This is a genomic window from Streptomyces sp. NPDC032940 (assembly GCF_040636935.1).
Taxonomy (GTDB): Bacteria; Actinomycetota; Actinomycetes; order Streptomycetales; family Streptomycetaceae; genus Streptomyces.
Genome location: NZ_JBEZVJ010000005.1, coordinates 1 through 57671, shown reverse-complemented (window position 1 = coordinate 57671; position 57671 = coordinate 1). Strand labels below are relative to the sequence as shown.

Here is a 57671-nt window from a genome sequence, read left to right as displayed (position 1 = left end):
CGAGGCGAGCGCCGACGAACTGGCCGCGGCGCTCACCGGCGACGGCTTCGCGGCCCGAGTCGAGCGGGTGACGACGGAGCGGACAGCCGACTACACGGGCGGCACCCTGGGCTGGCGCGTCCGCATCGGCACCTTCACCTCCCAGTCCGCGGCGGCGACGGAACGCACCCGCCTCCTGTCGGCCGGATACACCGGATCAGCCGTCTTCACCGGCTGGGACGGCGAGGCGACGGACCGCGGCCCCTGGCACATCGACGTCCTCACCATCGACCCCCGCACCTTCCGCGGCGCCCTGGACGCCTCGTACGGCCCGGACCTGGAGAACCGCGAGACCACGAGCGGGCTGTCGGAGGCGGCGGGCGCGACGGCGGCGGTCAACGCGGGCTTCTTCGTCCTCGACCCGAAGGCAGGCGCACCCGGCGACCCCGCCGGAGTGGGCGTCTACGACGGCCGCCTGCTCAGCGAACCGGTGAACGGCCGCCCGGCCCTCGTCCTCCACGACAACGGCAGGGCGACGGCCATCGCCCGCTACACGTGGCAGGGACGGATCAAAGCCCACGGCACCGCACTCGCCCTGGACGGCATCAACCGCGTCCCCGGCCTGATCAGAAACTGCGGCGGCGGCGAGGGCGACCGGCCGACACCCCTCCCGCTGCACGACGTGACCTGCACGAACCCGGACGAACTCGTCGCCTTCACCCCCGAGTACGGACAGCAGACCCCGTCCGGCGAGGGCGCGGAGGCGGTACTGGACGCCCACGACCGGGTCGTGGAGCTGCGCACCCCGAGGGGCGGCCCGCTCCCGCAGGGCGGCAGCGCGATCCAGGCGACGGGCGACCGAGTCGCGGACCTGACGCCGCTGGCCCTCCCGGGCACGCGCGTGAGCCTGACGACGACGCTGCTGGACGAGCGGGGCAGGAGGGTCTCCCCGTCCCCCGGCACGGACATCGTCAACGCCGGCCCCGAACTGGTCCGCGACGGACGGCTCCACGTCACCCCCGCCACCGACGGCATGGTGCACCCGGGCGACCCGAGCTGGTACTACGGCTGGGTGCACAAACGCAACCCGCGCACGCTGGCCGGGGTGGACGCGGCCGGCCGCACGGTCCTGATCACGGCCGACGGCCGCAGCACCGAGGCATTGGGCCTGAGCATCGTGGAGAGCGCCAGGCTCGCCAAGGCCCTCGGCCTGCGCGACGCGGTCAACCTGGACGGCGGCGGCTCGACGACGATGGTGACGAACGGCAAGGTGATCAACGCCCCGTCCGACGCCACGGGCGAACGTCCCGTGGGCGACGCGGTGTTGATCGGGCCCCGCGGCCATTGACCCGACCTCGCGGAGACTGACCCGGTTCCGCAGCCACCGACCCCGCACAGCACGCACTCACCACCCACGCAGCGACGATGCGCACCGCAAGGGAGCCGCCGTGCACACGATCACCGCCCCGTCCCTCAGATCCCGCGTCCTGCTCGTCCTGGCCGCCGTACTCGCCCTGCTGCTGCCGACGGCACCGGGGGCACTGGCAACACACCGCGCCCCCTCCCCGCACGGTGCGGAGGTCGTCGGAGTCACCCAGGTCGCCGACCGTCAGGTCGACCTGTCGGTCCGCTCCACCGCCCTGGGCGGCCGCACGGTCAAGGTCCGCCTCCTGACACCGGACGGCTGGAACCCGGACGCCGGCCGCCGCCAGCACTGGCCCACCCTGTGGCTCCTGCACGGCTGCTGCGGCGACTACACGTCGTGGACCCGGATGACGGACGTCGCGGAGACCGAGGCCCTCCGCGACGTCCTCGTCGTGATGCCGGAGGCCGGCTGGAACGGCTGGTACAGCGACTGGTGGAACCACGGCCAGGGCGGCGACCCCGCGTGGGAGACCTTCCACACCGTCGAACTGCGCCACCTCCTGGAGCACGACTGGGGCGCCGGCGCCAACCGCGTCGTCGCCGGCCTGTCGATGGGCGGTCAGGGCGCCCTCCTCTACGCCGCCCGCCACCCCGGCATGTTCAAGGCGACGGCCGCGTACTCGGGCTCCGCCCACCCGCTCCTCAACGCCGAGTCGGTCGACCGCATCATGGGCTTCTTCGCCGGCCAGGGCAACGACCCGTTCCGCGTCTGGGGCGACCCGGTGGCCCAACGCCGCATCTGGGAGGCCCACGACCCGTACCACCTGGCGAAACGGCTCCGCTCCATCCCGGTCTACCTGTCCTGCGGCGACGGCACGACCGGCCCCCTGGACACCCCGGGCGCGACAAGCGCCCTGGAGGCCGACTTCAACCGCCAGAACCAGGCACTGGCGGGCGAGCTGCGGAGGGTGGGCGCAAGGCACCTGACGACCAACTTCTACGGGCCGGGGACGCACGGGTGGGCGTACTGGGAGCGGGAGCTGCATGCTTCGCTGCCGATGCTGTTGGGGGCGCTGGGGGTGGGTGACTGAGAGCCGGCCGTGACCGAGGAGGAGGAACGACAGGCCTGATCGGGATGCCGTGCCTCGGCCACGGCCTCGGCCACATCCTCGGCCACGGCCTCGGCCTCCTCCAGAGTCCTCCGCAGCCACTTGGCGCAGCTGGCCGTCGAACGCCGAGATGAACACGGCCGCTCACTCTGCCACGTCGCTAGGGTGACCACGGTGTGCCGGAGCACCGACGGGAGCCGAACGCCGCGTAGACGCACGCAAGAAGGAAGACGGACGTGAACGAGTCGAAGGACCGGGCCGGCAAGCCTCGCAGGACGCAGTCCCGCGTCCGGGGCATGATGCTGGGCCTGGCCATCGGTGAAACGGTGGGAGCGGCTCGGGGCGCGCTCCCCGCGAGCGGACCGCTGCGGGCCGGCGTCGGCACACAGCTGGCCTGCTTCACCGCGGAGGGCATCATCCGGGCCATGGTGCGGATGAGCCACAAGGGGATCTGCCACCCGCCCTCGGTGGTTCTGCACGCCTACTGCAGGTGGGCGGCCCTCCAGGGCATCGAGGTCGAACGAATGCGCCGCCGCTGGGCCTCCGTCAAGGACGAAAGCGCGTGGCCGGACGGCTGGCTCGCGGAGGTGCCCGCGCTCGCCGAACGGCGCGGCAGCGCACCGGCGACGGTCGCGGCCCTGTCCCGGATCGAGGGCACCGACGTCCCGACGCCCACCACCAGCCGGGGCTGCCATGCGCTGACCCGGTCGCTCCCTCTGGCGGCCGTCGACGTCGAGTTGGCCCGACAGGCCGGCGACTTCGCCGCCCTCACCCACGGGGACCCGGCCGCGCAGTCCGCCACGGCCCAGGCAGCCGTGCTGGCCCACCACTGCCTCACCAGCACCGCGCCGGCCGCGGACCCCGGGAGCGGCTCCGACCGCGCCGTACGGAGGGCGATGGACGCGGGTCTCGCCACGCTCTCGACTCTGCGCGAACACGCGTCCGGCGAGGAGCACGAACGCCTGGTGACCGCATACCGACTGGGCGTCGACCAGCCGGCACACACCCCCACGCTCGCCCACCTCGCCCCGTACCCGACGGCCCCCTCGGCCCTCCTCGGCGCCCTCTACACGGCATCCTCGTTCCCCGGCCGTACCCAGCTCAGGACCGCGCTGCACTTCGCGGCGCAGGCCCCGGACGGCGCTTCCGTGGCCTGCGTGACCGGCGCACTGCTGGGCGCGGTCCATGGCTACGAGGCCCTGCCCGTCGACCTGGTGAGCCGCCACGAACTGTCCTGGGTGCTCGACACCCTGGCCCGCGACTTGCTGAGCGAGCTGAACGACTCACCGAGCGGCAGCGAGTATGTGGGCGGCTGGGACCCGTACTGGTGGGGCCGCTATCCGGGGTGGTGAGGGACGCCCCCTCGAGCAATTGACGCAGCGCCAGCGCGACCAGAAGCCGAATCCGAACCGAACCCCACCGGGCGCATAATCACCGGGGTGTCGAGGCTCTCCCGGTACCGCGGAATGAAGACCACGAGGTCGAAAAAGCCATCGGATTCGCGCCCGTCGTCCGGGTGACGCAGTGACCTGCGGTCCAGACGGTGTTGTCGCCTTCGGCGGCTCTCGAGGCGCCGCTGCAACCGTGCTCCTTGCCGGCGTCCTGTGCGAAGGGCACCTCGGGCACGTCGGCCGCCGTCGTCGACGCACTTGTCCTCTGCACGAGGAGGAGCCACGAAGCCTCTGCCGCCAAGCGCGAGTTGGGGCTCCCCGTGAACATCCTGCATGTGGTACGAACGGGCTGACCGTCGCCTTCTGCGCCAAGTCGCCGCCGAGGGCTTGGAGGCCTTGGACGCGGCCACCCCCACAGCACCGGTGTACCCAGACGGGCTGTCCCCGGCCGGCGCTATGCAGAACCCGGGTCGCGCAGTTTGATGGGCGTCCGGTCACGCCTCCCGTCCAGCACCGTGTGATCGACGGCCGGCCGGGTCCGAGGCGTGGCCGCGGTGAGCCTGATCACGCCTCGGTCGCTCAGCGCGGTCAGCCATTCGCCCGGTCTGGGCCGTGTGCCACGTTCGCCCGCGGCCTGCGCGAAGAGCCTGCGGACGCTTTCGCTCTGGCGCTCGTTGAGGCATCCGCTGACGATGTCCAGGTCCTGCCCCGGTGCGACGTACGGCTGCTGGGCGACGATGCGCCCCGCCACGAGAGCCGTCTTCTAGGCGTCCGTGTCAACCGTCGCCTCGATGGAGGGCGCCAACGGGTCGTTCCAGTCCGGGGTACCGGCCTGGGCCTGCACCGCCGTGCGTCCGACCTGCCGGAATCCGTCACAGTCCAGGAAGTGCACCGCAGGCCCCGGCGAGAGGGACCACAGGACGTTGGCCTGCGAGATGTCGCCTATGACGAGTCCCGCGTCGTGGAACCAGGCGATGGCCTCCACACAGGCCAGGGCGAGTGCCCTGCGCTGCTGTGCAGTCGGCTGCGCCACCTCCTGCCAGGCCGCCCGCGGAGCCCGGATCGCATACTGCAGCTCGAGGAGCTTCGACGCCCCGGTCGAGGTACGCCACGTCATGTGGGAGGGAGCCCTACGTAGATCAGTGGGGTAAGGGGGAGTCCATTGAGCGGCGACGGCAGGCAGCGCGTCACCATCGACCTGACCGGAGGGCGGGGCGCCGCCGGGGGCGAAGGGCCGAGGCCGAGCGAGTCGCGGTCCCGGACCGTGGACCTCACCCGTCGGACGCCCCGTGCCGAGATCAGCGGGCGGGGCGTCCTGCAGATGAATCTGAACTGGTCGGTCGCGTCCGAGGCCGATCTCGACCTGGGCTGCATGGTCCTCACGCGCGACGGAGCCGGCGCAGCGGTTCAGCCCCTCGGCGCACAGTTCGGCGATCTCGATGCCTGGCCCTACGTCAGCCTCGACCGTGACGACCGGACCGGGGAGTCCTCCGACGGTGAGACCCTGCGCATCAGCCTCGAACACCGGAGGGAGTTCACCAAGCTCCTCGTCTACGTGTACATCTACGAGGGCGCGGCCGACTTCCGCAGCCTCAAAGGTGTCGTCACTGTCACCGCGCCCAGCGGTACTTGGCGCATCCACCTGGACGACTCCCCGTCCGGAGCCACCTCCTGTGCGATCGCCCTACTGACCCCCGGACCGCGCGCAACGCTCGACCTGCGGCGCGAGGTCCGCTGGTTCACCGCGGAGCCGTTGCTGTCGAACCAACAGCTCATGGATGCCGCCTACGGCTTCGGCTTCGCGTGGGTGCCGGGCACCAAGCCGCCGTTGTAGCCGGCCCGGCAGGTTTCTGACGACGCACGCTACGCGGACTTCCCGCCCCGGGCAGCGACCGTCCAGCAGCGCGTCGAAAGCCTGGTGATCACGGCGTCAGCCCGCCCGCGGCGAGCCGGTCGCTGACGTCGTCCGTCAGCCCCTTGCCCAGGGTTCCGGCCCGGTCGAGAAGCGCCTCGAAGTCCGTGAGCCGGCGGAAGGTTTCCGCGTATGTCGCCTGGTCCTCCAGCGGGAGCTGGAGGACCTGCAGACGGCGGATGTCGACCCGCGACGAGCTGGAGGCGTGTGTGCCTGCCTGACGGCCGTTGGCAGGAGCGCGCAGGCAGCCGGCGAGGAAGTGCGCGTCCATCTTCTCCGGGTCCACCCGCAGGGCGTAGAGCTGAGGACCCAGCGCCGTCGGAGGTCCCTGGTGGACCCACGCCCGGAAGGCGCGCACGACCCCGGCGACCACCACGTCCCCCTCCTCGACGACCGCGTGGGCCGTGTGCGCCGGGACGAGTCCGCCGGGCGTGCCGTCCATGAGCAGGTCGGCGACGCTGAGCAGTGGTACCTCGGTGTCCCCGGGGGACGGCCGGCTCTCGACGGGCTGCTGCCCGGGGCGCAGTGTCAAGGCGCCGGCCTTCACGAGGTCACCGACCGTGGCCGTGGTCTGCGGTGCGTCCGCCTCGAAGGCGAGCTCGGACAACTGCTGCACGTGACCGGTGAGGCCGGCGAGCAGCGAGCCCAGTTCCTTCCACGAGGCGGCGAGTTCCATGCCGGTCGTCTCGGCGCGGGATGCGGTGTACCGCCCCGGAGTGACGTCGACCTCGTCGTCCAGGAGATCGAGCAGGGGGACGCGGACCGCGTTCTCGGGGGGAACGACCTCAGGCTGATCCATGCCGGCGAGCGCGGCGAGGACGAAGGCACTGAGCGCCTCCCAGTCGGGGCCCGGTTCGCGCGTGCCCGGCCTCGCGAAGGCGGTGGCGTCCACGAGCAGAGCGTCCTGGGTGGGGGCAGGAGCCGACGAACCGTCCGGTGCCGCCCTCAGTACCCACAGTTGCAGTGACACGCTGTGCGGTTGAGCACTGCCGGGCGGCAGGGCCACCACCGCTTTCAGCGCTCCCGTGCGCAGCAGTGAACCCCGGATGCGGCGCCCGGCCTTGCGTGAGGCGACGGCGGGCGGCAGGACGACGACCGCGCATCCGCCGGGCTTGAGGTGCGAGAGCAGGTGTTGCACCCAGGCGAGTTCCGGCTCGGTCCGCGGCGGCAGGCCGTGCGCCCAGCGCTGGTCGGTGGCGAGTTCCTCATATCCCCAGTCCCGCTCGTTGAACGGCGGATTGCACAACGCGATGTCGGCCGGGGTGCCCGTGAACGGGTCCTCGCGCAGTGCATCGGCCGTGAGGATCTCCGCGCGTACGTCCGTGCCCTCCGTGACGAAGCCGAGGCGGGCCGTGGCCAGCGCGGCGAGGGCCGGATCCCGCTCACAGCCCAGCACGGCCAGTCCCGGGCCGTCGTACTCCTGGAACGCCGCGGCCGCCAGGTGGCCGGTGCCGCAGGCGGGGTCGAAGACGGTCAGCCCGTCCGCCGGAGCGCCGATGCGAGCGGCGAGGGCGATCCGGGTCATCAGGCCGGCGAGCGGCGCAGGAGTGGTGCTGAGCTGCCGGACATGCGTCTCGAGCCAGCGCTGCAGCAGGAACTCGAAGGTCTCGCGCGGTCCTTCGGCACGGCCCAGTGCCGCGGCCTCGCCGACGAGCTGGCGCACTTCGGCGGAGAGGTCGGGGGAGGAGGTGCGGGTCCTCGGGTGGCGCATCCGTCGGGCGGCCTCGGCGATCGCCAGCCCCGACTCGTCCCGGCTGCCGAGCGCCTCGAAACGGGGCCACAGGAACTCGCGGCCACCGATGTCCTTCAGTTTGCCGTTCTCCCGCAGCCACCGCTCGACCTCCGCGAGCGAGAACTGCGGACTGACGTCCGTGCCGCCGATCCGGGACGGGAAGGAATCATGGCGGCGACGCCAGTTGCTCACCGCGGCGCGGCCGACGCCTGCGATCCGGGCGATCTCGGCCAGGCTGACGGGTACGGCACTAGGTGTACTCATCGATGGTCTCCGAGGTGCTTGGCCTGCTGGGCTGGTCGGCATCCCAGCGCCCGTGTGAGTCGCCAGGGTACTACCCTCATTGACTTTGTTCACAGTACAAAGGTCCTGATGTGCGGTGTGGGAAATGTGGAGGGCGGACGGAATGCGGAAATTTGCTCCGGGATTGGTGCTACGTGACCGCTATCGGTTGAAGTCGGTCCTCGGCAAGGGCGTCATGGGGCAGGTGTGGGACGCCTGCGACCTGTACCTCGAGCGGACCGTCGCGGTGAAGACCGTGGCCGCGGACCTCCTGGCCGTGTCCCAGAGCAGGGCCGCGGCCCTCGCCCGCTTCGAGCGCGAGGCGCGGGCCGCGGCCCGCCTCGACCACGGCAACGTCACGACGGTCTTCGACGCCTCCCTGACGGACGACACCTGCTGCCTCGTCATGGAACTGATCGACGGCACCACCCTGGAGTACCTCCTCGACCAGCAGCCCGGTGCGCGGTTCGACGTGCCCTCGGCCGCTGCCGTGACCGCCCAGCTGTGCGCCGGGCTCTCGGCCGCCCACGCCGCGGGGCTCGTCCACCGGGACCTGAAGACGCAGAACATCATGGTCCGGCGCGACGGAGTGGTGAAGATCCTGGACTTCGGGCTGGTGAAGCTCCTGAGCGACGTGGATCCGCGCCTGACGATGACCGGCGAGGGCGTCGGCAACATCGCCTGCGCCTCACCCGAGCTGCTCTCCGGCCGGGACCCGCTGGACGGACGCAGTGACCTCTACGCGCTGGGTTGCTTGCTGCACCACATGCTCACCGGCAGCACACTCTTCGCCACCGACCAGCCGGCCCTCCTCGCCTCCCGTCACATCGGCACGGCACCGCCGCTCATCGCCGACTCGGGCGTCGACGTCCCGCGTGGCCTCCAGGACCTGGTGTCGGCGCTGCTCGCCAAGCGCCCGGAAGACCGGCCGGCCTCCGCCACCGAGGTCTACGCGGCTCTCGCGCCGTACCTGCCGGCGCCCGACCCCGGTCTCGCCCTGCGCCCCGGGCTGCCCGAGGACCCGCGCAGGCCGTTCCTCGTACCGCAAGGGCCGAGGCCCGTGTGAACAGTGAGAGGATGATCCGAGCGACCGGGGGCGGCGCGCCGCTCGCGGTCGTGCGGAGGTGGCAGGCGCCGCGGGCGCCGGGACTGGCTGGAGACGGGCGCGATGCGGCGAAGCCTGGGACCGTACGAGCTCACGCACGAGCTGGGCCGGGGCGGCATGGGAGTCGTCTGGGCGGCGTACGACCGGACCGAGGACCGTCAGGTGGCGGTCAAGCTCCTCGCGGTAGGCGCTCGGGCCGGGAGTCCCAGCACGCTGGAGCGGCGCTTCCTGCGGGAAGCGAGCCTGACCCGCCGGCTCGAGCATCCGGGCATTCCAGCGGTGTACGACCACGGCAGTCACGACGGCGAACTGTTCCTGGTGATGGATCTGGTCCCCGGCCGGACCCTCGGCGCCGTACTCGAGAGCGACGGTCCCCTGGCCATCGGGCGCGCCGCGGACGTGGCGCGCCGTACGGCCGATGTCCTCGTCTACGCCCACGGCCAAGGCGTCATGCACCGGGATCTGAAGCCCGCCAACCTCATGATCACCCCCGATGGTGAGCTCAAGGTCCTGGACTTCGGGGTCGCGGCCGCATTGGAGCCCCATCCCGGCGAGACCCGCTTCACCGCCGCCAACGCCACTCCCGGCACGGTCGTCTACATGGCTCCCGAGCAGGCCGTCGGCCAGGCGGAGCCGGCCAGCGACCTCTACTCACTGGGCTGCGTCCTGTACGAACTGCTCGCCGGCACGCCGCCGTTCACGGACGCCAGCCCCTTCATGCTCTACCACCGGCACGCCCACGACCCCGTGCCGCCGATCACCGACCGTCGGCCCGACATCCCTGCCGGACTGCGCCGGCTGGTGGAGGCCTTGCTGGAGAAGAATCCGCGGGACCGTCCTGTCTCGGCGGCGGAGGTGGTCGCGGCGCTCGCCACCTGGGCGCCGGCGCCCTCGATGCCTCCGGCGCGACCTGCGGTTCCTCTGGCGCCGCCCACCGTGCCGCACCCGCGTCTTGCAGAGGTGGCGGCCCTGCGTCGTTCGGGCAGTCCGGCCCGCGCCCTGGAGGAGTACGGGGCGCTCATGGCCGTCCCGGACCTGGAGCGGGCCGATCTGCTCGCCGCCCGGGTGGGCGCCTCCCTGTGTGTGGCGGCGCTCGGCGGCACCCGGGAGGCACTGGACGACCTGAAGTCGGTCCTCGCCGAGCAGCGCAGCCTCCTCGGACCGGACGACCCGGCCGTGCTGGACACCCGCTACGAGATCGCCGTGCTGCTGGTGCGCACGGGGGAGCGGTACGCCGCCACCGAACTGCTGCGCCGCCTGGTCGGCGACGAGGACCGCGTACTGCGAGCGGAGGACGACCGTCACGGGCGCGCGAGGGCGCTGCTGGAGCGGCTGCGCCGCATGTCCTGAGCCGTCGGTCCGACCGTGCTTTTGTAAGCTCTGTTCACAGATTGTGTCTCGTGTTAACCTGCGGTCGAACCGATCCGGTGGGGAGGCAGGACACTGTCTACGGAACGGCCGCAGAGACACCGAGGGGAACAGCGCCCATGACGCCAGCAGCTCAGCGCGAGACCGAGCGCACGGGGGCCGGACAGCTCCCTGAGGAGGGCAACCTCGTCGAGGTGCGCGGCCAGTCCTGGGTGGTTGCCCGCGTCGAGCCCTCCCCGGCCCGGGACGGCGACGACGAGCGCAGGCCCGCCACCCTCGTCCACCTCCAGTCCGTAGCCGACGGCCGCTTCGGCGACACCCTCTCCGTCATCTGGGAGGTCGAGCCCGGCCGCCGGGTCCTGCCCGCCGGCTCCCTTCCCGACGCCTCCGCCGGCGCCTACGACTCCCCGAACCGCCTCGCCGCGTTCCTCGACGCCGTCCGATGGTCCGCCGTCGCCTCCGCCGACGCCAAGACCCTCCAGGCCCCGTTCCGCTCCGGCGTCGCCGTCGAGCCGTACCAGCTTGAGCCGGTCTCCCGCGCCGTCGGCGCACCCCGCGTCAACCTTCTCCTCGCCGACGACGTCGGCCTCGGCAAGACCATCGAGGCCGGGCTCGTCGTCCAGGAACTGATGCTGCGCGGCCGGGCCCGCCGCACCATGGTCGTCTGCCCGGCAGGCCTCACCCTCAAGTGGCGCGACGAGATGGCCGAGAAGTTCGGCCTGGAGTTCACCATCGTCGACTCCGAGCACTGCGCCCGTCTGCGGCGCACCCACGGCACCGCGGCCAACCCCTTCCGCGTCCACCCGCTCACCATCGTCTCCCTGCCCTGGCTCCGCGGCCAGAAGGCCCAGCGCCTCCTCGACGAGGTCATCGGCGCCCCCGGAGACAGCAGCGACGGCGACCACAAGCGCTTCTTCGACCTCCTCGTCCTCGACGAGGCACACCACGTCGCACCCGCCGCGCCGAAGCAGGTGTACGCGGTCGACTCCCAGCAGACCAAGCTGATCCGCCGCCTCGTTCCGCACTTCGAGCACCGCCTCTTCCTCTCCGCCACCCCGCACAACGGCTACCCCGAGTCGTACACCGCCCTCCTCGAACTCATCGACGACCAGCGCTTCGCACGTGGCGTCGACCCCGACAAGGAGGCGCTCAAGGACACGGTCGTTCGACGGCTGAAGTCCACGGTCACGAACGCCGACGGCACGCCCCGCTTCCGTACCCGCGTAACGCGCGAGCTGCCCGTGGACTACACGCAGCAGGAGCGCGCGATCCACGAACTCCTCGGCTCGTTCGCGGAGCTGCGCCGCAAGAAGCTCACCCCCAAGGCCCGGGGCGGCCGCCGCGCCGCCGACCTCGTGACCCTGCTGCTCAAGAAGCGCCTCTTCTCCTCCCCGGCCGCCTTCCTTCACACCGTCCAGGTCTACCTCTCGCACCTGGACGACACCGCTCCAGCGCGCGGACGCTCGGCAGCCGCCGAAGTCCCCGAGTGGCTGGAGGAGTTCACCGACCTGGTCGCCGACCTCGACGACACGGGCCTCGTCGACGCCGAGGACGACGCGCTGACCCGCTCCACCTCGCTCACTCCGGCGGAGGACGGCCAGGAACTGGACCTGCTCCAGGAGATGGAACGCTGGGCGCTGACCCACGAGGCCGCGCCCGACTCCAAGGCCGAGACCCTGATCGCGGAGCTGAAGGCGATCTGCCGCCCCGACGGCAAGAAGTGGACCAACGAGCGGGTCGTCGTCTTCACCGAGTACCGCGACACCCAGGAATGGCTGTACGACCTTCTCCAGCAGGAGGAGCTCACCGACGGCGGCCGAGTGGAGCGCCTGCACGGCGGTCTGTCCACCGAGGAGCGCGAACGCATCCGCCTCGGCTTCCAGACCGAGCCGTCCCGCCCCGAGGGGAAGGTCAGGATCCTCCTCGCCACCGACGCCGCCGGTGAGGGCATCGACCTCCAGAACCACTGCCACCGCCTGATCAACTACGACATCCCCTTCAACCCCAACAAGCTCGAACAGCGCATCGGCCGCATCGACCGATGGGGCCAGAAGCAGGACCCCGAGATCTCCCATTTCATCGGTTCCGGCTGGCAGCAGGCGCAGGCCGGCTCCTACGAGGCCGACCTGGAGTTCCTCTCCAGGGTCGCCAAGAAGGTCGCGCGCATGGAGCACGACCTCGGCTCGGTCAACGCCGTCCTCGCCGACGCCGTACAGCGCCGTATGACCGGAGACACCGGCCCCGTCGACATCGAGAACGCCAGGCCCAAGCCGATCAAGGGCCGCCGCACGGGCGGCGAGGTGGCCCCCGAACAGAACGTCACCGCGCAGACCAAGCGTCTCGCCGACCAGTACGACGAGACGGTGACCGCACTCGGCCTCACGCCGGCCAATGTCCGGCGCGTGGTCGAGACCGCCCTCGCCCTGGACCATCAGCCGCCGCTGCTGCCGTCCACGTTCCGTGCGGAGGAGTTCGAGCCGGGTGACCTGTTCGACGTGCAGCCGTTGTCCGGCAGTTGGGAGCGGGCGACCCGCGGCCTCGCCCACAAGCTTCGCGAGGGCGAGCAGCGCCCGCTCACCTTCTCCCCGGCGGTCTCCGCACAGGGCAGGGACGACGTGGTCCTGGCCCACCTCAAGCACCCGCTCGTCGCCCTTTCGACACGCCTGCTCACGGCAGCCGTCTGGAACGCAGACTCGGTCGGCCTGAGCCGTGTCACCGCCGTCGTCTCCGACGACCCGGCCGTCACCACGACCCTCGTCTCGGCGTACGCCCGTTACGTCCTCGTCGGCACCGACGGCACCCGCCTGCACGAGGAAGTCCTTTACGCGGGCGGCTGGTTCGGCGACACGGGCCGCTTCCGCCGCTGGGAGTCGGTCGGCGAACAGGGCCGAGTCCTGTCCCAGGCCCTCACCGACGGCACCGAGGCTGCACCACATCTGCGCAAGGAGCTGACGGAGGCCTGGCCGAGGCTGCGAGACCCGCTCTACCGCTCCCTCGAAGCCCGTTCCACGGAACTCGGCCGCCAGTTGGAGAGCCGCCTGGCGGACCGCAGGACGGAAGAGGAGCGCCGCATCACCGCCACCCTCGACCGCTTCGAGGCCACCCTGCGGGCGAAGCTCAAGGAGGAGGGCGACGAGGAGGGCGAACAGCTCGCCCTGCTCACCACCCACGAACTGACCGGCCACGAACGCCGCCAGTTCGAGGACGACCGTCGCCGCTGGCAGGAACGCCTCGAAGGCCTCCCCGCCGAACGCGAACGCGAACTCGCCGCCATCGCCGCGCGCTACCGCGAGCCCCGCTCCCACCTCTTCCCCGCCGCCGTCGTGTTCGTCATCCCCGCAAAGGAAGCCCGCCGATGAGCCCCCGCCGCCCCATGAGCCGTGGAGTAGCCGCCGCCAAGGCCCAGGCCGCCGACGGCCGCCGGCAGCACCAGGAGTGGCTCGACCTCACCGAGGTCTCGGGACCCTTCCTGACCATGCCGGTCCTGCTGCGCGCCTGGCCCCAGCTGGACACCCTGGAGAAGGACGAACGCGCCCGCCTGCGCGCCCACCACGCCGACTGGCAGACCGACACCGTCGCCGGACGCGACGCCTGGGTGGTGTACGTCCTGCGCCGCCTGCTGGGCTGGGACGACGCGCTGACCTTCCGGGAGGGAGAGTCCGAGCACCACGGCCTGGACCGCCTCACCCTGCGCGTGGCCGAGCACAACACGGAGGTCCGCCCGGACTTCGCGCTGGTGGAACCGGGCGCCGACCTTGCCGACGAGCCGGACGTGGACTCCGCCGCCAAGCGCGTACGGCTGCTGGGCGTCACCGTCCCGGCGGGCACCGCGCCCACCGCGCGTGCGGGCGGTGGCGGCGACTGGGCGGCGGCTCCCGCCGACCGCCTGGCCCGCCTCCTGCGCCACCACGGGGTCCCGCTCGGCCTGGTCACCGACGGCCGTTGGTGGTGCCTGGTCTGGGCCCCGCTGGGCGGCGTGACGACGACGGCCGTCTTCGACACCATCGGCTGGAACGAGGCGGCGGAGCGCAACGTCGTCCGCGCGTTCGCCTCATTGCTGAGCCGTCGCCGCTTCTTCGAGTACGACGAGCCCGAGACCCTGGTCGGCCTGCTCAAGGCCAGCCTCGCGGCGGGCGAGGACGTCACCGAGGCGCTGGGCGTGCAGGTCCGGCAGGCGGTGGAACTCCTCGTGGACGCCATAGGACGGGCGGACGTACGGGCCATCGACAACGGCGCCCCGGGCCTCCACGCCTCGGGCGTCGGCGCGGGCGAGGTCTACCGGGGCGCGGTGGGCGTCATGATGCGCATCGTCTTCCTCCTCTTCGCGGAGGAGCGGGGCCTGCTGCCGGCCGACAACGAGGTGTACGCGCGTTCGTACTCGGCCCGCTTCCTGCGCGACGAGCTGAAGGCACGGGCGGACGAGGAGGGCGAAACCTCTCTGGAGCACACCACTTCGGCGTGGCACCGCCTGATCGCCCTGTTCCACGCGGTGCACGGGGGAGTGGACCACCCCGGCTCGGGCTTCCGCCTCCCGGCGTACGACGGTTCGATCTTCGACCCCGACAAGTACCCCTGGCTGGAGCGCACCACCCCACTGCTCCCCATCGACGACCGCACGGTCCTGCACATGCTCCAGGCGGTGCAGGAGGTCCGTGTCGGCAAGGGCAAGGACCGCGAAGTCCGCACGCTGAGCTTCCGCGCGCTGGACGTCGAGCAGATCGGCTACGTGTACGAGGGCCTGCTGTCCTTCGACGGCCGCCGGGCGACCGAGCACATGGTCGGCCTCATCGGCCCGGAGGGCCTGGAACACGAGGTCCCGCTGCGGGAGCTGGAGTCCCTGGCGGCGAAGGCGGGCGGCTCGCTGAAGACCCTGGCGAAGTCGATCCACGAGAAGTGGAAGGACCCCAAGCCCCCGGCGACGGCGGGCCAGCTGGAGAAGAGGCTGGCCCCACTGGATACGGAGGCCGTGGCCGAGGCTCGCCGCCGCCTGAACGCGGTGACGAAGGACGCGGCGCTGACGGAACGGCTGCTCCCCTTCGTCGGCATCCTCCGCGACGACCTGCGCGGCCTGCCGACGGTCATCCCGAACGGCGCGCTGTACGTGACGGAGTCCTCTCTCCGGAAGAACACGGGCACGCACTACACGCCCCGCTTCCTGGCCGAGGAAGTCGTCCTGCACGCGCTGGAGCCCCTGGTCTACGAGCCGGGCCCGCTCCAGACGGCGGACACGGGGGAGTGGCGCCTGAAGCCGGCCGACCAGATCCTGGACCTGAAGGTCGCGGACATCGCGATGGGCTCGGCGGCATTCCTGGTGGCGGCGTGCCGATACCTGGCGGACCGGCTCATCGAGGCCTGGGAGTCCGAAGGCCGCGCGGACGCGATGGCCTACCGCGCGGGCCGGGCGGTCGACGCGCTGACGTCCGCCGACGCGGAACAGGACCCGGTGGTGGTCGAGGCCCGCCGCCGGATCATCGAACACTGCCTGTACGGGGTCGACATCAACCCCATGGCGGTGGAGATGGCCAAGCTCTCGCTGTGGCTGGTGTCGATGGACCCGGGCCGCCCGTTCACCTTCCTGGACGACAGGTTGGTGGCGGGGGACTCACTGCTGGGCGTGCACAGCATGGAGCAGATCCAGTCCGTTCACATGAAGCCGCAGGGGCAGAGCGACATCTTGGCCGAGCAGACGCGGGAGTTGGTGGACCAGCTCACACGTGAGCGCTTGGCGATCACCGCGATCAAGGGCGTCGACCTGCCGGCGCTCCAGCAGAAGCGGGAGCGTCTGGAGGAGGTCAACCGGCACTCGCGGCGGCTGCGGCTGGTGGGCGACTTGATCGCGGGGGCGGCGCTGGCTACTTGTGCTTCGGGGCGGGTGCCTTGGTACGAGGAAGACGGGGGTGAGCGCGTACGGGACCTGTTCCCTCGGGCTGCGTGGATCGTGCAGAAGGTCGTCGCGGATGGGGTCGAGGACGACTCGGACGTGGTGCGCGAGGCGCGGGTTACGGCGGAGGAATGGCTGGGGGCGGAGCTGCCGGAGGGGGCGCTGGAGCGGCGGCCGGTGCATTGGCCGTTGGTTTTTCCAGAAGTGTTCGCGCTGAGGGGAGGGTTCGACGCGGTTGTGGGGAACCCGCCATTCCTGGGCGGACAAAAACTTACGGGTGCGATGGGAGAAGCCTATCGGGAATATCTAGTAAGTCATACTGCGAACGATAAGCGTGGAAGTGCCGATCTTGTTGCCTACTTTGAATTGAGGGTGCATGACCTCCTGAATGATGGTGGGCAGACTGGTCTCATTGCCACTAATACTTTGGCTCAAGGGGATACACGGGAAGTTGGGTTGGATCAGATCGCTGCTCGCGGGGCAACAGTTCGTCGAGCAATTAAGAGTGCGCCCTGGCCGTCTTCCTCCGCAGTGCTGGAATATTGTGCTGTGTGGACCAGTGTCAGGACTGTAGCGCCAGAAGGCCTGCGTTACCTCGGAGGTGTGGTGGTAAGTGGGATCAGCACTTCGCTGACCCCAATTTCTCGCGTTCGTGGCTGGATCGAAGCCCTGAAGTGCAATGGGAGTATTTCCTTTCAGGGTGTCATCATTCTCGGAATGGGGTTCACTCTCAATGAAGACGAGGCGCAGTCGTGGATTCAAGAAGATCCTCGTTATGCTGATGTCCTGTTCCCGTACCTGAATGGACAGAATTGCAACAACAGCCCAACTCATTCTCCTGATCGATGGGTCATCAACTTTCATGACTGGTCGGAGGTTAAAGCTCGCGAGTACGCTAAGGCCTATGAGCGCGTGCTGAATGAGGTTAAGCCGGAGCGTGACGTCAATAAGTTCAGTAAGCGAGCCAAGGAACACTGGTGGCTCTATGAGCGCAGCAGGCAGGAACTCTACAGTCGCATCGGTGGGAAGGATTCATGCATCGTTCTGGCGCGAGTCAGTAAAGTGGTGATGCCGGTTATGGTGTCGACGCGACAAGTACTCACTCTTGACTTGATCGTGTTTGCGAGCGATGACCCAGTCCTGCTGGGATTCCTCAGTAGTTCTGTGCACTACTGGTGGGCGATCGACCGCGCCTCTACCATGAAGGGTGACCTTCGCTACACGCCGACTGATGTATTCGAAACCCTGGTCCGCCCGATTCCTACCGCTCGTCTCCGCGTTGCCGGGACTCGTCTTAATGCCTACCGTCGCGACCTGATGCTTGCGCGCAATATTGGCCTTACGGCTACTTACAACCTTGTGCACGACCCTGACTGTCAAGATGAAGACATCGTCGAACTCCGCCGTATCCATGAGGAGATCGACAAGGCGACTGTTGAGGCGTATGGCTGGCACGACCTCGTGGACGAATCGGGGCTGACGTTGTCTGCGGATCCGACCCACAAGGGGTTTCCCCTCGACCACGGCTTCCACGAGACCGATCAGGGCAGCCGCTACACCATCGGCCTACTGGCCCGGACTGAGATCATCGACCGCCTGCGCCAGTTGAACCACCAAGCGTATGCCGACGAGGTGCACCTCGGTCTGCACAAGGGAGTGACGGAGAAGAAGGCCAGGGAGAAGCACCCCGACCTGCCCCCGCCCTCTCCCGAGGCCGTCCGGAAGCGCAAGGAGCAGCTGGCCGCGCGAGGTGGGTCGGATTTCGGTGAGGGCGCCGAGGGTGCCCTCTTCTGAGTCGGCGGCATGACAACGGGCTGGTTCGCGTCACCTCAAGTGACGTGAACCAGCCCGTTGTTCCGCTCGAAAGCCCTGGTCGGAGCTATCCCGCCGTGAGCGCCATGAACGCCGCCCACTCGTCCCGGCCGACCCGCAGCACCCGCCCGTCGTCTGAGGCCTTGGAGTCCCGTACGTACACGGCGTCCAGGGCGGCGGCCACCTCCACGCAGTTTCCGCCGTCCGATCCGCTGTAACTGCTCTTGAACCAGTGCAGCCCGTCCACGTGCTCGGCCATCCGCTCCACGCTCATGTTTCTCCCACCATCCGCTCGATGAGTCGCGCAGACTCCTCGACGTTCAAGGCCTGCGATCGCAGCTTGCCATATCGCAAGGCGAAGGTGCTGACCTCGGTGGGCTCCGAGATGACGCACCCGACACCCTGGGACTCGAAGTATCCGAGGTGCTTGTGATCCTGGGTCTCCACCACCACGAACGCGCCGTTCTTGCCGGAGTGGAAGCCCCGGCGGGCGGGCACGACCTGGACCTCCACGTTCCGCAACGCGCTCACTTCGAGCAGGTGTTGCCACTGTTCACGCATCACCTCGGGGCTGCCCACCGGATCGCGTAGCGCCTCCTCGTTGATGATGAAGGACAGCTCCGTGAGCGGCACCCGCTCCAGCAGCTTCTGCCGTCCGAGCCGGGCTTCCGTACGCTGGTCGATGATCTCCTCGCTCAACGGGGGGCAGTGCCCGGAAAACACAGCCCGCGCGTATGCCTCCGTCTGCAACAGGCCGGGCACGAGCAGTGGCTCGTAGTCGCAGCGGCTGACTGCCTCCGCCTCAATCAGCGCGAAGTTACGGAAAAACCGCGGCAGTTTCGCCCGGTCCACCTCGTCCTGGAGTACCTCCAGTACTCCGCCCGCCTCCAGCACCCGGTCCGCCGCCCTCGTGAACGTCGCCTTCGCCGGGCGCCGCCCCTGCTCGACCGAGGCGACCTGCTCCAACGAGTAGTCGATCGCCTCCCCGAGCTGCTGCTGGTTCAACCCGGCCCGCTTGCGCAGATGCTGGAGCAGCCTCCCGTACGCTGCCCACGCCCCCGGCAGATCACCGCCGCCCTCCTCCTTCGCCTTTGCCGCCCGACCATTCCGCGTCTCCCGTGCCGTGCTCATGCCTCACGCCCTTCCGTCCCGGAACGCACCCCGCCCACCCGCATCCGCGGCGACGCCCAATCTCGGCCGCCGTGGCCTTGTTCAACGCATGCGACAACGGCCCGGATACGGCCCCGGACCCGTACAACGCCCGTACGAACCGCGCGCGGCGAGGGCCCGCCGCCGGAACACAGTAGGTTCTCCGCCTTCCGGCTTGTCGGCGTCGCTGTACAGAACACTGAACAGTCCTGAGACGCTGGCGATCAGCACCGCGAGCGTTGACCACGGGAAGCAGCCGAGTCCGATCGAAACGCCCCGGGAAGCCGCGACGGCACGTCGGCCCGGCTGTGGCCGCTGTCGTCCGTGCTTGTGACTTGAACCAGGCTCGGCTCACGATGATGCAGACATGGCTCCCCGTGGATGTCGGAAGCTGCGAACATGATGGACGCGGTCCCTTGCATGCCACTCCATGGTCGCCCAACTGCCATGCGTCTTGGCGTGATTCTGAGAGTCCTCGGAAGCCGCGGCTCAGCCTCAGCGGCGCTCCGGTGGCTGCATGGAGCCAAGCTGTTCCATGCGCCGGATCTCGCGTTCTGCGGCTTCCAGATGTCCCAAATCGAGGGCCATCGCTGCTCGACCGGCTACGTAGAAGATGTCCTGGCGGATCCCGCAGTCCAGGCTCGGTTGGCGGCACAGGGCCAGGAACCTCACCTCGAGGCTGAGTTCGATGCGGCCCATCTCGTCCCGGACGTGAACTGGAAGTGCGGCGTGCCAGAGGTCCTTGGCGTGGTCACGCGTTTGCCGGTCGGCTTCGTCAGGCCGGGCCTCCACCGGACGGTAGGGATGATCGGCCCACTCTCTGTCAGCCCACCGGACGAGTTCGTCCAGGCACTTCGAGGCGACCGCAAAATCCGGGGGCGAGGGGGAGAGGGCCGCTTCCGCATGGGCAACCAGCTGGGCGAGCCGGCGTCGCGCCTCGTCGTCCCCCGCCACGCACGTCGCGACGAAACCCGACAACACCTCGAACCTGCGCGACACTTCCGCACGCTGCCAGATCTCGCACAGTCCCGCCATCCGCCATTCCTCTTCGCCGACCGTGTCACCGCGCCCCGGAAGCCTATGACGCGCTCCCGTAAGCAGGGCCAACGGATTTCCCGGATCGTCGAGCGGACCTCACGTTGACTCGGTGCGGCGAACGATTTCGTCTCGCAGCTGATGTGGTGGGCAAGACGTCGGGTCGGTCGGATTCGGTCAAAGTGGAACGCGGCCGTGCTGCCGCGGAGGGGAATCCGCTAGGGGCAGGACCGCCGCCGTGGGTCAACTCTTGTGAACTGAGTCCATGGAGAACATACTGTCCTCGTTCGCATCACCCGTGCCCCCGGCTGGGTGAACACTACCCGGGCATCCCCTGCGAGGTTTCATGCTCGACCACCGTCTCGTGCAGACAGCTGTGATCGGCAACAGCAAGTCCGACCACCCGGTGATCCTTCCCATGGAAGCCTCGGAGCTGGAAGCCTGGCGCAGGCGCCACCCGAAGTACACCTACTGGTGTGGGTACGAACTCGGCGGATGCGGTGCCAAGCTAATGGACCGCCTCTACCGCGACAAGGTGTGCCACTTCGCCCATGTGGCCGGTGGACCCACCTGCGGACGTGCCGCCACCGGCGAGACCAGCGCCGACCACCTGTTCATCAAGCGGGGCCTGCGCAGGCTGTTGGACAAGCAGGGACAACGGGGCGAAGTGCGGACCCGTGACCTCGGCTCGGGTCCCGGTGGTGCGGTGGACCTGCACCTGCCCGCCGCCCGCCGACGGCTCCGCTTCCAGCTCTCACCCCTCGCCTACCGGGGCTGGCGCACGGCGAACCTCGACCTCGGCGACGACGTGGACGAAGTCGACTGGTTCTTCGGTACGGACGGGCCCCTCACGAAAGAGATCCTCGCCCGGAACGGCTACGCATTGCGCTTCCGGCTGGAAACCCGGGGCGGTGAGCGCCGCGTGTACATCGGCACCCAGACGCATGGCGGACCTTCCGTCCGCTGGGACCCTCTGGAGGATTGCCGGATCGAGCAGGCCGGACTGCTGACTCCCTCCGGCGGGGGCGAACCGCCACTCGCCAGGCGCACGGAGCCGTTCACGTTCCCCCTTGCCGGGCCCCTCGCCTTCGCACTGGACGAGGGAGCTGTCGTCACCGACGGGTCGCCGTTCGCATCCGAGGGGCGACGCCTGGCCGTGGCGGACGTCAGACCGGCCGGCAGCCCCATCGTGCGAGCGGTGCTGTCCCTGCCCGAGGACACCCCACCGCCATCCGCGGCGCACGTCTACCGGGTTGTCGACCGCGCGAGCATGCTGGTTCGCGAAGGAGGCGACGGGTGGGCCGTCCGCCTCGACCGTTTCGTCCGCCTCGACGCTCGCGAGGCCGCCCGCACAGGCCTCACCGGGCTCCGTCTCGAGCCGCCTGAGAAGGAGCCGACCCCGGCCCCCCGAGCGGTTCAGCCGGTTCGACCGTCCCATGTCACGCCCCCGAGTACGGTGCCTTCGGCGACGCCCCGGAAACAGCGGGCGAAGGAAAGCGCGGTGGTCCTCACCCGGGACCAGGCCGTCGTCCGTGCCCGTGAGGTCCTCACGGACGCCGCGGCGGAAGGGCGCCCGCTGCGCTGGTCCGACCTCCGCGCGCAACTCGGCAAGTCGATCAAGGGCATGTCGCAGCGCGAGCTGGTCGACTTCCTCGTCGAGGTCGACAGCCCGCTCTGGGACTCCAAGCCCGTCCTGTCGGTGCTGCTGCTCGGCGACAAGGGGGGCCTCCAGCCCTGCCTGCCCAGGGTGCTCCATCAACTCGGGATAGCGGGCGCCCAGGGCCTGTCGCCCGATTCCCCGCTCCTGCACGCCTGGGTGAAGCAGGAGAGGGAACGCGGCATCGCCTTGTATGGGACGTCGCCCCGAGCAGTGCCCCCACGGCGGCCCGTGACCACTCCGACGCGCACCCTCACCGCGCAGCAGTGGAGGCACGTGGGCGCTTCGCTCAGAGACGTTCAGCAGCACAAGTCCAAGCAGGAACGAACTACTGCACGGCACGCGACTGCCGGGGAGAGACGACAGGTCCGAGCGCTGTACGAGAGTGTGCAGGCGAAGATGTCCGTCACCGGCCGCCCGTTCAGGAGGACCAAGCGGACAAACCGAGTGATGCGCCTCGCCCACACATGGTTGGCCCTCACCGCTGAGGCGTCGGAGAATTCCGCCAACCGCTCGCCGGAGCAGGCGCAGGCCCTCAGGACGAGCGCTGCCGAGATGTTGGCCGAACTCAACGCGATCATGGCGGAATTGCAGGCGGTGAAAGCTCAGTGATGGTGATCAGCACGCGAGTTCACCCAGGACGCCCGACCAGGCGCTTGCCGCGTGTGAACAATGCTGCCTCGATCTGGTCGGGGAAGACGCCTTCTCGACGTGCGTGCTCGTGGATGAGGGACAGGTACCGCTCGTAGCAGGGCGTCTTCCACGCACTTGTGGGCCACTTGTCGCCGGTGCCCGCGGCCCGCAATGCCAGGGCCACGAAACGGTCCAGGATCAGCGGACGCCACGCCCCGGCGCTCTCACGACCGGCGAAGTACAACACCTTGGTGAAGAAGGCCGGGCCCAGAAACCTGATCCGGTGCTCGTTGTTCAAGGCGTAGTACGCCGCGACGGCTCCGTCCTCCCGGAGGATGTCCAGTGCGGCCTCCAGACACACGTCGATGTCCCGGGGCGCGGACTCGGTGAAGATGCGTGCGCGGCGTGCGACGGACCGCGCCTTGGTGCCGGTGCCCCAGACGAGGGCCGCGGTCAGAAGATGCCGTCGCCCTTCGATGCTGTCCGAACGGGCGGCGATGTCCAGGACCAGGCTACGGTCGACTCGCCGCCGGCCCGCCACTTCGGTGCGGCCGTCGAGTTCCGGTGGCCACCAGTCCGCGCTGGGCAGACGAGTCACCCAGTGATCCCGGTCGAACGGAATCGCCTGGCCGAGTACCGCGCCGTGCTCGGGAACAGTGGTGCCGGCGGGCGTCAGATGCACCGTGGCTGACTGCATGATCCGAGTGTGGCCCAACGAGGGAGCAACCGTCCACGCGAAGCGGTGAGCCGTTCGGTGCAGCCACGTCGAGGGGATGCTCGGACTCGGTGACCGGCTCCGAACACTCCGCCAGCACACGGCCTCCAGGCCTTGGGTCCGGGAGGCACGCGGGACTGTCCACTCCTGCTGCGCAGTATGAGGGCAGAGTCTGTCGGAACGGCAGGGCGCCGTACATCGGGAGAACCAGGTGAGGATGAGGTGTACGCAAGCAGTGAGGGACTGCTTGTGAACTCAGTGCATGGATCGGCATACTGGCGTGCTTGGGCCGGTTGTGCCGGCCGAGTGTGCTGTGTCTGGGTGGGAAACTGTTGGACGGTCCGGGTGATGGGTGGGGAACGCGGAATGCGGTACAAGAGCGAAGCTGAGATCAAGCAGGCACTGGGGATCGAGTCCTGGAGGAACCTCTCGAAGGACAAGATGGTCAGGTTTGCGGCGATGATGCCTGACATGGATACAGAGGTGGCTCTGAAGATCGTTGAGCAATTCCCTGTATTCAAGGATTTTGCCGTCAGTGTCGTGGACGTGATCAAGGAAGCGCACGAGTCCACGCTCTCGGCCAACAAGCAGAGTCAGGAGAACTTTCATCGGTCGCTCGAGCACGTCAGGGAGATTCTCAACAGTCAACTCGACAAGGGCGAACCAAGCTGGGAGGAACGGAAGTTCATCATCGAGCAGATCATGGACACCCTGAGGATGGAAGGTGAGAAGGACAGCGAGAACAAGAAGTTCCTGTTCGGGACGCTCAAGATGGTGGCGGCCGGCGCCGGCGCGGCTCTCGCCCTGGGTGTGGCTTTTGTCGGCGGCAAGATCATGCTCGAGAGCAAGGATGATTCCGACAACTCCGAGGGGTCCGAGGACTAGGGTCTGTTGCAAAAGTGGATCTTGTTCGTTGGTGATCACATCTTGTGGGACGTGGGGATCTGACGAACGGCCAGTGGGGCCGGCTTGAGCCGTTGCTGCCGAAGGGCATCAAGCCAGGTCGGCCGCAAGTGTGGACGCGGCGGCAGCTGATAGACGGCATACGGTGGCGGACTCGGACCGGTGCTCCCTGGCGGGACGTGCCCGAACGTTATGGGCTGTGGGACCGGGTCTATGACCTGTTCCGGCGCTGGCAGCGGGACGGCACCTGGGCGAAGATCCTCACCCAGCTCCAGGCCGAGGCGGACGCGGAGGGCCTGATCACCTGGGAGGTCAACGTCGATTCCACCGTCTGCCGGGCCCACCAGCACGCCGCTGGGGCGGCGAAAAGGGGGACCTGCAGAAGGAACCGCCCGGCGGGATCTTCGTCGAGCCGGCCGACCACGGCCTCGGACGCTCCCGCGGTGGACTGACCAGCAAGATCCATCTCGCGGTCGAGCAGGGGCCGAAGCCCTTGTCGGTCGTGATCACGGCCGGGCAGCGGGGCGACTCCCCGCAGTTCGAAGCGGTCCTGGAAGCCATCCGGGTTCCGAGGCTGGGGCTCGGCAGGCCGGGCAAGCGCCCGGACCGGGTGCGGGCCGACAAGGCGTACGACTCTCGCAGTAACCGTTTCTACCTGCGCCGACGCGGGATCAAGGCCACGGTCCCGGTCCCGGCGGACCGGGTCCACAACCGCATCAAGCGCGGCTCGCGTGGCGGTCGGCCACCGAAGTTCGACAAGACCGATTACAAGCAGCGGCACGCGGTCGAGTGCGGGATCAATCGGCTCAAGCGCCACCGGGCCGTGGCCACCCGGTACGACAAACTCGCTGTCCGCTACGAAGCGACGGTGCTGGTCGCAGCCATCAACGAATGGTTGTGACCAGCACCGTCGCAACGGCCCTCAGACGACGTCGAATTCGTTTCCCTCGGGGTCCTGCATGGCGGCGGCGTAGAGCCCCATGTCCGGCTCATCCTTGATCCGCAGCACGGTGGCACCAACTTTGACCAGCCGTTCCACCGTGGCCTTGACCCGCTGTGTGCGGACGTCCAGTGGGACGTCACGGCCCCCACCGACCTTCAGGTCGAAGTGCCACCGGTTCTTGGCGGCCTTCGGCTCCGGAACCTGCTGGAACCACACCCTCGGTCCACGTCCCGCGGGATCGATGATCGACTCCGGTATGTCCCCGGCACCGGCCGGCAACTCTGCCTCGGGCACCCCCACCGCCGCCCAGTAAGCACGCCAGGTGGCGTGCCCGCCCGGCGCAGGCTCAGGCACGTAGCCCAGGGCCTCGGCCCAGAACGTCACCATTCTCTGCGGATCGGAGCAGTCGATCGTCAGCTGCACTGTCATCTCCATGCTCGGAGCATCCCAGGTAGGTCTGACAGACGATCCTCTTTCCCAACAGGCCCTAGCCGAGTTGGTGCGACTGCAGCGGGTGCTCACTGTGCGCTCGGCCGTCTACTGGGAGTTCCGCACCCATCTGTTCGCGGAACGTGTGCGAGGACCCTTCGACGAAGGGGTGCGCCTGGCTCGGCGTCTGCATCAGCACGACGCTGCGGCAGGACGCCGAGCTCTGGCCACGGCCCTGACGGACAGGGCTACCTTTCATGCCGCGGCCAAGGAGTTCGGCGCCGCCTTGGATGACTTCCGGCAGGTTCCGGCCCTGGTCGGCGATCCACAGGGGGACTGATGCCCCCTCCGTGTGCCGGTGTCCGACGACGAAGCGGCGTCAGTCCCTCCGTGCCAGATCGAGGGCCGCAACCCCCACGAACCAGTCCAGCACCTCGCACACCTCGTCGCCGTGCTCCGCGAAGACCGTCACCGGGAAGGACGGCCTCAGCTCGAGCTTCGCCTCGGGCAGGTCGACGCCGTCGATCTTGTTGAGGCGGTGCAGCAGTTCCCGGCGCTGTTCCGTGTCGTCGAACGGGCTGCGGGACTTGAGGTACTGGAACACCACCTCGACCGCGCCGCTCACCGGGTAGATGCCCACCGGCCACAGGAGATGCGGGTGGTGGCTGGTGCCGGCGTCGAGCACCGGGAAGCAACTGGTCTCCTCGTGGCGCCCGTAGGTGACGTAACCGCCCTGGCGGCGCCAGAAGTCGAGGGCTGCCACGACCCCGTCGTAGGCGTCCGGCCAGTTCTCCCGCAACTGCGTGCGGAACCGTTCCGCGGCCGCCGTGTCCTCGCCCTCCGGGAGCGGATCCTGTGAGACGGGTTGGGTGACGTCCTTGCCCAGCAGGGTGGCCAGTTCGGCGGCCGTCAGGCGCTGGGAGCGGTGGGCTCGTCCCCATGAGTCGAAGCGCACGCCTTCACCTTCCAGCAGCTCCTGCGGCGGTTGGCGGTCGCTGCCCTCCGGCCAGCGGAAGGAGGGGGAGATCTTGCCCTCGACGGTGAGGACCCGGTGGGCTCCGATCACTGTCGGATTGGCGCCCAGGTAGGCTCCGACCGCCACCGGATGGCTGCCGATGAGTTCGGCGACGTCGCCGTAGGTCGTCCACGTGCCGCTCGGCATCGCCACCAGAGCGGCCCGCAGTTCCGCCCAGCCCGGAGCCTCGTCGCCCGCCGGTTTGATTCCGCCGATCGGACCGGGCCACAACTCCACCGCACGGGCGGCCAGGCGGTCGGCGCGGGCCAGGATCTCCGCCTTGCCCCAGCGCTGCGCCTCGGCGATCTCGAGGTTCATGCGCAGGGCGCTGGACTCGAGGATCTGCTGCTTGCGTTCGAAGGGATGGTTGGACAGTTTGCCGTTGTCGCCGGTCAGCGTGAGGTTGCCCAGCGTGTGGACCAGCAGGTCGTGCAGCTCTTGGGGAGACTGGCCGGGCTCCGTCTCCTCATCGAGCAACTGGAACCATGACGGAGCCGGGCGCTGTGGCAGTACGTGCTCCACACTGAGTGCGGCCTTGGCGAAGTCCACCGGCTCGGAGGGGCGGTAACTCTCCTCCAGACGGCGCAGGATGAAGCTGCGCTGGGGTGGACGACCGCTCCAGTAGAAGGGCTTGTTGCGAACCGCCTCGCGCAGTTCCTCGTCGCTCGGCCATCGCCGGCGGCGTCCGGAGAGGAAGCGCCGGACCGCCTCGGCCGCCGAGCGATCCGTTTCCAGCTCCTTCGGCGCCTCCATGAAGATCCGGTTCAGACTGGAGGTCGGTGTCTGGCAGATCAGCCGTCGCACCAGGTAGGACTCCACGTACAGCAGCGCTTCCGCGGCATCGTCGGAAGTGGTCCGCCCCGCGTCCACGAGGTCCAGGAGGTGCAGGGCGAGCGGATAGTGGGTCTGGCCACCCCACGCTGCCAAGCGCTCCAGGACCGCGCGGAGCGCGGGAGACTGCTCCCGCGCCGGGTCGATGATGCGGCGGAAGCGCTGCCCCCGCTTCGACAGTTGCTCGAGCTCCTGCTGGAGCGCCGCTTCGTCGCCGGCCAGCGGCTGCAGCCGCTTCTGCTGCTCCCGGTAGATCTCGCTCTGCTTGGCCCTGTAGTTGCCGCGCACAACCAGGTCCAGCCAGACGAGCAGCTCGAGGTTCTTCGGCCCGAGGCTCTGCTGCATGGGCAGCCACAGCTCCTGGTAGACACGCTCGCCCCGTTTGGGCAGCAGCATGAACACGTAGTTGCGCAGCAGGTCGCTCTGGCTGAGACCGACGCCCGTGTTGTTGATCGATTCGAAGATCCGGTAGACGTTGTCGCCGGACTCTGCCGTGATCTCGACGATGGAGAGCAGGTCCTTGAGGACGGTCTCCACGGTCGAGATCCACCGCTCGTCGCCCGCCTCCTGGCCTTCCGCGAGAGCACCGACGAAGAAGCGGTACGCTGCGCCGACGTTGTCGCCGCCGCCGGCCTCGGCACGGGACTGCACACAGGACGTGTACGCGTTCCGGTCCGCCTGCGTGGGCAGCAGCCGGTAGTGGTCCAGCCCCTCGTGGAACTCGTTGACCAGTATCTGACGGTGGACTCGGTCCACGCCGCGCAGGTCCCCGCGCTCCCTCAGGTGATCACGCAACGCGGCGAACGCCAGCATCAGCGTCGTCAGTCGCTGCTGGCCGTCCACGACCAGCCACCTCTGGACGCCGCCGGCCTGGATCTGTCCGGGGGCGAGCACCACGGATCCGAGGAAGTGCGGCGCCGTGGACTCGCCCGACAGGTGTTGCTCGACGAGTTCGCAGACATCCTCCCAGAGCCGGTTGAGCTGGTCCCTGCCCCAGCTGTACGTCCGCTGATAGAGCGGGACCTGGAACTGCTTGTCCCCTTGGACGAGCTTCAGGAAGGTGATCTCCTGGGCGCGCATGCCCTTCCTTTCCCTGCCGGTGTACGGGACGTCTCCCCGTACGGCGTGTTGACCTCCGGTGGCAGCGGCCCCTCAATCTATGGGCGGACCATCTGCGATGACACCGCTTCGGAGGATTCCGTGCGGAGTGCCCTGGGTGGTCCGGCCGTTGACGTGAGGGGTGCCGGCCTCGAGATGCGGGGCATCGTCTTGTCGGGAGAGCGCCGCCGGGGTCCAGCCTGCCGTGAAAATGTGAACTCAGTCAATAAAAGTATGCCGCGAAGACATGTGCCGCATTGCTGCTAGCATGCCGTGTGCTCAGTTCACACTACGCCGATGTGCAGGGGGAGTGCGGTCGGTGACGGTGTGTCCCGTGTGACCGGGCACGTTTTCACGAAGTCGGCCACGGGGTGGCCCTCAGCAGCAGTGGGGTGGCGTGTGAGCCAGCACGAGAGCGGTTTGGGCGAGAGCGTGCGCCCCGTCGGCACGGACTACCAGTACGGCGACGGACTGCACGTCCGGGTGGACGGTGTGGTGCCGTACCGGCTGGTCGACCCCGAGGACTCGTACGGGTACCGCGAGGGCGACGACATCGTGTGCTGCACCCTGTACCTCAGCAACGGCACGGACCGGCCGATCGACATGGACGGCATCACGCTGCAGGTGCGCAGCGGGCCCTACGGCAAGACGGGCCGGCAGGTGCAGGACTACCGGACCAAGACGCTCGACGACGAGCTCGAAGGCAAGCTGCTCAAGGGGCGTCGCGCGTCGGCGACCTGGGCGTACAGCATCCCGGCCGGTACGGCAGGAGAGCTGGACATCGAGGTGCGGTTCCTGGGCGCCCACGAGCGGGAGAGCGTCACCTTCACCACGGCGGTCACCGCGTCGTCGCCATCGGGTGGGGACCCCCGGACGGCCTTCGCTCGCACCGCGCCGGCACCCCTGCCGGACCAGGCCGCCCTCTTCGGCGACCAGCAGGCCTCCCTCTTCACGGACGAGGAACCGGCACCCGCGGGAGCCCCCGTCACCGTGTCGGACCAGCACGGTGGCGCTGACTCGTCCCGCGCTGCCGAGGCGCCGCACTCCGCGGCGCCCGTGGGCACCCTCGGGGCCGTTCCGGCGCAGCCCCTCCGCGGGGGAGCGCCGGGCTCGGCCCCCGCCGCCGACGGGCCGTCCGCCGCGCCCACCGACGCGGCACGCGTGCGGCAGATCTTCCGGTTCCTCGCCGAGGCCGAGGAGTCCAAGGCGAGGCCCGTACGCACCCTCGACGGTGCCGCCGGGACGGTGTGGTTCGACGAACTGCCCCACGACGACGGCGTGGAGGTCATGCTCGACGGTGTGCTGGCCACCGACGACCCGGCCTGGGTGACCGTCGAGCGCCCCGACCGGGAGGACGCCCCCCATCCCGATCCGCTCCTCGCCCCCTGGGTCGACGACAGCCGCCTGAGGGACTTCAAGCAGACCCGCGCCCCGCACCTGCGCCGTCGGATCGAGCCGGAGTTCCCGGACTGGTCCGAGGGCATCCCGCTCGAGAAGAGCTACCACGAGCTGGACGAGCACCCGAAGCGCGAGCGGATCGAGAAGCTGTACGCCGCCTGGGAGCAGGACTGGTGTGCCTGGGCGGAGCGACGGCGCGCGATCGATCCCGTCGTGCGGCTGTACGACCGTCTCCACAAGATGCACGAAGACGCCGCCAACCTCGGCGAGGCCTACGAGCTCGTGCTCGGACTCGGCCGGCTGACCTGGCAGACCGCCGTCGGACAGCGGGTGGAACGGCACCTGGTCACCCACCGGGCCGCGATCCACCTCGACCCCTCCACCGGCACCCTCACCGCCGCCCCCGACCCGACCGGCACCGGTCTGGAACTGGAAGAGGGCATGCTGGAGGGGGCCCAGCACGTCCCGGGGTCGGTGCGGGAGGAGATCGTCGAACTGCTGGAAGGCGCCTCGGACCTGACGGACCCCGAGCACCTCGCCCCCCTGCACACCGCACTGCGCAGCTGGGTGAACGCCGCGCACAGCGCCGGGAGCTACGCGCCGGGCGTGGAGCGCGCCAAGCCGCGCAGCCTCGACGTGCCCCAGGTGGGGCTGACGCCCGCCCTCGTGCTGCGCGAGCGCAGCCGCCGGTCGACGATGGACGCCCTCAAGGCGATCGCCCGTCAGGTCGACGCGGGCACCGCCCCCACCGAACTGCTGGCCTACATCGCGGGCCGGGACGGGGCGCTGACCGCGGCCGACCTCGCGGCGGCCGAAGGCGACGGGACGGCCGGCGACAGCGGCGAGATGTACTTCGCGCTCCCCGCCAACGAGGAGCAGCGCACCATCGCCGAGCGGCTGCGGGCCAACCGGCTCGTCGTCGTCCAGGGGCCGCCCGGCACCGGCAAGACGCACACCATCGCCAACCTGGTCACCGACCTTCTCGCCCAGGGCAAGCGGGTCCTCATCACCAGCCACACCCCGCGCGCGCTGCGCGTACTGCGGGACAAGCTGCCCGAGTCCATCCGCGACCTGTGCGTCAGCCGCACGGAGGACGGGGCCGCCGCCCAGCGTGAGCTGGAGGCCTCCGTCCAGCGGATCCTGAGCGAGTACGCCGGTTACGACGCGAAGGCCTCGCAGAAGAACATCCGTACCCTCCAAGCGCGCCTCGCCAAGGCCCGCAGCGCCCAGCAGACACTGCTGCGCGACCTCGCCGTCCTGCGTGAGCAGGAGACGCACCGCTTCGACCAGGAGATCGGCGACTACAGCGGCAGCCTCCAGGAGATCGCCGAACGCCTGACGGCCGAGGCGGCGCGGTACGCGTGGCTGGGCCCCGTGCCGCAGGAACAGCCCTCCCTCGACGCCTCCGATGTGCTCGGCCTGTTGCACACCACCCGGGCCTACACCCCCCGCCATCAGGCGCTCGCCGCCGATGTCCCCGGCCCCTCCGAGCTCGCCGACCCCGGCGACTTCGAGGACGCCGTCCGCGTCGTGCGCGCGGCGGAGGAAGCGCATGTGGCGGTGCGGGAGGACGCGCTCTGCGCGCAGTACGACGCGGCAGTGTGCGGCCTGGACGAGGCCGCACAGCAAAGGCTCGCGACCGCGCTCGACGCGTTCGCCGCCGCCCGGGTGCGGGCCGCGTCACTCGCCGCCGCGGCCGGCCCGTGGGCCGTCGCCCTGCTGGACGAGGTCACCACGGGCCAGGACTGGCAGACCCGGAGCCGTCAGGCGGCGGTCACGGACGCCCTCGCGGCGGTCGACGCCTCGCTCACCACGCTGGGCACCGCCCTGGTGAGCGGCCTGGAGCAGTACGACCCCACCACCGCCCTCAGCCAGGCCACCGTCCTGCACGACGGGCTCGCCCAGGGCCAGAAGCTGCGCGGCAGCCTGGGCCTGCGGTCGAAGCTGGCCAAGGCCGTCGGGCCGTTCGTCGAGAGCGTCCGGGTCGACGGGCGGCCCCCGGAGGACACCGCGACCGCGGCCGTCGTGGTCGCCCGCGTCCAGCTGGAACTGCGGCTGGCACAGGTCGAGTCCGAATGGGGAGTGCCCGCCGGCGCCTGGCAGGGACACGGCCCCCGGCTCGCCCGTCTGCGGCAGGAGGCGGCCGTCCTCGACGCGCTGCTGACCGTCTCCGCCGCCCGTACCGACGTGCTCGCCGCGGCCTCGGCCTCCCCGCAGCTGGCCGTCGCCACCTGGCACGAGACACCCGTCGAGAACGCCGTGCGCGCCCTCCTGCGCGCCGCCGGCACGCTGCGCGCCGCCGAGCAGTCCCGTCGGGTCATCGCCGACACCGAGGAGCTCCTGCGGTCCTGGTGCGACCGTCCCGGGGTGGCGCCCGCCGTAGCCCGCGCCCTCGACAGCGTCCGGGGCCGCGACCACGACGGCTACCGGGAGTTCAGTCACGAGATCGCCGCGGTCCGCGAGGCCGCCCGGCTGCGCGCGGAGCAGCACGCCGCATTCACGCGGGTAGATGAGGCGTTCCCGGACCTGGCCGAGCGGATCGCGGCAACGGCCGACGACACCGGGTGGGACGCCCGGCTGCCGCAACTGGCCCAGGCCTGGGCCTGGACCGCCTGGCGCGAGCGCATGGAACGGCTCACCGACCCGGAGGCGGAGCGCACCCTGCGCAGGAAGCTGACGGAGGCCGACGACGAGGCGCGCATCATGCTCGCCCGGCTCGCCGCCGCCCGCGCCTGGCACCGCTGCCTGGGGCTGCTCACCGGCGACCAGTCCCGCGCCCTCAGCGCGTATCAGCAGGCCGCCCGTCGGATCAAGGGCAAGTATCAGCACCGCTACCGGCGCGACGCCCAGGCGGCGCTGCGCAAGGCGCAGACGGCCGTGCCCGCCTGGATCATGCCGCTGCACCAGGTCGCGGAGACCGTCCCCATGGACCGGCCCGGCATGTTCGACGTCGTCATCGTCGACGAGGCCAGCCAGTCCGGCCTGGAGGCCATGCTGCTGAGCTGGCTCGCCGACCGCATGGTCGTCGTCGGTGACAGCAAGCAGGTCAGCCCCTCCAACGTCGGCCTCAAGCAGGACGAGTACTTCCATCTCAGGGACCGGCTGCTCACAGCACTCGAGCCCGACGTCCGGAGCCTGTTCGGCCCCGAGTCCAGCTTCTTCGACCTGACGGAGGCGCTCTCGGCCGGCCGCGGCACGCTCATGCTCAAGGAGCACTTCCGGTGCATGCCGGAGATCATCTCGTTCTCCAACGAGCTCTGCTACAACGGCAGGCTCCAGCCCCTGCGGCAGTACGGCGCCGACCGCCTGCCCCCGGTGCGGACCGTTCTGGTGGAGAACGGCGAGGCACTGGGGACGAACACCCGTCTCTCGAACACGGCCGAAGCCGAGGCCCTCGTGGACGCCGTCGTCCGCTGCTGCGCCGACCCCGCCTACGACGGGAAGACGATGGGCATCATCACGCTGCGCGCGAGCAAGGGGCACCTGGCGGAGCTGGAGAACCTGCTCGCCGAACGCCTCGACTACGAACAGCGTGAGGAACGCCGTATCCGCATCGGCGACGCCGAGGACTTCCAGGGCGACGAACGGCACGTCATGTTCATCAGCTGCGTCAACTCGGCCACCACCGCGGCCGGGACGGTACCGGGTGGCTTCAACGGAAAGACGTACGAGCAGCGACTCAACGTCGCCGCCTCCCGTGCCCAGGACCAGGTGTGGGTCTTCCACAGCGCACGCGCCGAGCAGTTCCACGAGAATGACCTGCGCCGCCGGTGGTTGGACCACCTCAGCCGGCCCGCGGAGGACGACGACGTCGCGCTCGACGGGGAGGTCCTGCCCGACGTGCGGCACGAGGCGTTCGACAACCTGTTCCAGCAGAAGGTGTACCTGGAGCTGACCGTACGCGGCTACCGGGTGCGGCCGCGGTACGGCGTCGGACGCCACACGATCGACCTCGTCGTCGAAGGCGGTACCCGCAGGCTCGCCGTCGCCTGCGACGGCGACTCGTTCGCGGAGGGAGAGGACGCCTCCACCGCGGCCGCCCGCCAGCGCGACCTGGAACGCGTCGACTGGACCTTCGTCCGGATCCGCGGCAGCCGGTTCCACCTCGACCGCGAGCAGGCCCTGGCGCCGCTCTGGGCCGAACTGGAGCGCCTGGGCATCGAGCCGGTACGGAAGGAGGAGGCCACACGGGAGCCGGCCACGGCCGATGAGGTGCCGCTCGACGGTTCCGACGTCGTGCGTGATGACGCGAATCGCTTCTCCGAGGTGCACCCGCAGAGCCCGGATTCCGATGAGGACGGTCACGCGGACGAAGGCGAACCGGACCTCCGGGCCGCCGACCCGCTGCCCGGGCAGACCCTGTCGCACACCCAGGCCGAGGAGGCACGGGGGCCCGTACCCGCCGGCGGTGCACTGCCGGTCCAGGAGATCCCTCCGGCCGCCTTCCAGCGCCTGGTGAGCGAGATGCAGCAGCTGCAGACGGCGGTCGACGCGCCGGACGTGATCCCGGACGGAGTGGACCCGGCGAACCTCGTCTTCCTGCGCAAGACGCAGGCCGATCAGAGAGAACGGCGGACGAAGCGTCTGGCGTTCCTGCGCACGTTCCTGGATGCCGTCCGCGTCGGCGGGGTGACGGACGTGCCGAGGAACGTGATTCCCGGTGCTCTGCTCGTCCTCGAGTTCGACGGGCAGGTGGACGGCGAGACGCTGTACACGGTCGCGGAACTTCCGGTGGCCGGTGCGGAGACCGTCTCCCCGTCCTCCCCGCTGGGCCACGCCCTCATGTGGCAGCCGACGGGCCGAGAACTCTCCTACATGGCCGCTCAGGACAAGGCACGCACCGTCGTCGTCCGGGAGATCCGGGTCTGATCCCGATCGGTCGTCGCGCAGGCGGGCGGGAGCACGGGCTCCCGCCCGCCCAGGTCAGCCGGCGACCGGCTCAAGCAGAGGGCTGCGCTCACCGCTCCACGAGATCGCCAGAGCGTCGCGGGCCCGGGTGCACGCCACGAACAGGAGACAGTGCTCGGCCAGCAGATCGGACCGGTGCTGCACCGGGTCCACCTCCGCCGGCGTCACCTGCGGTGCGAAGGGCAGCACCTTCGACGTGACACCGACCACGGCCACGCACCGGAACTCGAGTCCCTTCATCGCGTGCATGGTCGCCACCCGCACTCCGGACACCTCCGGGCCGGGGTCGTCCTTGACCGCGACGGCCGGGACGCCTTCGCGACGCAGCCGCGCGATGACGGTGTCGACCAGAGTGTTGAAGCGTGCGCACACCGCGACCTCGGACGGCTTGACCCCGTCCTGATCGATCCAGGTGCGGATCTGCTCGACCAGCGCTCGCAGTTCCGCGTCCTGGCTCGCGTGGCCCCGGGCCGCCGGCACACGGCCGTGCAACTGGGAACGGTAGTCACGCAGCGAGTCACGCCCGCCGTCCTCGTCGTCATCCTCGCCGAGCCGGCCGACCTGCTGTCCGTCGAGGAGGGCCGCGGACCAGCGCAGGATCTCCTCCGTGCTGCGGTAGTTGATGCGAAGCCGGGACGTACGCCCCCGCACGTTGACGCCGAGCGAACGCAGCGAGACGCGTGAGTCGTAGATGCGCTGGTGCGGGTCCCCGACGACGAACATGTCGTCGGCCTGCTCGGCCACACAGGCGCGCAACACCCTCCACTGCGCCGGATGCAGGTCCTGGGCCTCGTCGACGACGACGTGACGGTACCGGGGGCCCGCTTCGGCGAGGATGCGCGCCGCCTGGTCGCACAGTTGTGTGTACGTCGCCGAGTCACGCGAGGCGAGATCCGCGGTGAAGCGCCCCATGACCCGCCACAGGCGTGCCCGTTGCACCCGACCCACTTGCGTACCCCGGCCGCGCCGTACACAGCGCAGATACTCCTCTGGGGTCCGCAGCCCCTGAGCCAGGACGACGTTGCGGAACTCCTGGGCCAGGAAGGTCTCGTTCCACGGGAGGTCCTCGCGGGCGGCTGCCCGCGTCCACGCGCTCTTCTCCGCGGCCGCCGACAGCGGCTTCGGTGAACTGCCCCGCGCCTCGCGGATCACCCGGGCGGCGAGCGAGTCCACCGTCGTCACGTCGACCCGGTCCAGCAGGTGGGCGTCGGCGTCGCCGAGGAGCAGGGCCAGGCTGTCCCGCAGGGCGGCGGCCATGGCGTTGGTGAAGGTGGTGAGCAGGATGCGGTCGTCGGCCCGGCCCGTGCGCAGCAGGTGCCGGACGCGGTGCAGGGCGACGACCGTCTTGCCGGTGCCGGGGCCGCCGGTGACCTGGGCCGGTCCGTTGAAGCCGGGGTGGTAGGCGTATCGGCGCTGAGCGGGGTGGAGGAAGATGCGCCAGCGGGTCAGGTCCTCGGCGAGGATGCGCTCCAGCTCTCCTGGGCCGGTCACTTCCACGATGCGGTTGGGTGTGTTGAGGATCGCCTCGCTCAGCGTGACCGTCGGCCGGTCCTCCGCCGTGCGTACGGTCTGGCCCCGCGGCGCGATGAGCTGTTCCCAGACGTCCTCGGGGGAGTAGCCCTCGGCCAGGAACTCCAGGACCTCGTACTGGTCGGCGGGCATCATCGGCGGCGCCATGACCGCGAGGTCCTCCGCGGTGACACAGACGCGGGCCAGGCGCAGCACCTGGTCGTCGATGCCGAGGTCGCGCAGGACGGTGTCGGAGTGGGGTTCGAACAGCCGGGTCGGTGTCGCGACGGCCTTCGTCTCGAAGTACGTCTCCATCTGCTCCAGGGCCTCGACGTTGCGCACCTCCAGACCGCCGGTGGCGCCGTTGACGGAATAGGCCCGCTTGCACGCCCAGTTGATGGCCTCGTCGTGCGGAGCGACGCGCAGCAGCGTGAACAGGTCGCTGCCGTCGTCGGGGGCGAGGAGCACGCCGCGGTAGAACTTGGTGATGCGTATCGTGCGGATACGTCCGTCACGTGCCCGCTCCAGCTTCTCCAGATGCATGCCCTTGCTCGCGTGGAGCTGGGGGACGGTCATGGCCTGGAACATCTGGATCGCGTCGTTGACCTCTTTCTGAACAGGTCTCTGCAGCGAGATGAGGTCCGCGACGAAGTCGTCGGAGAGGGCGAGTCGGGGCATGAGCGTCCTCGGAGCGGTCGGCAGCGGTCGGAGGTCCAGCGTAGAGACTGATTCCGCGAAGCGGCCAGATCCCCCCTCCATTGTGTGAACTGAGTCAACGGTCTATATTGCTTCTGCTACGCATGGACGACCCGCTCGTGCCCGCCGAACCAGTCCGAAAGGACCCACCGCATGCCGGCCCAGCCTGCCCAGGGCGCTGTTCCGCACCCGCTCGACGAGGTCCCCCAGACCTTCCGCGAGGGGACCTCTCACGAGGTCAGAGACGGGCTCGTGGCCTATATCCGCCGCGACCTGCTGGGGCCCTGGGACGGGACGACGGAGACCCTGCCCGCTTCCTCGTCCGGGCCGCGCGACCGGTATCTGGTCGGCATGCTGGGGCCGCGACCGCAGAACGTCACCTCCGACGGCATCGCTCTCGTGGCCGCTCAAAGTGCCGACGGGGAGTCCGGCGACGAACAGGAAGGCGACGACAGCGCCCCCGAGGACCGGCTCACCCCCCAGGCCGCAGGCCACATCTGGGCGTCGTCCATGGGCCTGTCGTGCACCGTCCCCGCCTCGGTCGGAACACTCAGCGCCCTTGTCCGCTGGGGTCGCTACACGCAGACCCAGGAGGACACGGACCGGGGCACCACTCGACGGGTCTGGTCCCGGGAGCCGGTCGAGCACACAGTCGACATCGACGTGACGGGAGCGTCCGACCGGGTCGTCGAACTCGAGGGCGCCGCCGTCGTGCTCGACGTGCAGGTGCGCCGCCACCCGGGTCGGGCCGGCAGCGAGGACCTGCGGGTCGTCGAACTCGCGCTGGTCAACCGGCAGCAGGACGACCGCGAGGCACGCGACGCGCACTGGCTCTTCCAGGCGGAGCTGGACCTCACCGCGTTCCCCGACGACCAGGCGGCCGTCTTCCTGCCCGTCGACGACCCGCTGGACCTCCGGGCCGGGGGCAACGTCCCGGAAGACCCCGAGGAACGACTACTGCGCCTGCTCTACCGCGACCACCTCAGTCACGCCAAGGGGCGCAACGTCGCCGTCCACGCACACGTGCGCGACGGCGAACGCAACGCGCACCGCCTCACCACCGTCTGGCTGCCGGAGTACGACGTCCGGGCCACCACCGCGCCGGCCGTCGAGGACCAGGACCTGCTCCGCGGCCTCGAACTCGGCATGGACGAACTCGCGGCCCTCGCCGTTCCCGGCCGGCGCACCGAACTCAGCGCCGCTCTCGCTCCGCTGGCCGACGGCTACGGCACCTGGCTCGAACAGCAGCGGCAGCAGGCACGCTCGCTCCCCGACGACTTGCGGGGCCCGGCGAACGCCGCCATCGAACAGGCGCTGAGCGTGTGCGACCGCATCACGCTGGGCATCGACCGGCTCGTCGCCGACGACACCGCCCTGGAAGCCTTCCGCTTCGCCAACCGGGCGATGGCTCTGCAGCGCCGGAACACTGCCATCGCCGCCGCGCGGGCCGGCCACGAGGACGAACGCGACTCGTACCGGCGGGCCCACCAAGAGGTGTACGCACAAGGCAAGCGGGCCGCCAGCTGGCGTCCCTTCCAGCTCGCCTTCGTCCTGCTCAACATCGACTCCCTGACCCGTCCCGGCCATCCGCACCGCGGCACCGGCCGGGAGGCCCTCGTCGACCTCCTCTTCTTCCCCACCGGTGGCGGCAAGACGGAGGCCTACCTCGGCCTGGCGGCCTACACCTTCGCGCTGCGGCGCCTGCAGGGCACCATCGGCTCGGGCGGCGAGGCGCGCAGCGGCGAAGCCGGCGTGGGCGTCCTCATGCGCTACACCTTGCGTCTGCTGACCGCGCAGCAGTTCCAGCGTGCCGCGGCACTCGTCAGTGCCTGCGAGGTGTTGCGCCGGGAGGAGTTCGCGCGGGACGTCCGCTGGGGCGCCACCCCGTTCCGGATCGGCCTGTGGGTGGGAACCTCCGTCTCGCCCAACTGGTTCGACGAGGCGAAGGAACAGATCGCCGACGCCCGGGAGAGCGCGAGCGACAAGCACGCCCGGGTCCTCCAGGTCCTCACCTGTCCGTGGTGCGGCAGCGGACTGACGGCCCGCTCCCACATGGAGTACGACGAGGGCCGGCGCCGGATTCTGCTGTACTGCCCGCGCGGCGAGGGCGACGACCGCTGTCCCTTCTCCCGCCGGGAGGCGCCGGGAGAGGGCATCCCCGTACTCACCGTCGACGAGGAGATCTACCGGCTCGCCCCCGCCCTGCTCATCGCCACGGTGGACAAGTTCGCCCAGCTGCCGTGGAACGGCTACGCCGGTCTCCTCTTCGGACGCGTCACCGAGCTGTGCCCCCGCCACGGCTACCGCCACGACGACCTGGACGCCAAGACGGGCTGCGGCAGCCGGCACAACGCGCGGGGCGACCTCCCGGGCGTCACCGCACAGCCGGTCACCCGGCTGCGCCCCCCGGATCTGATCATCCAGGACGAGTTGCACCTGATCTCCGGCGCGCTCGGCACGACCGTGGGCCTCTTCGAGGCCGCCGTCGACCAGTTGTGCACCTGGAGCGTGACGGACCGCCAGGGCCGGCACCACGAGACCGGCCCGAAGATCATCGCGTCGACGGCCACCACGAAACGCGCGGCGGACCAGGTGCGGGGTGTCTTCGCGCGCAAGGTCGCCGTCTTTCCGCCGCAGGTGCTCGACGTGGGGGACACCTTCTTCTCGCGGCAGGTGCCGCTCAGCCATGACAACCCCGGCCGTCGCTATCTGGGCGTGTGCGCGCACGGAACGCGCCTCAAGGCCGCCGAGATCCGGGTCGCCGAGATCCTGCTGCTGGCAGGCCAGCATCTCTTCGACGAGTACGGCAGGCCGGCGGACCCCTACATGACACTCGTCGGCTACTTCAACGCCACCCGGGAACTCGCGGGCATGCGGCGCTACATGGACGACGACATCGCCACCCGCGTCCGCTCCAACGGCAGCCGCAAGGGCGAGGACACCCTGGCCGACCGGATCGTGAGCAAGACCGGCATGCTGAGCGTCCAGGAGCTGACCTCGCGGATCTCCTCGGCCGACATCGGCGGCGCACTGAAGCGTCTCGAGACCGAGTTCGACCCGGAGCGCGACACTTCGGTGCGACGGCGCGCCTTCCTCCGCGAGTACGCGACCGCGATCAAGGAGAAGCGCGAGCCGCGGGCCGGCATGACACCCCCGTCCAAGCAAGCCGTGGACGTCGTCCTCGCCACCTCCATGCTCCAGGTCGGCGTCGACGTCTCCCGCTTCGGCCTGATGCTGGTCGTGGGACAGCCGAAGAACACCGCCGAATACATCCAGGCGTCCTCACGCGTCGGCCGTGACTCCGCCCGTCCGGGGCTCGTCGTGACCCTGTACAACTGGTCCCGCCCCAGGGACCTCGCCCACTACGAGGACTTCGAGCACTATCACGCGACCTTCTACCGCCAGGTGGAGGCCCTGTCCGTGACCCCCTACACCCGCCGGGCCCTGGACCGCGGAGTCGCCGCCACCTACGTCGCCGCCCTGCGGCACGCCGCGTACGACACCTCGCGCAACCTGGACGCCCAGCACGTCGACCTGGACGGCCCGCTGGCCCAGGAGGTGGAACGCCGGTTTCTGGAACGGGCCGAGCGGGTGGGCAGCGAGCGCCAGCGGGGCTATCTGCAGGAACGTCTCGAGCAGTTGAAGGACGAGTGGCGCCGCAAACGCGACGAGAGCACCTCGGCCCTCGGCTACCGCAAGGAGAAGCACAAGACGACCGTGGTGAACGGTCTGCTGCGACGCGCGGACGGCTCCCGGTGGACCGAGCTGACCGTCGGCATGTCGATGCGTGAGACCGAGAACGAGATCAATCTGCTGCTGCCCGGCGGTGGGGCGTTCCTCGAAGAGGCCTCCGGAGGCGGCCCCGACTGGAACTTCGGCGCCGTCGACCCGGCGACCGGCAGGGACCCCGACACGGCCGCCACCGTGGACAGTGACGAATACGGCCCCACCACCGCCGACGCGGCCAGGAAGGTGCAGCGATGAGCAGCAACGGCAACCGCAGGGTCGGCTCGGTCCGCCCGAGCCACCTCATGTTCACGGCCGGGGTCGGCTCCCTCGTCGACCTGCCCAACTTCTCCGTCCTCGTCAAGGGGACCGACTCCTGGAGCTACGCGGGGATCACCGACTACGACATCGACGAACCCCGCCTGCGCGCGGCGGTCAACCGCTCTCTCCAGCGGTACGGGCGCGGTCAGATCGAGCAGCTGAGGGCCGCGCCCTGGCTGGAGGGCGGTGACACCGACCCGCGCGGGTGGGCGGCGCAGGGCATCGGAGTGCCCGCCACGCCCTTCCCCCAGTGGCTGCGGTGCACCGCGTGCAACGTCCTGGCGGCCGTCGACTCCGGTGAGTTCGCCTTCGTCAACTCCAACCCCCGTACACCGCACGAGGCGAAGTTCGTCCACGACTGCAAGCGGGGCAAGAAGCCCCTCGCTGTCGCCGCCCGCTTCACACTCGTCTGCACCGCGGGTCACCTCGACGAGTTCCCCTACAGTCCGTACGTCCATCACGGCCAGTCCTGCGCCAGGACGCCGCGTCCCAAGCTGCGGATGAAGGACCACGGCGGCAACCAGGCCGCCAACGTCACCCTCGAATGCGTCGCCTGCGGCGAGAAGCGCAACATCCGGGAGGCGATGGGCGAGCGCGGGCGCCGAAACCTGCCGGCGTGCCGGGGGCGGCACCCGCACCTCGGAACCTATGAGACGAACGGCTGCCCCCAGCAGCCGGTCCTGATGGTCGCGGGAGCGTCGAACCAGTGGTTCCCGCTCACCCTCAGCGCCCTCGCGCTGCCCAAGGGGCAAGGTGGAGACATCGAGAAGCTGCTCGACGACCACTGGCCCGAACTGCAGGGCGTCGGTGACCGGGGACAGTTCGACTTCATGGCGAACATCCCCCAGTTCGGCTACCTCAAGGAGTTCGATGCCGACGCGGTGGTCGCGGCCATCACGGCCCGCAAGCAGGGTGCGGAGGGCCCCGCCCCCTCCGCACCGGACGTCCAGGCAGACCTCTTCGGACCGGAATGGGAAGCCCTCTCGGGCCCCGTGCCCATGCCCAGCGACGACTTCGCCCTGCGATCCGCGACCGTGCCCGCCCCCTTGGCCGAACTCTTCTCGGACATCCGCCAGGTGGAGCGGCTGCGCGAGGCCCGTGCCCTGATCGGATTCACCCGGCTCGACGCCCCCGACCCGGAGTCTCCGGAGATCGCCCAGCGGGTGGATCTGTCCCGAGGAAGCCAGACATGGGTACCGGCCAGCGAGGTGCGCGGTGAGGGCATTTTCCTGCGGGTCCGGGACGAGTTGATGGCCGAGTGGGCGGCCCGTATGGAGAAGTCGCCCCAGATGGAGGCCCACCGGGAGGCCTACGGCCGCTTCCGGACCAACCGCAAGTCGGACCGTATGACGAGCGATTTCGACCCGTTCCAAGGCTGGCCCGGGGCAAGCTACATCGCCCTGCACACGCTCTCCCACCTGCTGATCCGCACGATCGCTCTGGAATGCGGCTACAGCTCGGCCTCGCTGGCCGAGCGGATCTACGCCGGTGACGAGCAGCACCCGAGAACCGGCATCCTCATCTACACGGCGGTGCCGGACTCCGAGGGCACGCTCGGTGGCCTGGTCTCCCTCGCCGAGGACAACGAGTTCGACCGGATCGTCCGCCGGGCCCTGGCGGACGCCACGCACTGCTCGGCCGACCCGCTCTGCTCCGAGCGCCTGCCGCACGACCCGGGAGACTTCCTGCACGGCGCCGCCTGCCACGTGTGCCTCTTCGTCTCCGAGACCACCTGCGAGCGGGGCAACAGGTTCCTCGACCGCCGCTTCCTGGTGCCGGTCTCCGGGGACAAGGAGCAGATACTGACCCCGGTGGGTCTGCTGCCGTGAGCAGGCGCGAATTCGAGGCCGCCGTCGAAGCCGCCGTCGCGGCCCTCGGCCCTTCCCGAGGCAAGGACCTCGCCGGGCTGCTGGCTCAGCGCCGGGACAGGGAACGCGTCCTGGTCGAAATGGCCACACCGGGAGTTCGCGAGCCGGTCGCGGCCCTGTACGACGCGATGGACCGGGAGTCGGTGCCGACGGTCGAGGCGGCTGCGTACGTGCGTGGCTATGTCGCGTCACTGCTGCGCTCACGCGATGCCGTGCGGGTCCGCACCGTGTGGAGCGGCCCTTCCACGCCGGGGGTGCCGGTGCGCGCGACGGCTCAGGTGCTCGTCCAGGTGATCGACGAGGCGCGCGAGGAGTTGCTGGCCATGACGTACGCCGCGCGCCCCTATCCGGCCCTCACCCGGGCACTGAAGAAGGCGGTGGCCCGTGGGGTTCGCACGGACGTCGTGGTGGAGACCCTGTCCGGGGCGCGTGGCCTGCTCTCCGGGCGGGAGCCGGCCGAAGCCTTTGCGGCCGTTCCCGGAGTACGTCTGTGGTACTGGGCACGCGACCCCGGCGAGCATCCGCACTCACGCCAGCACGCCAAGCTCGCGGTCGCGGACCGCCGCACACTCTTCCTGGGCAGCGCCAATCTGACGGAGTCGGCGGCACGGCGCAACATCGAGGCGGGGGTGCTGGTGAGCGGCGGCGAAGCACCTCGACGGGCGGCGGAGCACATCGTGGAGCTCCAGCGTCTCGGCGTTCTCAAGATTCTCCGACCTGCTTGATCGGCCCGCACGCGGTCCTGAGGTGGGCGGATCATGGCACGCCAGGCTTACTGCATATGATGTGCAAGTGCGCCCGATCGATGACTACACCATCCGCCCCGCCACCCCCGCCGACCTGGACGCCGCCCGCGCCGTCATGCTCGACACCGTCTACCGCGATTTCGGCACCGGATACGTGCCTCGCTGGCACCGGGACATCATCGACCCGGCCGGCGCGTACCTGACCCCTGCCCGGCACGCCCTCCTCGTCGCCGTCGACGAGCGGGACGGTCAGGTCGTCGGCACCGGCGCCCTGGACTCCCGCGGCCCCGCGCACCCCCCGAACCCCCGCCATGTCGCCGAGCGTTACCCCTCCGGGGTCACCGCGCAGTTGCGTCGCGTGTACGTCCGGCCGGAGCATCGGCGGCGTGGGCTGGCGCGGCGGCTTGTCGACGAGTTGCTCGCCTTCGCCGTCGCCGACGGGGGGTACCGAGCCGTGTATCTGCACACCGACCCCGCCGTCACCGGGGCCGAGCCGTTCTGGCGGTCGCTCGCCAAGGTCGTGCACGACGAGCGGGAGGATGCGGGGGGCGGGCAGGGGATCGTGCACTTCGATGTGCCCATGCCGTAGCGGCGGTCCCCCCGGCTACGCTTTTGGGAATCATTTTCATGTAGGGTTCCCTGTGGCTGTTCCCTGTGGCTGTTCCCTGTGGCTGTTCCCTGTGGCTGTTCCCTGTGGCTGCCCCACCCCTCTCCACCCCGACCGATCCGAGGACCATGCGCTCCCACCCCCGCCCCCGGCTGCTCGCCCCCCTGCTCCTGTTCCCGCTGATAGCCGGCTGCTTCGTCTCCGGCGGTGACGAGTCCGCCAAGGGCAGCGGCGACGGCGGCTCCCGGCTCCGGGTCGGGCTCGCCTTCCCGCCCGCCGAGAACCTGTCGCCCTACGGCGCCGACGCCACCCTCCTCAGCCGGCTCGGCGTCACCGAGGGCCTCACCGCGCTGGACGCCAACGGGTCCGCCGCGCCCGCGCTCGCCGAGTCCTGGCGCAGGGACGGTGACAAGGTGTGGGAGTTCACCCTCCGCGACGCCACCTTCCAGGACGGCACCGAGGTCACCCCCGCCGCCGTGGCCGGCTCCCTCGCCCGTGCCGCCGCCGCCAAGCCCGCGCCCGCCGCCCTCGCCGGCGTCACCCTCACCGCGAAGGCCGACGGAGAGCGCGTCCTCCGCGTCACCACCGCCGCGCCCGACCCCGTGCTGCCGTTGCGGCTGTCCAGCCCGAGCCTCGCCGTTCTCTCCGAGAAGGCCTACGACAAGAGCGGTCGCGTCGACCCCGTCGGCACCGCCACCGGGCCCTTCGAGATCACCGAGGTCAACGGGGCCACCTCCGCCTCCCTCGACCGCTTCGACGACTACTGGGGCGGGCGCGCCCAGGCCTCCGGGATCGACGCCCGTTTCATCGCCGACGGCACCGCCCGCGCCAACGCCCTGCGCACCGGCGAGCTGGACATCGCCGAGGCCGTTCCCGTCGCCCAGGCGGCGAGTCTCGATGAGGAAGCGCGCAGGGACACGGCCACCACGCGGACCACCAGTCTGCTGCTCAACTCCTCCTCCGGACCGTTCAAGGACGCCTCGCTGCGGGCCGCCGCCCGGGGTGCGATCGACACCTCCGTGTTCGCCAAGGACGTGTACGAGGGGTACGCCGATGCCGGCGCCGGGATCTACGGGCCCGCCGTGACCTGGGCCGAGGGGAAGCGGCAGCAGCCCGTCGGGCGCGTCGGGGCCGGGAAGGCGAACGGGGCCACTGTCTCCCTCGCCACCTACGACAACCGGCCCGAGCTGCCCGAGGCCGCCCAGGTGGTCAAGCAGCAGCTGGAGAAGGCCGGGTTCACCGTGAAGCTGACCGTGCGCGAGTACTCGCGGCTCGAGGCCGACGCCCTCGACGGCAAGTTCGACGCCTTCGTGCTCGCCCGCAACACCCTGGTCGACACCGGCGACCCCGTCGCCGTCCTCGCCGGCGACTACGCCTGCGACGGCGGGTACAACATCGCCCAGCTGTGCGACAAGGGCGTCGACGCCGCCGTGAAGAAGGCCGAGGGCGTCGCCGACACCGCCCAGCGCCAGGACGCCGCCATGGCCGCCGAGGCCCGGATCCTCGGGTCCGACGCCGTCGTGCCGCTCGTGCACCAGCGCATCATCACCGGAGTCGGCACGTCCGTGCAGGGTGTCGTCCTCGATCCGTACGAGCGCACCCTCGTCGGCACCGGCACCCGGCGCTGAGCCGTGCGGCGGCAAGCGGTGACCGGCGTGCGGCAGCAAGCGGCTGCCGTCGTGTGGCGGCAACTGGCCACCGCGGTGTGGCGGTTCGTGCTCGCGGCCGGGCTCGTGTGCGGGATCGGGCTGCTGCCGTGGCTGACCGGTACCGACCCCGCCCACACCGTCCTCAAGGCCCGCTCCGCCGACCGCGACCCCACCCCCGAGGTGCTCGCCGACATCCGCGAGCAGCTCGGGCTGGATGGCGGGCCGCTGCACCTGCTCGGCCGGTGGCTCGGCGGGCTCGCACGCGGCGACGCCGGACAGTCGTGGATCTCCGGGAACGACGTCCTCCCCGACGTGCTCCAGGCGCTCGGTGCCTCCCTGCTGCTGATGGCGGTCGCCCTCCTGGTCGCCGCCCTCACCGCCACGGCCGTCTGCGCCCGCACCCTGCGGCTCGGCGCACGGCGGCGGCTCGACGGGCGGCGCCGGGGCGGCACCGGTTCCGCCGTGGTCGCCGCGCTGCCCGAGTTCCTCGTGGCCTCCGTGCTCGCCACCGTCGTCGGGGTGCAGCTGGGGTGGCTGCCCGCGCTGGGCTGGTACGGGCCGCAGTGGACCGTCCTGCCCGCCCTCGCCCTCGGCCTGCCCGCCGGGGCCGTGCTCGGGCGGCTCCTCGACGACCTGCTGCCCGGTGCCTTCGGCGAGCCCTGGGCGCTGGCCGCCGCCGCCCGCGGGCTGACCGGCAGGCGTATCGCCCGGCAGGCCCTGCGCCGGTGCGTGCCCGCGCTGCTGCCCAACCTCGGGCTGTTCGTCGTCGGGCTGACCGGCGGGGCCGTCGCCGTCGAGCAGGTCTTCGACATCCCCGGCCTCGGCCGCACCACCCTCCAGGCCGCCCTCGCCCAGGACCTGCCCGTCCTCCAGGCCGGCACCCTCGCCCTCCTCCTGCTCGCCGCGCTCGCGACCGTCGCCACCCGCCTCGCCGGACGCCTGCTCGCCGGGCCCGCCCTGCGCGACGGCGCCCTGTCCTCCCTGCACCGGCCGGCACCGCCCGCCCGCGGCCCCCTGCCCCTCCTCTACGGCGGCGTCCTGCTCGCCGTCGTCGCCTGGGGCATGTTCCGCGACCCGCTCGCCCTCGACACCGGGCAACGGCTCCGGGCCCCCTCCCTCGCCCACCCCTTCGGCACCGACGCCCTCGGCCGCGACCTGCTCGCCCGCGTCGGCCACGGTGCCCTCGACACGCTGCTGCTGGCCTCCGCCATCACCGCCGCAGCCCTGCTCGCGGGCGTCCTGCTCGGCCTCGTACCCCGGGTGTCCGCGCCGCTCGTCGACACCGTCAACGCCGTGCCGCCCGTCCTCGCCGCCCTCCTCGTCACCGCCGTCGCGGGCGGCGGGGCCGCGACCCCCGCCCTCGCCGTGGGCGCCGTCGCCTGGGCGCCGCTGGCCACCCACACCGCCTCGCTGCTCCGGCAGGAGCGCGCCACCCTGCACATCACCGCCACCCGGGGACTGGGCGCCGGGCGCTGGTATCTGCTGCGCCGCGAACTGCTCCCCGCCGTCCTGCCGCCCGTCACCCGCCACGCCCTGCTGCGGCTGCCCGGCGTCGCCCTCGCCCTCGCCTCGCTCGGCTTCCTCGGCCTCGGCGCCCAGCCGCCGTCCCCCGAATGGGGTCTGCTCCTCGCCGAGAACCAGCCCTACGCGGAACGCGCCCCCTGGGCCGTCCTCGCGCCCGCCGCCGTCCTCGCCCTGCTCGGCGCCCTCGCCGTCACCGCGGCGGGCGGAGTGCGCAGGCCGCGCCGGCGGTCCCGCCCCCAGCCCGTCATCCCCGGCGGCCCGCAGCCCACCGCTGCCGTCGAGAAGGAACTGGCCGGCGCCCGATGACCCCCGTCTCCTCCCTCGGCCATGCGTCCGGGAAGGCTTCCGGCCGCCGGCCCACCAGCCCGCTCTCCCCGCTCCTGCGCCTGCTGATCCTCACCCAACTCGCCTTCAACATCGGCTTCTTCGCCGTGCTGCCCTTCCTCGCCGAACACCTCGGGCGGTCCGTGGGCATGGCGGGCTGGCTCGTCGGGTTCGTGCTCGGGCTGCGGACCTTCAGCCAGCAGGGGCTTTTCGTGGTCGGCGGGGCGCTGGCCGACCGGTACGGCATCCGGCCCGTGGTCCTCACCGGATGCGTCCTGCGCATCGCCGGCTTCGCGTGGCTCGGGTACGCCGAGCGGACGTGGGCCGTCGTCGGCGCGGTGCTGCTCATCGGGTTCGCCGCCGCGCTGTTCTCGCCCGCCGTCGAGTCCGAGGTCGCCCGGCAGGCCGTCCTCTGGGAGGGGGAGAGCGGCGGCGACCGGACCAGGGTGCTCGCGCTGTTCACCGTGGCCGGGCAGGCGGGCGCGTTCGTCGGGCCGCTGCTCGGCGCGCTGCTCCTGGCCGTCGACTTCCGCACGGCCTGTCTGGCGGGTGCCGGTGTCTTCGTGCTCGTCCTCGCCGGGCACGCGTGGCTGTTGCCCCAGCACCTTCCCGGGCGGGCCCGCGTCCGGGCGGGGGGCGGGGCGCGGCTGCTCCTGCGCAACCGGCCCTTTCTCGCGCTGTGCTGCGCGTACGGCGCCTATCTGCTCGCCTACAACCAGCTCTACCTCGCCCTGCCCGCCGAGGTGGAGCGGGCTGCCGGGTCGCAGGCGCCGCTGGCCTGGCTGTTCGCCCTGTCCTCACTGCTGGTGGTGACCGCGCAGTTGCCGGTGACCCGGTGGGCGGGGGAGCGGCTGACGCCGCGCCGGTCGATGGTGGCCGGGCTGGTGCTGATCGCCGGCGGGTTCGCCGCCGTGGCCGTGGCCCGGCCCGCCGGGTGGACGGGGGCGGGCGGGCTGGTGCCGGCCGCCGGGTTCGTCGTCCTGCTGACGCTGGGCCAGATGCTGGTCGCACCCGTCGCCCGTGCCTGGGTGCCCGACCTCGCCGAGGACGGCCGGCTCGGGCTGTACACGGGGGCGTTGTCCTCGGTCTCCGGCATCGTGGTGCTGGCCGGCAGCTCAGCCACCGGTCTGCTCCTGGACAGCGGGCTGCCGGTCGCCGTGCCGTGGCTGGCGCTGGCCGCCGTACCGCTCGCCGCGGTCGCCCTGCTGCCCCGCGGTCACCGGGGCAGAAGATCCAGCCCGGGGGCCTGAGCCGGCGCCCCGACGGACGCCGGTGCCGACGCCGCCGGTACCGCCGGCCGTGACACCGCCGGTGCCGACGCCGCCGGCCGTGACACCGCCGGTGCCGACGCCCGTGCCGCCGTGCCCGCCCCCGGCCTCCGCCACAGCCACGCCACATCCCGCCCGAACGACCACACCAGCAGCCCCAGCGCCAGCCCCACCACCCCCGCGTTGACCGCCCGCGGCAGCAGCTCCGCGCCTGCCAGCAACAGCAGCACCCCCTGCAACGCCGCCACGGTCTTGCGGGCCGTGCTCGGCGGCAGCGGGGCGGTCAGCCACGGCCACACGCGCGCCGCGGCGACGAAGACGTAGCGCATGCCGCCGATCAGCAGCACCCACGGGCCCAGGTCCGTCGCGACGTACACACTGAGCACCAGGATGAGGAACGCGTCGACCTCCATGTCGAAGCGCGCGCCCAGCGCCGTCGACGTGCCCGTGCGGCGGGCGACCTTGCCGTCCACGCCGTCCAGGATCAGGGCCACGGCCGTCAGGCCGACGAGGAGGGAGACGGGCGGCGCGCTGCGGAAGGAGTCGGCGACCAGGGCCGTGACCCCGCCGACCAGGGTGGCCCGGCCGAGCGTGACCCGGTTGGCCGGGCCGAACGAGGGAGGCCGGGAGCGGTGCAGGGCCCGGGTGAGCACCGCCCAGGTCGCGAACGCGAACGCCAGGCCGGTCAGCCAGCCCGCCGCGCCCATGCCGAGCGCCGTTCCGAGCAGCACCAGCAGCAGGACCTGCGCGCCCGCCCCCACCGCCGTCTCCTGCTGCGGGGACCTGGCGTCGTACGTGTTGTTCAGGGCCACCGAACACCCTCCGGCCGAGTGACAGAGTCGATCAACGCCGCTACCTTGTGCGCGGCTTGTGCATCCCTCGGTACGTGGGAGGCTTCCCGATCGTTCAGGAGGACATCCGATGACACGCACCGCACGTGCGTTCTGGCTCGACGAGCCCGGCCGGGGCTCGATCCGCGACGTCGAGCTGCCCGAGCCGGGCCCGGACGAGGTGCTCGTGCGCACGCTCTTCTCCGGGGTCAGCCGGGGTACCGAGACCCTCGTCTTCCACGGCCGGGTGCCCGGGAGCCAGTACGCCGCCATGCGCGCACCCTTCCAGGAGGGCGACTTCCCCGGGCCGGTGAAGTACGGCTACCTCAACGTCGGGGTGGTGGAGGAGGGCCCCGACGCGCTCGCCGGGCGCACCGTCTTCTGCCTCTACCCCCACCAGACCCGGTACGTCGTGCCGGCCGCCGCCGTCACCCCGGTGCCGTCGGACGTGCCGGCCGGCCGGGCCGTGCTCGCGGGCACCGTGGAGACCGCCGTCAACGCCCTGTGGGACGCATCGCCCCTGGTCGGCGACCGGATCGCCGTGGTCGGCGGCGGCATGGTCGGCTGTTCGGTGGCCGCGCTGCTGGCCCGGTTCCCCGGCGTCCGAGTCCAGTTGGTCGACGCCGACCCGGCGCGGGCGGAGGTCGCCGAGGCACTCGGCGTCGGCTTCGCGTCCCCCGCCGACGCCCTCGGCGACCGGGACCTCGTCGTGCACGCCAGCGCCACCGAGGAGGGCCTCGCCCGGTCCCTGGAGCTGCTGCGGCCCGAGGGCACGGTCGTCGAGCTCAGCTGGTACGGCGACCGGCGCGTCGCCCTGCCGCTCGGCGAGGCCTTCCACTCCCGTCGCCTGACCCTGCGCGGCAGCCAGGTCGGCACCGTCTCCCCGGCGCGCGCCGGCACCCGCACCTACGCCGACCGGCTCGCCCTCGCCCTCGACCTGCTCGCCGACCCCGCCCTGGACGCCCTCGTCACCGGCGAGTCGGACTTCACGGAACTCCCGGACCTGATGCCGCGGTTGGCCTCGGGGGCCGTCCCCGCCCTGTGCCACCGCATCCGGTACGACGACTGACACCCCCCCCGCCCGGCCCCCCCGACGGTGAGAAGCCGGGCCCCGGCCTCGAGAAGCTGGCACCCGGCCTCGGGAAGCCGGCCCTCGACCTTGAGAAACCGGCCCCGCTGACCTTGAGAAAAGAGATACGGGCCGCTGAACAAGGGAAGGCACCCAGCCGTAATAGACGGCATCCCGCGCAGCGAACGGCGGGGGATCAGACGTGCCACACCTGGAGGGTCGTCCGTTGTTCAGCATCACCGTCCGCGATCACATCATGATCGCCCACAGCTTCCGCGGCGACGTCTTCGGGCCCGCGCAGCGCCTGCACGGAGCGACGTTCCTGGTGGACGCCACCTTCCGGCGCGAGCAGCTGGACGAGGACAACATCGTCGTCGACATCGGACTGGCCACGCAGGAACTGGGGGCCGTCGTCGCCGAGTTGAACTACCGCAACCTCGACAACGAGCCCGACTTCGCCGGCGTCAACACCTCCACCGAGTTCCTCGCCAAGGTCATCGCCGACCGGCTCGCCGAGCGCGTCCACAAGGGCTCGCTCGGCGAGGGCGCCAAGGGCCTGGCCGGACTCGCCGTCACGCTCCACGAGTCGCACGTCGCCTGGGCGAGTTACGAGCGTGCGCTGTGACCGACACGTCCGTCGAGACGACCACCCCACAGGGCGCCCGGCTCGCCTACGTGCCCGCGCAGGCGCGGGCCCCGAGGAACGGGGGGATCGTCCCCATGTCCCTGCGCTCCGTGCACTTCGTGCTGCCGGGCGGCGTCGACGACCCGGCCGCGCCGAGCGGCGGCAACGCCTACGACCGGCGGGTGGCCCTGGACCTGCCCGGCTTCGGCTGGCGGGTGCGGGGGCTGCCCGTGGACGGCGACTGGCCCCGGCCCGACGAGGCCGCGCGGACCGAACTCGCCCGGGTGCTGCGCCGGTTGCCCGACGGGGCCGTGGTGCTGCTGGACGGGCTGGTCGCCTGCGGTGTGCCGGAGGTCGTCGTCCCGGAGGCCGGGCGGCTGCGCATGGCCGTCCTCGTCCATCTGCCGCTCGGCGACGAGACCGGCCTCGCCCCGGCCGTGGCCGCCGAACTCGACGCCCGTGAGCGCGCGGTGCTGCGGGCCGTCCCGGCCGTCGTCGCCACCAGCGACTGGGCGGTGCGCCGCCTCGTCTCCCATCACGGCCTCGACCCGGCCCGCGTCCACGTCGCCGCCCCCGGCGCCGACATCGCGCCCCTCGCGCCCGGCACCGACGGGGTCTCCCGGCTCCTGTGCGTCGCCGCCGTCACGCCCCGCAAGGGACAGCACCGGCTGGTCGAGGCGCTCGCCGAGGTCGCCGATCTGCCCTGGTCCTGCGTGTGCGTCGGCGGACTCGGCCAGGACCCCGCGTACGTCGCCCGGTTGCGGGACCTGATCGCGCGGCACGGACTCCAGGACCGGCTGGAACTGGCGGGACCCCGGTCCGGCGCGGACCTGGACGCCCGATACGCCGCCGCCGACCTGATGGTCCTCACCTCGTACGCCGAGACGTACGGCATGGCGGTGACGGAGGCCCTGGCGCGCGGCATCCCCGTACTGGCCACGGACGTCGGCGGCCTCCCGGAGGCCCTGGGGCGTGCCCCCGACGGCGGGGTGCCCGGCATCCTCGTCCCGCCGGAGGACCCCGCCGCGCTCGCGGCCGAACTGCGCGGCTGGTTCGGGGAGGCGGACGTACGGCGCCGGCTGAAGGCGGCGGCGCGCGGCCGGCGCGCGGCGCTGGGCGGCTGGGCCGCCACGGCACAGAGCCTGGCCGGCGTCCTGCGCCGGCTGCCGGAGCGACCGCGGAGGGCGGCATGAGGAGGACGACGACACCCACCGGGGGGATGATCCCGGCCCAGCCGGGACCGCACGACGCGCCCGAGTCCACGACGAGGGGCCGCCTCCCCGACGCCATGCCGGGCGCCGGACCCGCCGACCGGCCGACCCTGCGGCTGAGGGAGGACGACGGGCAGAGCGACGAGGCGTCCCACGAGCCCGACGCCCGGCATGTCCCCGGTGACGCTCAAGCCCCCCAAGCCCCCCAAGCCCCCGACGACCCCCCGCGCTACGCCCCAGAATGGCTCCGCCTCAGGGAGGGCGCCGACGCCGCCGCGCGGGCGCACGAGCTGCTCGACCCGCTGCGGGTCCGGCTCGCCAACCTGCCGACCCGGGCCGGTGGTCTCGTCGTGCACGACCTCGGCTGCGGCACCGGCTCGATGGGTCGCTGGCTCGCCCCGCTCCTCGACGGCCCCCAGCACTGGGTCCTGCACGACCGCGACCCCTACCTGCTGCACTTCGCCGCGGTCGCCTCCCCGAGCTGCGCCGCCGACGGCAGCCGGGTCACCGTGGAGACCCGGCGCGGCGAGATCGACCGGCTCACCCCGGACGCGCTCGCCGGCGCCTCGCTGGTGACGGCGTCCGCGCTGCTCGACGTCCTCACCGCGGGGGAGGCCGACGCCCTCGCCGCCGCCTGTGCCGGGGCGGGCTGCGCGGCGCTGCTGACCCTGTCCGTCGCCGGCCGCGTCGACCTCACCCCCGCGCATCCCCTGGACGCCGAGATCACCGGCGCGTTCAACGACCACCAGCGGCGCTCCGGCCTCCTCGGCCCGGACGCGGTCGACGCCGCCGCGGACGCCTTCGCCCGGCACGGCGCGACCGTACGGGTGGAGCCCAGCCCCTGGCGGCTGGGCCCCGACGACGCCGACCTCACCGCCCAGTGGCTGCGCGGCTGGGTCGGCGCAGCCGTCGAACAGCGGCCCGCGCTGCGGGAGTCCGCCGAGCGGTACCTCGCGATGCGCCTCGCCTCCTGCGCGACCGGAGAGCTGCGGGTGGTCGTGCACCACAGCGACCTGCTGGTGCTGTGCCGGCCGACGGGCGGGGCCCCGTGAGCGCACCGGCGGCGGCCGCGTCCCAGGGCGTCCGTGCCCCCCGCGTCCTGCGCGCGCACCTCGGCAGCATCGCCGGCACCGCCATCCTCGCCGTACTGCTGTGGCGGCTGGGCACCGGCGTGTTCCTGGACGGAGTGCGCAGGATCGACGGGCCCACGCTGCTGGCGGCGCTCGGCATCGGGCTGGTCACCACGGTGTTCAGCGCCTGGCGCTGGGCCCTGGTCGCCCGGGGACTGGGCATCCGGCTGCCCCTCGCACCGGCCGTCGGCGCCTACTACCGTGCCCTGTTCCTCAACGCGGCCCTGCCCGGCGGCGTCCTCGGCGACGTGCACCGCGCGGTACGGCACGGGCGGAGCACCGGTGACCTCGCCCGCGGTGTGCGGGCCGTCGTCCTCGAACGCGTCGCCGGACAGCTCGCGTTGCTCGGCGCCGGTGCGGTCGTACTGATCACGATGCCGTCCCCGGTACGGGACGGCGCCCGGCAGATCGCCCCGCTCCTGGGCCTGGCCGCGCTGGGTGTGTGCGCCGTCGGCCTCGCCCTGCGGATGAACCGGGCCCCCTCCCGCCGGCTCCCCCGGGGCCGGTGCGACGCCCTGCGGGCGACGCTCGGCGAGGCGTGCCGTGCCCTGCTGTCCCGGCACCATGCGCCCGGGGTCGTGGCGTCGTCCCTCGTGGTCCTCGCCGGACACCTGACGATGTTCGTGCTCGCCGCCCGGGTCGCCGGGAGCACCGCCTCCGTCGCCGTGCTGACGCCACTGGCGGTCCTGGCGCTGCTCGCCATGAGCCTGCCGCTGAACGTCGGCGGCTGGGGCCCCCGCGAGGGCGTCACGGTCTGGGCGTTCGGCGCGGCCGGGCTCGGCGCGGGCAGCGGACTGGGTGTGGCCGTCGTGTACGGGGTGCTCGGCCTCGTGGCGAGCCTGCCCGGCGCCGTCGTCCTCGCCGTCCGCCGGCGCGCCCCCTCGAAAGCGGTGCCGGGGCCCGAGCCACACCACGCGCCCGGCGGGCACTACCCTCGCTCGCCGCCCTGCGGGGGAACCGTCACCGTCACCGACGTGAGCAGCGCGACGTACTCACCGAAGGATTCCACGAGGCCGGCGAGGAGTTCCCTTCCCTTTTCCGCCGACGCCAGTGAAGGACGTCCGATGACACCGGAATCGGTATAGGCGGACATGCCGAGGGAGAGCAGATGACGCCGGTCGTCGGCGACGAAATCAGCGGCCTCGTAACCGGGCCGGACACATTCGGGATGCTTGTGCAGAAGAATCGACGTCTCGATTTCCCCGGCGTGCATGTCGGTGAGCAGCGACGTGGCCACCCCGGCCCGCTGCCGAGCCGCCTCCCAGTCCTCCGCGGCCGGGAACAGCGCCATCCGTTCGCCGCGCGCGGTGGACTCCTGGACGACGTTGCCCAGGACGTAGTTCCCGCCGTGCCCGTTGACCAGCACCAGCGCCTCGACGCCCGAGCGGCGCAGCGAGGCCGCGACGTCCTGTACCACCGCGTGAAGGGTCACCGAGGAGATGCTGACCGTGCCCGGCCAGTCCGCGTGCTCGTGCGAGCAGCCGATCGTCACCGGCGGGAGGAGGTGCACCGGATACGCGTCGGCGATCTCCCGGGCGATGGCGCAGGCCACGAGGGTGTCGGTCGCCAGCGGCAGGTACGGGCCGTGCTGTTCGAAGCTCCCCACGGGCAGCACGGCGACCTGCCGCGCCAGCCCGGCGCCCCGCCTGCGCACATCCTCCGTCGTGTCCGCCGGCACCAGTGAAACGTCCATTTCCGCACGGCCTTTCGTCTCCGCTCAGAACCCCGGCTGAGGAACTCGAGAATCATGACAGAAAACATTGGCGTACTCGGCAAGAAGTCACCCCGACGCACGGATGTGGAACGCGTGGTGAATGTGCCGCTGCCCACCGTGTACGGACAATTCCAGGCGGTCGGCTACTTCGACCACGAGCGCGGTGACGAACAGGTGGCCCTGGTGTACGGCGATCCGGGTCCCGACCGCGTCCTGACCCGGCTGCACTCGGAGTGCCTCACCGGGGACGCGTTCGGCTCCCGGCACTGCGAGTGCGGCGACCAACTGGCCTCCGCGCTGCGGTCCGTGGCCGCCGAGGGCAGCGGCGTCGTCGTCTATCTGCGCGGGCACGAGGGACGCGGCATCGGCCTGCTGGCCAAGCTGCGCGCCATGGCGTTGCAGGCGGAGGGACTGGACACGGTCGAGGCCAATCTCGCGCTCGGCCTGCCGGTGGACGCCCGCGACTACGGCGTCGCCGCCCGCATCCTGGACGACCTGGGCGTGCGGTCGGTGCGCCTGATGTCCAACAACCCCCGCAAGCGCGAGGCGTTGGTGCGGCACGGCATCCAGGTCGCCGAGCAGGTGCCGCTGCTGATACCACCGTGCGAGAGCAACATCACCTATCTGCGCACCAAGCGGGAGCGCCTCGACCACCATCTGCCCCACCTGGACGCGGTGGCGCACATGTCGTCGTGAGGGAAGCCGAGCGCGGCGACGGCGGCGAGGGCGTCCCGGCCTCCGGCGACGTGGTCGCCGCCGCCCTCCTCGAGTCCGCGGACGGCGAGCCGGAGGCATGCCGGGAGCAGGGCGTCCTCCACCGCGTCCACGGCGCGGCGAACGCCCCGGTCAGGCCGGCCGCGCGGCACGCGGTGCGGGGATGCGCGGGCCGCTGACACGCCGACGCCCCCGCCCGGCCGGCGGGCCGAGCGGGGGCGTGCGAGCGGATCACTTCTTCGCCGACTCCACGGCGTGCCCGCCGAACTGGTTGCGCAGTGCGGCGATCATCTTCATCTGCGGCGAGTCGTCCTGCCGGGACGCGAACCGCGCGAACAGCGACGCGGTGATCGCCGGCAGCGGCACCGCGTTGTCGACGGCCGCCTCGACGGTCCAGCGGCCTTCGCCGGAGTCCTCGGCGTAACCGCGCAGCCCCTCCAGGTGCTGGTCCTCGTCGAGGGCGTTGACCGCCAGGTCGAGGAGCCAGGAGCGGATGACCGTGCCCTCCTGCCAGGACCGGAAGACCTCGCGGACGTTGTCCACGGAATCGACCTTCTCCAGCAGCTCCCAGCCCTCGGCGTAGGCCTGCATCATGGCGTACTCGATGCCGTTGTGGACCATCTTGGAGAAGTGCCCGGCACCCACCTTGCCCGCGTGGACGTAGCCGTACGGGCCGTCCGGCTTGAGGGCGTCGAAGATCGGCTTGAGGTCGTCGACGTGCTCCTTCTCGCCGCCGACCATCAGGGCGTAGCCGTTCTTCAGCCCCCACACACCGCCCGAGACGCCCGCGTCGACGAAGTTGATGCCGCGCTTGCCGAGCTCCTCGGCGTGCTTCTCGTCGTCCGTCCAGCGGGAGTTGCCGCCGTCGATGACGGTGTCGCCGGGCTTGAGCAGCGAACCGAGCTGGTCGATGACGTGCTGTGTGGCGGCCCCGGCCGGGACCATCACCCAGACCGCGCGCGGCCGTTCGAGCTGCTCGACGAGCTCGACCAGGCTGGCGACGTCGGCCTTCTCCGGATTGGTGTCGTATCCGACGACGGTGTGGCCGGCGTTGCGCAGGCGCTCGCGCATGTTGCCGCCCATCTTGCCGAGACCAACGAGACCGATCTGCATGTCAGTGCACTTCCTTCAGTTCACGGTAGGCGGCCACCAGCGCGGCCGTGGACGGGTCGAGACCGGGCACGTCGGCGCCCTCGGTCAGGGCGGGTTCGACGCGCTTGGCGAGGACCTTGCCGAGCTCGACGCCCCACTGGTCGAAGGAGTCGATGTCCCACACCGCGCCCTGGACGAACACCTTGTGCTCGTAGAGGGCGATCAGCTGGCCGAGCACCGACGGGGTCAGCTCGCCGGCCAGGATCGTCGTCGTCGGGTGGTTGCCGTGGAACGTCTTGTGCGGGACCAGTTCCTCCGGCACTCCCTCGGCCCGCACCTCGTCCGGGGTCTTGCCGAAGGCGAGGGCCTGGGTCTGGGCGAAGAAGTTGGCCATCAGC

At 71.1% G+C, this 57671-nt stretch carries 39 protein-coding genes and 2 pseudogenes (1 of these 41 running past the window's edge); 27 read left to right on the top strand and 14 right to left on the bottom strand.

Going from position 1 to position 57671, the window contains the following annotated elements:
- The 3 genes from AB0E77_RS08875 to AB0E77_RS08865 form a co-directional block, all read left to right on the top strand.
- Nucleotides 1–1327: the 3' portion of a phosphodiester glycosidase family protein gene (locus AB0E77_RS08875; protein ID WP_361567632.1), read on the top strand. 290 nt of this gene lie to the left of the window's left edge; 1327 of the gene's 1617 nt are visible here — the last part of the coding sequence; its start codon lies beyond the left edge, outside the window; the stop codon is at nt 1325–1327.
- 109 nt (nt 1328–1436) lie between these two features.
- Nucleotides 1437–2435: an alpha/beta hydrolase family protein gene (locus tag AB0E77_RS08870; RefSeq protein WP_361568229.1), complete on the top strand. Its 999-nt coding sequence runs from the start codon at nt 1437–1439 to the stop codon at nt 2433–2435.
- Nucleotides 2436–2689: 254 nt separating this feature from the next.
- Nucleotides 2690–3805, top strand: a complete 1116-nt coding sequence (locus tag AB0E77_RS08865; RefSeq protein ID WP_361567630.1) for an ADP-ribosylglycohydrolase family protein — start codon at nt 2690–2692, stop codon at nt 3803–3805.
- A gap of 493 nt (nt 3806–4298) precedes the next feature.
- On the opposite strand, the gene AB0E77_RS08860 is transcribed toward AB0E77_RS08865, so the two are convergent.
- Nucleotides 4299–4595, bottom strand: coding sequence for a hypothetical protein (locus AB0E77_RS08860; RefSeq protein WP_361567628.1), 297 nt, complete (start codon nt 4593–4595; stop codon nt 4299–4301).
- Nucleotides 4596–4607: 12 nt separating this feature from the next.
- Nucleotides 4608–4961 (bottom strand): hypothetical protein, encoded by a 354-nt coding sequence (locus AB0E77_RS08855; RefSeq protein WP_361567625.1) that lies wholly within the window; start codon nt 4959–4961, stop codon nt 4608–4610.
- Between the two features lie 45 nt (nt 4962–5006).
- Between AB0E77_RS08855 and AB0E77_RS08850 the strand changes: the two genes are divergently transcribed.
- Nucleotides 5007–5678 (top strand): tellurium resistance protein, encoded by a 672-nt coding sequence (locus AB0E77_RS08850; RefSeq protein ID WP_361567621.1) that lies wholly within the window; start codon nt 5007–5009, stop codon nt 5676–5678.
- 88 nt (nt 5679–5766) lie between these two features.
- Here AB0E77_RS08850 and AB0E77_RS08845 read toward each other — a convergent pair whose 3' ends face one another.
- Complete coding sequence (locus tag AB0E77_RS08845) at nt 5767–7752, bottom strand: N-6 DNA methylase (RefSeq protein ID WP_361567619.1); 1986 nt, start codon at nt 7750–7752, stop codon at nt 5767–5769.
- A gap of 166 nt (nt 7753–7918) precedes the next feature.
- Between AB0E77_RS08845 and AB0E77_RS08840 the strand changes: the two genes are divergently transcribed.
- The 4 genes from AB0E77_RS08840 to AB0E77_RS08825 all read left to right on the top strand — a co-directional run bounded on the left by AB0E77_RS08840 (nt 7919) and on the right by AB0E77_RS08825 (nt 17918).
- The gene (locus AB0E77_RS08840) at nt 7919–8836 is read left to right on the top strand and encodes a serine/threonine-protein kinase (protein ID WP_361568226.1); all 918 of its coding nucleotides are present in this window, start codon (nt 7919–7921) and stop codon (nt 8834–8836) included.
- 102 nt (nt 8837–8938) lie between these two features.
- A complete protein-coding gene (locus AB0E77_RS08835; protein WP_361567617.1) occupies nt 8939–10225 on the top strand; it encodes a serine/threonine-protein kinase in 1287 nt (428 codons plus the stop codon).
- Nucleotides 10226–10362: 137 nt separating this feature from the next.
- Complete coding sequence (gene drmD, locus AB0E77_RS08830) at nt 10363–13602, top strand: DISARM system SNF2-like helicase DrmD (protein WP_361567614.1); 3240 nt, start codon at nt 10363–10365, stop codon at nt 13600–13602.
- Entirely contained in the window at nt 13599–17918 is a 4320-nt protein-coding gene (locus AB0E77_RS08825; protein ID WP_361567611.1) for a DNA methyltransferase, read from the top strand. Before drmD ends, AB0E77_RS08825 begins: the two co-directional genes overlap by 4 nt.
- A gap of 85 nt (nt 17919–18003) precedes the next feature.
- On the opposite strand, the gene AB0E77_RS08820 is transcribed toward AB0E77_RS08825, so the two are convergent.
- The 3 genes from AB0E77_RS08820 to AB0E77_RS08810 form a co-directional block, all read right to left on the bottom strand.
- Nucleotides 18004–18210: a DUF397 domain-containing protein gene (locus tag AB0E77_RS08820; RefSeq protein WP_361567608.1), complete on the bottom strand. Its 207-nt coding sequence runs from the start codon at nt 18208–18210 to the stop codon at nt 18004–18006.
- On the bottom strand, nt 18207–19067 hold the full coding sequence (locus tag AB0E77_RS08815; RefSeq protein WP_361567605.1) for a helix-turn-helix transcriptional regulator: 861 nt from the start codon (nt 19065–19067) through the stop codon (nt 18207–18209). Before AB0E77_RS08815 ends, AB0E77_RS08820 begins: the two co-directional genes overlap by 4 nt.
- Before the next feature lie 513 nt (nt 19068–19580).
- Complete coding sequence (locus AB0E77_RS08810; protein WP_361567602.1) at nt 19581–20120, bottom strand: hypothetical protein; 540 nt, start codon at nt 20118–20120, stop codon at nt 19581–19583.
- Between the two features lie 346 nt (nt 20121–20466).
- On the opposite strand from AB0E77_RS08810, the gene AB0E77_RS08805 reads away from it, so the two are divergent.
- Nucleotides 20467–22389 (top strand): hypothetical protein, encoded by a 1923-nt coding sequence (locus AB0E77_RS08805; RefSeq protein ID WP_361567600.1) that lies wholly within the window; start codon nt 20467–20469, stop codon nt 22387–22389.
- 19 nt (nt 22390–22408) lie between these two features.
- Here AB0E77_RS08805 and AB0E77_RS08800 read toward each other — a convergent pair whose 3' ends face one another.
- Nucleotides 22409–23107, bottom strand: a complete 699-nt coding sequence (locus AB0E77_RS08800) for a hypothetical protein (protein WP_361567598.1) — start codon at nt 23105–23107, stop codon at nt 22409–22411.
- 384 nt (nt 23108–23491) lie between these two features.
- Here AB0E77_RS08800 and AB0E77_RS08795 point away from each other — a divergent pair, with 384 nt between their 5' ends.
- On the top strand, nt 23492–24010 hold the full coding sequence (locus AB0E77_RS08795; RefSeq protein ID WP_361567595.1) for a hypothetical protein: 519 nt from the start codon (nt 23492–23494) through the stop codon (nt 24008–24010).
- A 44-nt stretch (nt 24011–24054) separates the two neighbouring features.
- A protein-coding gene (locus AB0E77_RS08790) for an IS5 family transposase (RefSeq protein WP_361567592.1) occupies nt 24055–24929 on the top strand; the annotation gives its coding sequence in 2 pieces (ribosomal slippage) (nt 24055–24399 and nt 24402–24929; 873 coding nt in all).
- A 21-nt stretch (nt 24930–24950) separates the two neighbouring features.
- Here the strand turns inward: AB0E77_RS08790 and AB0E77_RS08785 are convergent.
- The gene (locus AB0E77_RS08785; RefSeq protein ID WP_361567590.1) at nt 24951–25406 is read right to left on the bottom strand and encodes a VOC family protein; all 456 of its coding nucleotides are present in this window, start codon (nt 25404–25406) and stop codon (nt 24951–24953) included.
- Between AB0E77_RS08785 and AB0E77_RS08780 the strand changes: the two genes are divergently transcribed.
- Complete coding sequence (locus AB0E77_RS08780; protein ID WP_361567587.1) at nt 25405–25740, top strand: hypothetical protein; 336 nt, start codon at nt 25405–25407, stop codon at nt 25738–25740. The two genes, AB0E77_RS08785 and AB0E77_RS08780, sit on opposite strands and share 2 nt — an antisense overlap.
- A 39-nt stretch (nt 25741–25779) precedes the next feature.
- Here the strand turns inward: AB0E77_RS08780 and AB0E77_RS08775 are convergent, their stop codons facing one another.
- Complete coding sequence (locus tag AB0E77_RS08775) at nt 25780–28326, bottom strand: DUF262 domain-containing protein (protein ID WP_361567584.1); 2547 nt, start codon at nt 28324–28326, stop codon at nt 25780–25782.
- 417 nt (nt 28327–28743) lie between these two features.
- Between AB0E77_RS08775 and AB0E77_RS08770 the strand changes: the two genes are divergently transcribed.
- Nucleotides 28744–34611 carry an AAA domain-containing protein gene (locus AB0E77_RS08770; protein WP_361567582.1) on the top strand — a complete coding sequence of 1956 codons (5868 nt, stop codon included), beginning with the start codon at nt 28744–28746 and terminating at the stop codon, nt 34609–34611.
- Nucleotides 34612–34665: 54 nt separating this feature from the next.
- Here the strand turns inward: AB0E77_RS08770 and AB0E77_RS08765 are convergent, their stop codons facing one another.
- Nucleotides 34666–36837, bottom strand: coding sequence for a UvrD-helicase domain-containing protein (locus AB0E77_RS08765; protein ID WP_361567579.1), 2172 nt, complete (start codon nt 36835–36837; stop codon nt 34666–34668).
- 171 nt (nt 36838–37008) lie between these two features.
- Here AB0E77_RS08765 and drmA point away from each other — a divergent pair, with 171 nt between their 5' ends.
- The 7 genes from drmA (at nt 37009) to AB0E77_RS08730 (ending at nt 48870) form a co-directional block, all read left to right on the top strand.
- A complete protein-coding gene (drmA, locus tag AB0E77_RS08760) occupies nt 37009–40839 on the top strand; it encodes a DISARM system helicase DrmA (RefSeq protein ID WP_361567576.1) in 3831 nt (1276 codons plus the stop codon).
- Nucleotides 40836–42731 (top strand): DUF1998 domain-containing protein, encoded by a 1896-nt coding sequence (locus AB0E77_RS08755; protein ID WP_361567574.1) that lies wholly within the window; start codon nt 40836–40838, stop codon nt 42729–42731. Before drmA ends, AB0E77_RS08755 begins: the two co-directional genes overlap by 4 nt.
- Nucleotides 42728–43495 carry a DISARM system phospholipase D-like protein DrmC gene (gene drmC, locus AB0E77_RS08750; RefSeq protein ID WP_361567571.1) on the top strand — a complete coding sequence of 256 codons (768 nt, stop codon included), beginning with the start codon at nt 42728–42730 and terminating at the stop codon, nt 43493–43495. Before AB0E77_RS08755 ends, drmC begins: the two co-directional genes overlap by 4 nt.
- A gap of 136 nt (nt 43496–43631) precedes the next feature.
- Nucleotides 43632–44105, top strand: a complete 474-nt coding sequence (locus AB0E77_RS08745; RefSeq protein WP_361568224.1) for a GNAT family N-acetyltransferase — start codon at nt 43632–43634, stop codon at nt 44103–44105.
- Between the two features lie 146 nt (nt 44106–44251).
- Nucleotides 44252–45751, top strand: coding sequence for an ABC transporter substrate-binding protein (locus AB0E77_RS08740; protein ID WP_361567568.1), 1500 nt, complete (start codon nt 44252–44254; stop codon nt 45749–45751).
- 51 nt (nt 45752–45802) lie between these two features.
- On the top strand, nt 45803–47602 hold the full coding sequence (locus tag AB0E77_RS08735) for an ABC transporter permease subunit (protein ID WP_361568221.1): 1800 nt from the start codon (nt 45803–45805) through the stop codon (nt 47600–47602).
- Nucleotides 47599–48870: an MFS transporter gene (locus tag AB0E77_RS08730; protein WP_361567565.1), complete on the top strand. Its 1272-nt coding sequence runs from the start codon at nt 47599–47601 to the stop codon at nt 48868–48870. The genes AB0E77_RS08735 and AB0E77_RS08730 overlap by 4 nt, the downstream gene beginning before the upstream one ends.
- On the opposite strand, the gene AB0E77_RS08725 is transcribed toward AB0E77_RS08730, so the two are convergent.
- Nucleotides 48837–49700: a CDP-alcohol phosphatidyltransferase family protein gene (locus AB0E77_RS08725; protein WP_361567562.1), complete on the bottom strand. Its 864-nt coding sequence runs from the start codon at nt 49698–49700 to the stop codon at nt 48837–48839. The genes AB0E77_RS08730 and AB0E77_RS08725 overlap by 34 nt on opposite strands.
- Before the next feature lie 109 nt (nt 49701–49809).
- Here AB0E77_RS08725 and AB0E77_RS08720 point away from each other — a divergent pair, with 109 nt between their 5' ends.
- The 5 genes and pseudogenes from AB0E77_RS08720 to AB0E77_RS08700 form a co-directional block, all read left to right on the top strand.
- Entirely contained in the window at nt 49810–50787 is a 978-nt protein-coding gene (locus AB0E77_RS08720) for a zinc-binding alcohol dehydrogenase (protein ID WP_361567559.1), read from the top strand.
- Between the two features lie 226 nt (nt 50788–51013).
- Nucleotides 51014–51412: a 6-carboxytetrahydropterin synthase gene (locus tag AB0E77_RS08715; RefSeq protein WP_361567555.1), complete on the top strand. Its 399-nt coding sequence runs from the start codon at nt 51014–51016 to the stop codon at nt 51410–51412.
- Nucleotides 51409–52605: a glycosyltransferase family 4 protein gene (locus tag AB0E77_RS08710; protein WP_361567552.1), complete on the top strand. Its 1197-nt coding sequence runs from the start codon at nt 51409–51411 to the stop codon at nt 52603–52605. Before AB0E77_RS08715 ends, AB0E77_RS08710 begins: the two co-directional genes overlap by 4 nt.
- Entirely contained in the window at nt 52602–53675 is a 1074-nt protein-coding gene (locus tag AB0E77_RS08705; RefSeq protein WP_361567549.1) for a hypothetical protein, read from the top strand. The genes AB0E77_RS08710 and AB0E77_RS08705 overlap by 4 nt, the downstream gene beginning before the upstream one ends.
- A pseudogene (locus AB0E77_RS08700) lies at nt 53648–54538 on the top strand (lysylphosphatidylglycerol synthase transmembrane domain-containing protein); the annotation flags it as partial. The gene AB0E77_RS08705 and the pseudogene AB0E77_RS08700, both read left to right, overlap by 28 nt.
- A gap of 143 nt (nt 54539–54681) precedes the next feature.
- Here the strand turns inward: AB0E77_RS08700 and AB0E77_RS08695 are convergent.
- Complete coding sequence (locus tag AB0E77_RS08695) at nt 54682–55446, bottom strand: creatininase family protein (RefSeq protein ID WP_361567545.1); 765 nt, start codon at nt 55444–55446, stop codon at nt 54682–54684.
- A gap of 54 nt (nt 55447–55500) precedes the next feature.
- Between AB0E77_RS08695 and ribA the strand changes: the two genes are divergently transcribed.
- Together ribA and AB0E77_RS08685 are read left to right on the top strand one after the other, a co-directional pair.
- Nucleotides 55501–56163 (top strand): GTP cyclohydrolase II, encoded by a 663-nt coding sequence (gene ribA / locus AB0E77_RS08690; RefSeq protein WP_361567543.1) that lies wholly within the window; start codon nt 55501–55503, stop codon nt 56161–56163.
- Complete coding sequence (locus AB0E77_RS08685; protein WP_361567541.1) at nt 56160–56360, top strand: hypothetical protein; 201 nt, start codon at nt 56160–56162, stop codon at nt 56358–56360. Before ribA ends, AB0E77_RS08685 begins: the two co-directional genes overlap by 4 nt.
- A 52-nt stretch (nt 56361–56412) precedes the next feature.
- Here AB0E77_RS08685 and gnd read toward each other — a convergent pair whose 3' ends face one another.
- Together gnd and AB0E77_RS08675 are read right to left on the bottom strand one after the other, a co-directional pair.
- On the bottom strand, nt 56413–57294 hold the full coding sequence (gene gnd / locus AB0E77_RS08680; RefSeq protein ID WP_361567539.1) for a phosphogluconate dehydrogenase (NAD(+)-dependent, decarboxylating): 882 nt from the start codon (nt 57292–57294) through the stop codon (nt 56413–56415).
- A gap of 1 nt (nt 57295) precedes the next feature.
- A pseudogene (locus tag AB0E77_RS08675) lies at nt 57296–57671 on the bottom strand (glucose-6-phosphate isomerase); the annotation flags it as partial.

Excerpts from the sequence above, each read along its gene's own strand:
- AB0E77_RS08855 (WP_361567625.1), bottom strand. The coding sequence starts at position 4,961 with ATGACGTGGCGTACCTCGACCGGGGCGTCGAAGCTCCTCGAGCTGCAG.
- AB0E77_RS08845 (WP_361567619.1), bottom strand. The coding sequence starts at position 7,752 with ATGAGTACACCTAGTGCCGTACCCGTCAGCCTGGCCGAGATCGCCCGG.
- AB0E77_RS08835 (WP_361567617.1), top strand. The coding sequence starts at position 8,939 with ATGCGGCGAAGCCTGGGACCGTACGAGCTCACGCACGAGCTGGGCCGG.
- drmD (WP_361567614.1), top strand. The coding sequence starts at position 10,363 with ATGACGCCAGCAGCTCAGCGCGAGACCGAGCGCACGGGGGCCGGACAG.
- AB0E77_RS08825 (WP_361567611.1), top strand. The coding sequence starts at position 13,599 with ATGAGCCCCCGCCGCCCCATGAGCCGTGGAGTAGCCGCCGCCAAGGCC.
- AB0E77_RS08820 (WP_361567608.1), bottom strand. The coding sequence starts at position 18,210 with ATGAGCGTGGAGCGGATGGCCGAGCACGTGGACGGGCTGCACTGGTTC.
- AB0E77_RS08815 (WP_361567605.1), bottom strand. The coding sequence starts at position 19,067 with ATGAGCACGGCACGGGAGACGCGGAATGGTCGGGCGGCAAAGGCGAAG.
- AB0E77_RS08810 (WP_361567602.1), bottom strand. The coding sequence starts at position 20,120 with ATGGCGGGACTGTGCGAGATCTGGCAGCGTGCGGAAGTGTCGCGCAGG.
- AB0E77_RS08805 (WP_361567600.1), top strand. The coding sequence starts at position 20,467 with ATGCTCGACCACCGTCTCGTGCAGACAGCTGTGATCGGCAACAGCAAG.
- AB0E77_RS08800 (WP_361567598.1), bottom strand. The coding sequence starts at position 23,107 with ATGCAGTCAGCCACGGTGCATCTGACGCCCGCCGGCACCACTGTTCCC.
- AB0E77_RS08795 (WP_361567595.1), top strand. The coding sequence starts at position 23,492 with ATGCGGTACAAGAGCGAAGCTGAGATCAAGCAGGCACTGGGGATCGAG.
- AB0E77_RS08780 (WP_361567587.1), top strand. The coding sequence starts at position 25,405 with ATGCTCGGAGCATCCCAGGTAGGTCTGACAGACGATCCTCTTTCCCAA.
- AB0E77_RS08785 (WP_361567590.1), bottom strand. The coding sequence starts at position 25,406 with ATGGAGATGACAGTGCAGCTGACGATCGACTGCTCCGATCCGCAGAGA.
- AB0E77_RS08775 (WP_361567584.1), bottom strand. The coding sequence starts at position 28,326 with ATGCGCGCCCAGGAGATCACCTTCCTGAAGCTCGTCCAAGGGGACAAG.
- AB0E77_RS08765 (WP_361567579.1), bottom strand. The coding sequence starts at position 36,837 with ATGCCCCGACTCGCCCTCTCCGACGACTTCGTCGCGGACCTCATCTCG.
- drmA (WP_361567576.1), top strand. The coding sequence starts at position 37,009 with ATGCCGGCCCAGCCTGCCCAGGGCGCTGTTCCGCACCCGCTCGACGAG.
- AB0E77_RS08755 (WP_361567574.1), top strand. The coding sequence starts at position 40,836 with ATGAGCAGCAACGGCAACCGCAGGGTCGGCTCGGTCCGCCCGAGCCAC.
- AB0E77_RS08745 (WP_361568224.1), top strand. The coding sequence starts at position 43,632 with ATGCTCGACACCGTCTACCGCGATTTCGGCACCGGATACGTGCCTCGC.
- AB0E77_RS08740 (WP_361567568.1), top strand. The coding sequence starts at position 44,252 with ATGCGCTCCCACCCCCGCCCCCGGCTGCTCGCCCCCCTGCTCCTGTTC.
- AB0E77_RS08730 (WP_361567565.1), top strand. The coding sequence starts at position 47,599 with ATGACCCCCGTCTCCTCCCTCGGCCATGCGTCCGGGAAGGCTTCCGGC.
- AB0E77_RS08720 (WP_361567559.1), top strand. The coding sequence starts at position 49,810 with ATGACACGCACCGCACGTGCGTTCTGGCTCGACGAGCCCGGCCGGGGC.
- AB0E77_RS08705 (WP_361567549.1), top strand. The coding sequence starts at position 52,602 with ATGAGGAGGACGACGACACCCACCGGGGGGATGATCCCGGCCCAGCCG.
- AB0E77_RS08695 (WP_361567545.1), bottom strand. The coding sequence starts at position 55,446 with ATGGACGTTTCACTGGTGCCGGCGGACACGACGGAGGATGTGCGCAGG.
- ribA (WP_361567543.1), top strand. The coding sequence starts at position 55,501 with ATGACAGAAAACATTGGCGTACTCGGCAAGAAGTCACCCCGACGCACG.
- gnd (WP_361567539.1), bottom strand. The coding sequence starts at position 57,294 with ATGCAGATCGGTCTCGTTGGTCTCGGCAAGATGGGCGGCAACATGCGC.